47 protein-coding genes, 2 tRNA genes, 3 rRNA genes and 1 pseudogene (1 of these 53 running past the window's edge) are annotated in these 57,671 nt (G+C 40.3%); 31 read left to right on the top strand and 22 right to left on the bottom strand.

Going from position 1 to position 57,671, the window contains the following annotated elements:
• Positions 1-718: 718 nt before the first annotated feature.
• Positions 719-1,441: a response regulator gene (locus tag ACLLO5_RS23835; RefSeq protein ID WP_413172965.1), complete on the top strand. Its 723-nt coding sequence runs from the start codon at positions 719-721 to the stop codon at positions 1,439-1,441.
• 8 nt (positions 1,442-1,449) lie between these two features.
• Here ACLLO5_RS23835 and ACLLO5_RS23830 read toward each other — a convergent pair whose 3' ends face one another.
• Positions 1,450-2,790, bottom strand: coding sequence for a lipid-A-disaccharide synthase-related protein (locus ACLLO5_RS23830; RefSeq protein ID WP_413172964.1), 1,341 nt, complete (start codon positions 2,788-2,790; stop codon positions 1,450-1,452).
• A 414-nt stretch (positions 2,791-3,204) separates the two neighbouring features.
• Here ACLLO5_RS23830 and ACLLO5_RS23825 point away from each other — a divergent pair, with 414 nt between their 5' ends.
• The 3 genes from ACLLO5_RS23825 (at position 3,205) to ACLLO5_RS23815 (ending at position 7,775) form a co-directional block, all read left to right on the top strand.
• A complete protein-coding gene (locus tag ACLLO5_RS23825) occupies positions 3,205-5,211 on the top strand; it encodes a BamA/TamA family outer membrane protein (RefSeq protein ID WP_413172963.1) in 2,007 nt (668 codons plus the stop codon).
• An 86-nt stretch (positions 5,212-5,297) separates the two neighbouring features.
• Positions 5,298-6,956 (top strand): protein kinase domain-containing protein, encoded by a 1,659-nt coding sequence (locus tag ACLLO5_RS23820; protein ID WP_413172962.1) that lies wholly within the window; start codon positions 5,298-5,300, stop codon positions 6,954-6,956.
• A 375-nt stretch (positions 6,957-7,331) separates the two neighbouring features.
• Positions 7,332-7,775: a DUF2267 domain-containing protein gene (locus ACLLO5_RS23815; RefSeq protein WP_413172961.1), complete on the top strand. Its 444-nt coding sequence runs from the start codon at positions 7,332-7,334 to the stop codon at positions 7,773-7,775.
• 9 nt (positions 7,776-7,784) lie between these two features.
• On the opposite strand, the gene ACLLO5_RS23810 is transcribed toward ACLLO5_RS23815, so the two are convergent.
• The 4 genes from ACLLO5_RS23810 to glyQ all read right to left on the bottom strand — a co-directional run bounded on the left by ACLLO5_RS23810 (position 7,785) and on the right by glyQ (position 12,149).
• Positions 7,785-7,869, bottom strand: a tRNA-Ser gene (locus ACLLO5_RS23810).
• 103 nt (positions 7,870-7,972) lie between these two features.
• Positions 7,973-10,351 carry a ComEC/Rec2 family competence protein gene (locus ACLLO5_RS23805; protein WP_413172960.1) on the bottom strand — a complete coding sequence of 793 codons (2,379 nt, stop codon included), beginning with the start codon at positions 10,349-10,351 and terminating at the stop codon, positions 7,973-7,975.
• A 181-nt stretch (positions 10,352-10,532) separates the two neighbouring features.
• On the bottom strand, positions 10,533-11,018 hold the full coding sequence (locus ACLLO5_RS23800; RefSeq protein ID WP_413172959.1) for a DUF4079 domain-containing protein: 486 nt from the start codon (positions 11,016-11,018) through the stop codon (positions 10,533-10,535).
• Between the two features lie 252 nt (positions 11,019-11,270).
• Positions 11,271-12,149, bottom strand: coding sequence for a glycine--tRNA ligase subunit alpha (gene glyQ / locus ACLLO5_RS23795; protein ID WP_413172958.1), 879 nt, complete (start codon positions 12,147-12,149; stop codon positions 11,271-11,273).
• 305 nt (positions 12,150-12,454) lie between these two features.
• Between glyQ and ACLLO5_RS23790 the strand changes: the two genes are divergently transcribed.
• From ACLLO5_RS23790 to ACLLO5_RS23775, 4 genes are all read left to right on the top strand, one after another.
• Positions 12,455-13,943 (top strand): 16S ribosomal RNA (locus ACLLO5_RS23790).
• A 294-nt stretch (positions 13,944-14,237) separates the two neighbouring features.
• A 23S ribosomal RNA gene (locus ACLLO5_RS23785) occupies positions 14,238-17,063 on the top strand.
• Positions 17,064-17,118: 55 nt separating this feature from the next.
• A 5S ribosomal RNA gene (gene rrf / locus ACLLO5_RS23780) occupies positions 17,119-17,236 on the top strand.
• Together the 16S, 23S and 5S rRNA genes form the textbook arrangement of a ribosomal RNA operon.
• Positions 17,237-18,155: 919 nt before the next feature.
• Positions 18,156-18,626 carry a tetratricopeptide repeat protein gene (locus ACLLO5_RS23775; protein WP_413172957.1) on the top strand — a complete coding sequence of 157 codons (471 nt, stop codon included), beginning with the start codon at positions 18,156-18,158 and terminating at the stop codon, positions 18,624-18,626.
• Positions 18,627-19,062: 436 nt separating this feature from the next.
• On the opposite strand, the gene ACLLO5_RS23770 is transcribed toward ACLLO5_RS23775, so the two are convergent.
• Positions 19,063-19,437 (bottom strand): c-type cytochrome, encoded by a 375-nt coding sequence (locus ACLLO5_RS23770; protein ID WP_413172956.1) that lies wholly within the window; start codon positions 19,435-19,437, stop codon positions 19,063-19,065.
• Between the two features lie 390 nt (positions 19,438-19,827).
• Here ACLLO5_RS23770 and petG point away from each other — a divergent pair, with 390 nt between their 5' ends.
• A complete protein-coding gene (gene petG / locus ACLLO5_RS23765) occupies positions 19,828-19,941 on the top strand; it encodes a cytochrome b6-f complex subunit V (RefSeq protein WP_013191177.1) in 114 nt (37 codons plus the stop codon).
• 66 nt (positions 19,942-20,007) lie between these two features.
• Here the strand turns inward: petG and rsmD are convergent, their stop codons facing one another.
• Both rsmD and hisH read right to left on the bottom strand, forming a co-directional pair.
• Entirely contained in the window at positions 20,008-20,595 is a 588-nt protein-coding gene (rsmD, locus tag ACLLO5_RS23760) for a 16S rRNA (guanine(966)-N(2))-methyltransferase RsmD (RefSeq protein ID WP_413172955.1), read from the bottom strand.
• A 70-nt stretch (positions 20,596-20,665) separates the two neighbouring features.
• Positions 20,666-21,301, bottom strand: coding sequence for an imidazole glycerol phosphate synthase subunit HisH (gene hisH, locus ACLLO5_RS23755; RefSeq protein ID WP_413172954.1), 636 nt, complete (start codon positions 21,299-21,301; stop codon positions 20,666-20,668).
• A gap of 64 nt (positions 21,302-21,365) precedes the next feature.
• Here hisH and ACLLO5_RS23750 point away from each other — a divergent pair, with 64 nt between their 5' ends.
• The 4 genes from ACLLO5_RS23750 to ACLLO5_RS23735 all read left to right on the top strand — a co-directional run bounded on the left by ACLLO5_RS23750 (position 21,366) and on the right by ACLLO5_RS23735 (position 26,740).
• A complete protein-coding gene (locus ACLLO5_RS23750; RefSeq protein ID WP_413172953.1) occupies positions 21,366-21,917 on the top strand; it encodes a peptidase C15 in 552 nt (183 codons plus the stop codon).
• Positions 21,918-22,028: 111 nt separating this feature from the next.
• The gene (locus ACLLO5_RS23745) at positions 22,029-23,387 is read left to right on the top strand and encodes a DUF3370 domain-containing protein (RefSeq protein WP_413172952.1); all 1,359 of its coding nucleotides are present in this window, start codon (positions 22,029-22,031) and stop codon (positions 23,385-23,387) included.
• 135 nt (positions 23,388-23,522) lie between these two features.
• Entirely contained in the window at positions 23,523-24,605 is a 1,083-nt protein-coding gene (locus tag ACLLO5_RS23740; RefSeq protein ID WP_413172951.1) for a CHAT domain-containing protein, read from the top strand.
• Positions 24,606-24,676: 71 nt separating this feature from the next.
• Positions 24,677-26,740, top strand: coding sequence for an NACHT domain-containing protein (locus ACLLO5_RS23735; RefSeq protein ID WP_413172950.1), 2,064 nt, complete (start codon positions 24,677-24,679; stop codon positions 26,738-26,740).
• Between the two features lie 142 nt (positions 26,741-26,882).
• On the opposite strand, the gene ACLLO5_RS23730 is transcribed toward ACLLO5_RS23735, so the two are convergent.
• Complete coding sequence (locus ACLLO5_RS23730; RefSeq protein ID WP_413172949.1) at positions 26,883-27,383, bottom strand: GNAT family N-acetyltransferase; 501 nt, start codon at positions 27,381-27,383, stop codon at positions 26,883-26,885.
• Positions 27,384-27,385: 2 nt separating this feature from the next.
• Positions 27,386-27,676 (bottom strand): DUF1778 domain-containing protein, encoded by a 291-nt coding sequence (locus ACLLO5_RS23725; RefSeq protein WP_413172948.1) that lies wholly within the window; start codon positions 27,674-27,676, stop codon positions 27,386-27,388.
• Positions 27,677-27,811: 135 nt separating this feature from the next.
• Between ACLLO5_RS23725 and ACLLO5_RS23720 the strand changes: the two genes are divergently transcribed.
• Positions 27,812-28,243, top strand: a complete 432-nt coding sequence (locus ACLLO5_RS23720; protein ID WP_413172947.1) for a hypothetical protein — start codon at positions 27,812-27,814, stop codon at positions 28,241-28,243.
• A 96-nt stretch (positions 28,244-28,339) separates the two neighbouring features.
• Here ACLLO5_RS23720 and ACLLO5_RS23715 read toward each other — a convergent pair.
• The 4 genes from ACLLO5_RS23715 to ACLLO5_RS23700 form a co-directional block, all read right to left on the bottom strand.
• A tRNA-Val gene (locus ACLLO5_RS23715) sits at positions 28,340-28,413 on the bottom strand.
• A 120-nt stretch (positions 28,414-28,533) separates the two neighbouring features.
• Positions 28,534-30,543 (bottom strand): glycoside hydrolase family 10 protein, encoded by a 2,010-nt coding sequence (locus ACLLO5_RS23710; RefSeq protein ID WP_413172946.1) that lies wholly within the window; start codon positions 30,541-30,543, stop codon positions 28,534-28,536.
• A 49-nt stretch (positions 30,544-30,592) separates the two neighbouring features.
• On the bottom strand, positions 30,593-31,771 hold the full coding sequence (locus ACLLO5_RS23705; protein ID WP_413172945.1) for a pentapeptide repeat-containing protein: 1,179 nt from the start codon (positions 31,769-31,771) through the stop codon (positions 30,593-30,595).
• Between the two features lie 31 nt (positions 31,772-31,802).
• Positions 31,803-33,200, bottom strand: coding sequence for an amidohydrolase (locus ACLLO5_RS23700; RefSeq protein ID WP_413172944.1), 1,398 nt, complete (start codon positions 33,198-33,200; stop codon positions 31,803-31,805).
• 254 nt (positions 33,201-33,454) lie between these two features.
• On the opposite strand from ACLLO5_RS23700, the gene ACLLO5_RS23695 reads away from it, so the two are divergent.
• Together ACLLO5_RS23695 and ACLLO5_RS23690 are read left to right on the top strand one after the other, a co-directional pair.
• Positions 33,455-34,240, top strand: coding sequence for a cysteine hydrolase family protein (locus ACLLO5_RS23695; protein ID WP_413172943.1), 786 nt, complete (start codon positions 33,455-33,457; stop codon positions 34,238-34,240).
• Positions 34,241-34,487: 247 nt separating this feature from the next.
• A complete protein-coding gene (locus tag ACLLO5_RS23690) occupies positions 34,488-34,943 on the top strand; it encodes a cupin domain-containing protein (RefSeq protein ID WP_413172942.1) in 456 nt (151 codons plus the stop codon).
• 2 nt (positions 34,944-34,945) lie between these two features.
• Here the strand turns inward: ACLLO5_RS23690 and ACLLO5_RS23685 are convergent, their stop codons facing one another.
• Together ACLLO5_RS23685 and ACLLO5_RS23680 are read right to left on the bottom strand one after the other, a co-directional pair.
• Entirely contained in the window at positions 34,946-35,773 is an 828-nt protein-coding gene (locus ACLLO5_RS23685) for an SDR family oxidoreductase (protein WP_413172941.1), read from the bottom strand.
• Positions 35,774-35,835: 62 nt separating this feature from the next.
• Positions 35,836-36,276: a hypothetical protein gene (locus ACLLO5_RS23680; RefSeq protein ID WP_413172940.1), complete on the bottom strand. Its 441-nt coding sequence runs from the start codon at positions 36,274-36,276 to the stop codon at positions 35,836-35,838.
• A 301-nt stretch (positions 36,277-36,577) separates the two neighbouring features.
• Here ACLLO5_RS23680 and ACLLO5_RS23675 point away from each other — a divergent pair, with 301 nt between their 5' ends.
• Entirely contained in the window at positions 36,578-37,003 is a 426-nt protein-coding gene (locus ACLLO5_RS23675) for an NUDIX hydrolase (protein WP_413172938.1), read from the top strand.
• Positions 37,004-37,188: 185 nt separating this feature from the next.
• Here the strand turns inward: ACLLO5_RS23675 and ACLLO5_RS23670 are convergent, their stop codons facing one another.
• Complete coding sequence (locus ACLLO5_RS23670; RefSeq protein WP_413172937.1) at positions 37,189-40,668, bottom strand: DUF4114 domain-containing protein; 3,480 nt, start codon at positions 40,666-40,668, stop codon at positions 37,189-37,191.
• Between the two features lie 863 nt (positions 40,669-41,531).
• Between ACLLO5_RS23670 and ACLLO5_RS23665 the strand changes: the two genes are divergently transcribed.
• Positions 41,532-42,305 carry a hypothetical protein gene (locus tag ACLLO5_RS23665; protein WP_413172936.1) on the top strand — a complete coding sequence of 258 codons (774 nt, stop codon included), beginning with the start codon at positions 41,532-41,534 and terminating at the stop codon, positions 42,303-42,305.
• 102 nt (positions 42,306-42,407) lie between these two features.
• Here ACLLO5_RS23665 and ACLLO5_RS23660 read toward each other — a convergent pair whose 3' ends face one another.
• The gene (locus ACLLO5_RS23660; protein WP_413172935.1) at positions 42,408-43,037 is read right to left on the bottom strand and encodes a class I SAM-dependent methyltransferase; all 630 of its coding nucleotides are present in this window, start codon (positions 43,035-43,037) and stop codon (positions 42,408-42,410) included.
• A 224-nt stretch (positions 43,038-43,261) separates the two neighbouring features.
• Between ACLLO5_RS23660 and ACLLO5_RS23655 the strand changes: the two genes are divergently transcribed.
• Both ACLLO5_RS23655 and hemH read left to right on the top strand, forming a co-directional pair.
• The gene (locus tag ACLLO5_RS23655) at positions 43,262-44,581 is read left to right on the top strand and encodes an RNA-guided endonuclease InsQ/TnpB family protein (RefSeq protein ID WP_413172934.1); all 1,320 of its coding nucleotides are present in this window, start codon (positions 43,262-43,264) and stop codon (positions 44,579-44,581) included.
• A gap of 56 nt (positions 44,582-44,637) precedes the next feature.
• A complete protein-coding gene (gene hemH, locus ACLLO5_RS23650) occupies positions 44,638-45,801 on the top strand; it encodes a ferrochelatase (RefSeq protein WP_413172933.1) in 1,164 nt (387 codons plus the stop codon).
• A 64-nt stretch (positions 45,802-45,865) separates the two neighbouring features.
• Here hemH and ACLLO5_RS23645 read toward each other — a convergent pair whose 3' ends face one another.
• Entirely contained in the window at positions 45,866-46,423 is a 558-nt protein-coding gene (locus tag ACLLO5_RS23645; RefSeq protein ID WP_413172932.1) for a DUF4126 domain-containing protein, read from the bottom strand.
• A gap of 500 nt (positions 46,424-46,923) precedes the next feature.
• Between ACLLO5_RS23645 and ACLLO5_RS23640 the strand changes: the two genes are divergently transcribed.
• The 6 genes from ACLLO5_RS23640 (at position 46,924) to ACLLO5_RS23615 (ending at position 51,587) form a co-directional block, all read left to right on the top strand.
• Positions 46,924-49,434, top strand: coding sequence for a tetratricopeptide repeat protein (locus ACLLO5_RS23640; RefSeq protein WP_413172931.1), 2,511 nt, complete (start codon positions 46,924-46,926; stop codon positions 49,432-49,434).
• A 77-nt stretch (positions 49,435-49,511) separates the two neighbouring features.
• Positions 49,512-49,808 (top strand): molecular chaperone DnaJ, encoded by a 297-nt coding sequence (locus ACLLO5_RS23635; RefSeq protein WP_413172930.1) that lies wholly within the window; start codon positions 49,512-49,514, stop codon positions 49,806-49,808.
• 79 nt (positions 49,809-49,887) lie between these two features.
• Positions 49,888-50,640, top strand: a complete 753-nt coding sequence (locus ACLLO5_RS23630) for a nucleotide exchange factor GrpE (protein ID WP_413172929.1) — start codon at positions 49,888-49,890, stop codon at positions 50,638-50,640.
• 99 nt (positions 50,641-50,739) lie between these two features.
• Positions 50,740-50,970, top strand: a complete 231-nt coding sequence (locus ACLLO5_RS23625; RefSeq protein ID WP_015215314.1) for a DUF433 domain-containing protein — start codon at positions 50,740-50,742, stop codon at positions 50,968-50,970.
• The gene (locus tag ACLLO5_RS23620) at positions 50,967-51,299 is read left to right on the top strand and encodes a DUF5615 family PIN-like protein (RefSeq protein ID WP_413172928.1); all 333 of its coding nucleotides are present in this window, start codon (positions 50,967-50,969) and stop codon (positions 51,297-51,299) included. Before ACLLO5_RS23625 ends, ACLLO5_RS23620 begins: the two co-directional genes overlap by 4 nt.
• A gap of 93 nt (positions 51,300-51,392) precedes the next feature.
• Positions 51,393-51,587: a nucleotide exchange factor GrpE gene (locus ACLLO5_RS23615; RefSeq protein ID WP_413176175.1), complete on the top strand. Its 195-nt coding sequence runs from the start codon at positions 51,393-51,395 to the stop codon at positions 51,585-51,587.
• Positions 51,588-51,610: 23 nt separating this feature from the next.
• Here ACLLO5_RS23615 and ACLLO5_RS23610 read toward each other — a convergent pair whose 3' ends face one another.
• Positions 51,611-52,252 carry a type I restriction endonuclease subunit R gene (locus ACLLO5_RS23610; protein WP_413172927.1) on the bottom strand — a complete coding sequence of 214 codons (642 nt, stop codon included), beginning with the start codon at positions 52,250-52,252 and terminating at the stop codon, positions 51,611-51,613.
• A 264-nt stretch (positions 52,253-52,516) separates the two neighbouring features.
• Between ACLLO5_RS23610 and ACLLO5_RS23605 the strand changes: the two genes are divergently transcribed.
• The 3 genes from ACLLO5_RS23605 to ACLLO5_RS23595 all read left to right on the top strand — a co-directional run bounded on the left by ACLLO5_RS23605 (position 52,517) and on the right by ACLLO5_RS23595 (position 53,491).
• A complete protein-coding gene (locus tag ACLLO5_RS23605; protein WP_413172926.1) occupies positions 52,517-52,780 on the top strand; it encodes a ribbon-helix-helix protein, CopG family in 264 nt (87 codons plus the stop codon).
• A complete protein-coding gene (locus ACLLO5_RS23600) occupies positions 52,767-53,186 on the top strand; it encodes a type II toxin-antitoxin system VapC family toxin (protein WP_413172925.1) in 420 nt (139 codons plus the stop codon). The genes ACLLO5_RS23605 and ACLLO5_RS23600 overlap by 14 nt, the downstream gene beginning before the upstream one ends.
• Positions 53,187-53,302: 116 nt before the next feature.
• Complete coding sequence (locus tag ACLLO5_RS23595) at positions 53,303-53,491, top strand: hypothetical protein (protein WP_413176174.1); 189 nt, start codon at positions 53,303-53,305, stop codon at positions 53,489-53,491.
• Positions 53,492-53,503: 12 nt separating this feature from the next.
• Here ACLLO5_RS23595 and ACLLO5_RS23590 read toward each other — a convergent pair.
• Positions 53,504-54,055: pseudogene (locus ACLLO5_RS23590) on the bottom strand (DUF4276 family protein); the annotation flags it as partial.
• A complete protein-coding gene (locus ACLLO5_RS23585; RefSeq protein WP_413172924.1) occupies positions 54,048-55,295 on the bottom strand; it encodes an AAA family ATPase in 1,248 nt (415 codons plus the stop codon). The pseudogene ACLLO5_RS23590 and the gene ACLLO5_RS23585, both read right to left, overlap by 8 nt.
• Positions 55,296-55,825: 530 nt before the next feature.
• On the opposite strand from ACLLO5_RS23585, the gene ACLLO5_RS23580 reads away from it, so the two are divergent.
• Positions 55,826-57,580 (top strand): Hsp70 family protein, encoded by a 1,755-nt coding sequence (locus ACLLO5_RS23580; protein WP_413172923.1) that lies wholly within the window; start codon positions 55,826-55,828, stop codon positions 57,578-57,580.
• A 12-nt stretch (positions 57,581-57,592) separates the two neighbouring features.
• Positions 57,593-57,671, top strand: partial view of a tetratricopeptide repeat protein gene (locus ACLLO5_RS23575; protein ID WP_413172922.1) — the 5' portion only. 371 nt of this gene lie beyond the right edge of the window; the window shows 79 of its 450 coding nt (coding positions 1-79); its start codon is at positions 57,593-57,595; its stop codon lies beyond the right edge, outside the window.

Genomic DNA, 57,671 nt, shown 5'->3' with positions numbered 1-57,671 from the left:
AAGTTAGTATCTGGAGAAATTATCGCACTTTACAGCAAATTTTTGCATTGTGTTATTATAAATTGATACGCTGGTATCTGGTTAGTAAATTCCTGTGTGCAGAATATGGTTTTTTTGTTACAATTCAAATACCTACTTTACTTAATGAAAAGGTTAAAGCCAAACTTTACGACTTCCGTAGGAAGGGGTAGTGGCTTAACTTAGCCTAAAATGTACGGTTTCAGTAACTACCATTTATAAGTAATGGGACAGAATTAATTACACAACTTATTTTTCTGTTCTCTGTTAAGAGTTCCCTGTTCCCTATCTCAACGAATGAATTTAATTTTATCCGACTACTTATGAATTTATTCATGGACGGATCTGTTATACATAGGTAATTAGCAGATATATGTTCAAACAGTTGTATATTACTCTGATTCGATTCATTTCATGCGTAGTTTTAGCATTTTACTTTACCCCTACAGATGTAGCTTTTTAACAGGAAAAGATGTTTCATTCGTATCAATCTTTAATTTTTTTGCAATAAATAGCCATATATCCGTAGCTAGATTTTTACTTCTACCTAACATAAAATAAGTGAAATTTATTATTTCTCTCGGTGGATGCAAGTCAATCAAAATATCATCTACCTTTGGGTTGGAGAAATTAGATTAAATAGTTACAAAAGGTTTTAAGTTCAAAGCAGCAGTTGGATATTAGAGAGTTGGGTGTAACAATGAATGAAATCAGCATTCTTTTAATTGAAGATCATGATTTAACCCGGATGGGATTAAGGGCTGCCTTACAGTCAAACAGTGCCTTAAAAGTAATTGGTGAAGCCGCTAATGCTACTCAAGGCCTAAAACTTTTGGAAACTACCAAGCCTGATGTGGCTGTAGTCGATATTGGTTTACCAGATATGGACGGGATTGAACTTACTCGTAAGTTTAAGCGCCAACAAATGGAAAATGGGCAATCAAATACAAAAATTCTGATTCTGACCATGAATCATACAGAAGATGCTGTTTTAGCCGCTTTTGCAGCGGGAGCGGATTCATATTATATGAAGGAGACAAGCATCAATAAATTAACTGAGGCAATACAAGCTACTTATGCGGGTAACTCTTGGATTGATCCAGCTATTGCCAATGTGGTATTAAGGAAGATGCGCTTGGGTATACCAGGAGAAAGTACAGCAGCCGATAAACCAAAAACCGTGAAAATTGAGGCGTTGGCTACCGAATATGAGCAGGTTTTGGAAACCTATCCTTTAACTCAACGGGAATTGGAAATTTTAGAGTTAATTGTTGCAGGTTGCAGTAATGGACAAATTGCTGAGAAATTATACATTACGGTGGGGACGGTAAAAACTCACGTTCGCAACATTTTAAATAAACTTTGTGCTGATGACCGCACTCAAGCCGCGGTTCGCGCGTTACGTTCTGGGTTAGTAGGTTGAGTTAATTTTCAACCTAATCTTGCTTGCAAACATTCGGCAATACGTTTGGCAGCACCTGGTTGACCCATACGCTTAACTCCATTTTCGGCAATTTCATTGATGAGGTCAGGATTTTTCAACAGGGATTGTACTACTTGGGCAACTTTGCTTGGTTGTTCTACTAAAATTAGAGATGAGCCGAGAAGACGACTTTGGGCTTCAGCAAAAGCAGGATTATATTGAGGGCCTTTTCCGGGAATAGCGATCGCAGGTTTGCCTAAACCAATAAATTGTTCTGTCGCTGTACCTGCCATGGCGATCGCCAAATCTCCCAAATGTAAACAGTCACTATAAGCTTTTTGGCTCAGAATTACATAATTATTCTTCTGTTTAAACGTCAAATAATCAGGATCAGCAATTTGAATGGGAGATTCTGCACATCTGTGCCAACCTTGAATTTGCAAAGTTTGAGATAAAATATCCCCATCTAGACCGGGAGCGATCGCACCTAAAAATACCATATCTCGCTCCCGCCAACCAGTAATCAAACCAGATACAGCAGTCATAATCATTTCCCAGTTAGCATAAGCCTCATTAGCACGAGAACCAGGAAGCAAAGTCACAACCAAAGGACGAACAATCTCTTTTTGTTCAGCATCAGCACCATAAAATTGAGAACTGCTAACAGTCGGTTCTAAACCGTCCATCATCGGATTACCCAAATCAAAAGCCCGAATCGGCCACTTCTTTAATATTTCCGTTGTCAGTGCATCTCTAGGAAACACCCCACGACAACGACGACGACTCATTAACCACCTCTCCCAAGGATGGTAAATAGAACCAGAAAAATTTTCCCAACGTGCCGATTTCGATCTTCTGGTTAATAACCCATCCTCATCCCGCACATAATATTCAGATTTTGCCGTTCCCACAAACGCATAATTAGCACCACTCATAGCTGCAAACAACAGCGGTACAATATCTCCCACCGCTAAAATCGCTTTCTTATTTCCCAACTTGGTTTGACAATTAACCCAACGACGAACAGCCTGAATTTGCTTCCAGGTAAGTTGCACCAAACCACCCCGGACATCTCGCATCAATTGGCGACTATCCATGTAAATAAAGCCACCAGAAGGCATAGTTTGTACCGCACCAATACACGGCACATTCAACTGTTGGTAAGCACGTCCTTCACCCACTATTGGTAAAGCAAAGATATCCGGTGGTGAAGATAGCCGTTGCAATTCCTGTAAAATGCGGACAGCAATGATATCTTCTCCATGACCATTACTTAAAACCAGTAACTGTAAACGAGAAGTAGTTTCCAGGGAATTTGTAATTAAAGGTAATTGCGATAAATCAGTCATAAGATTTTTATAGGATTTAATATTTGATATTTTTGATGGAGAATACCTGCGGCCTATTGCAATTTGTAATCATAGCGTCTGATAATAGGTATTGTTGATTACTAAATAAACCTGTATTTTCCCTGCAAAAAACCATCCCTAGAGATAAATACTTATCTAAATTTTATTGATCGGGGAAACTAACCGCTTTTTTGATCAGAAACAAAAAATTACAATTAACAGTCAGTTGATCCACAGGTATAGGGAAAATATACAGCAGGAGTCAGGAGTCAGGAGTCAGGAGTAAAACTGGCTTTGTGTATAGGTTTCACTTTTGATGCTGTACCTCATTGATTTGCAATCTGCTGTATTATCTCCAATGCTTGACCCGACTGCAACTAACTACCAGTTGAAGAAGTTAATCAATACTAAATTATGCGAGTTTCTTCTGCGGCAATTCTGACATTAGCTACCCTAGCTGCTAGTAATGCCACTCAGCAAGCAAATGCTCTACCCAATCAAACCACAAATCCAGAGGCTCAAACCGAAATAGCCACTGATGTGGTGGTAGTGCCGTTTGTCGAAACTCAGCCCACACAAACAAAAGTCGTAACCTCTCCAGAAACTACCTATGCTGTAGAATTTAGTTCCCAGCCTGTAGTTGTACCCAACAATGTCAACAACATCAATCAAAACTTGATTACGGATAACGATTTGGTTGTTATAGCTACCAATGTGCAGATAGTTGGTGCTAATCCAGAATTAGAACAGGTAATTCGCAAAGTCATCAAAACTCAAACAGGTGGAGAAACCAGTCAATCCCAGGTACAAAAAGATGTCGCAGCAATTCTAGATACCGGATTATTTGCTAGTGCTAATGTCAACACCATCAGTACAGCTAGTGGTTTGAATATAACCTATCAAGTTCAGCCTGTATTGGTACAAGCAATACAACTCTCTGGTGCAAAGATTCTCACCTATCAAGTAGCCTTAGAAAACTTTAAAAATCAAATTGGTAAAGATATTAGCCCCGCTGCACTCCAGCAAATAGTTCAAAAAATTAACCAGTGGTATACAGAAAATGGTTATACCCTAGCCAGGGTACTCTCAATTCAACCAAACCGCCAAGGTGTTCTCACAGTCAATGTAGCTGAAGGTTTAGTAAGTGATATCAAATTTCGGTTTGTCAATGAAGAGGGGCAAAAAGTTGATAATAACGGTAATCCCATTAAAGGACGCACTAAAAACGATTTCCTCAGACAGCAACTCAAACTAAAGCCTGGTAAAGTTTTTCAAGATAAATTAGTTCAGGATGATGTCCAAACTTTATATAAATTAGGTTTATTTAAAACTGTCAATGTCGCCTTTGAAGGAGATGCAACAAAGCTTGATTTGATCTATGAACTCCAAGAAGTTGGAGCGCGTTCAGTTAATTTAGGTGGCGGTTACAATGCTGATGATGGTATATCCGTGGTCGTCAGCTACAAAGACCAGAATGTTGGTGGCGTTAATGATACTTTAGCTGCTAATGTGGAAATTAATCGTCAAGATGTATTATTTAATACTAATTTTAACAGTCCCTATCGAGAAACAAACCCCAACCGCTTAGGCTACAACGTCAAAACCTTTCGTAGAAGGCAACTTTCAGATACATTTGACGATACCATCAAGCTGGCAAATGGTGAAAAAGTGCGGGAAGGAAAAATTGGCGGTAGCGTGAGTGTTCAACAACAAATTGATGGTTGGGATGCTTCTGTTGGTCTTAATTATACTCGTGTGACGATACGCGATCGCGAAGGTAATATTACCCCTAGAGATGCCAACAATAACCAATTATCCTTCAGTGATACTGGCATAGATGACCTAACTACCGTATCTTTCACAGCCACAAAGGACGAACGGGACAACCCAGTTAAACCCACTCAAGGTTCTCTCCTCACTTTCAGCACCGAACAATCTATTCCTGTTGGTCATGGTCAAATTACTATGAATCGTCTCCGGGGTAACTATAGCCAGTTTATGCCGGTTAAACTATTTAATAGCCAAAAGCCACAAGTATTTGCTTTAAATCTGCAAGCTGGTACTGTAGTTGGTGATTTACCACCTTATGAAACTTTTAATTTGGGTGGTTCTAATTCGGTACGCGGTTATGATGCAGGACAGGTGGGAAGTGGTCGCAGTTATGTTTTAGCTTCCGCTGAATATCGCTTTCCCATCTTCCCCATTGCTGGAGGTGTGATATTTGCCGACTTTGCTTCCGATTTAGGATCTGGTGATACTGTGATTGGAGATCCTGCTGGTGAACGAAATAAACCTGGTAGTGGTTTTGGTTATGGTGCAGGAGTCCGTGTTGACTCACCTTTAGGCTTAATTCGGGCTGATTATGGAATTAATGACCAAGGAAATAGCCGAGTACATATTGGTATAGGTCAACGGTTTTGACAGTTATCAGTTATTCAGTTATATGATCAAAAAGACAAAACCGTTAAGGGGAGTGTCAACCACCCACTAAGGATTCAAGTTTCCCTATGTTAACAGGCACAATTTTACAGAGTGGAAAATATACTATTATCCAAGAGATAGGCAGGGGTGGATTTGGGATTACGTTCAAAGCAAAACATCATTACTTAAGTCAAGAAGTAGTGATGAAGACTATAAATGAACGACTGCGACAAAATCCTGATTTTTCCAAGTTTGAACGTCAATTTCAAGATGAAGCCAGAAGATTAGCCACTTGTGTCCATCCCAATATTGTCCGGGTCAGTGACTTTTTTGTGGAGAATGGACTACCCTACATGGTGATGGAATATATTCCTGGGGAAACTTTAGGTGAAGCGTTTGTGTTACCGGGAATACCATTACCAGAAGAAACAGCAGTTCATTATATCCGCCAAATTGGGGCAGCATTACAGGTAGTACATAATAATGGTTTGCTGCACCGAGATATCAAACCTGATAATATCATCCTCCGCCAAGGAACTCAGGAAGTAGTGCTAATTGATTTTGGCATTGCTAGGGAATTTAACAGCGGTGTAAAACAAACTCACACAGGTTTAGTTAGTGAAGGTTATGCACCTATTGAACAATATTTGACCCAAGCACCACGCACTACAGCGACTGATGTTTATGGTTTGGCCGCAACTTTATATGCACTATTAACAGGACAAGTACCTCTTCCATCATTATTGCGCGATCGCCAACCAATGCCTTCTCCCCGTGAACTGCAACCCCATCTCAGTGCATCTATTAATCAAGCAGTAATGCGAGGTATGGCTGTAGAGTCCCGTTTTCGTCCGACTACAGTAGCAGAGTGGCTAGAATTACTACCAGGCAATGGATTTGAGTTCACACCATCATTACCAACTCAACCAGCACCAACCATTGATTTATCTGCCCAAGAGTCAGAAAATATCCTGAAACAAGCTGTTCCCAACACCATATTATCACCAGTGGAGACAGTTACAACTGCGCCCAGAAAATTCCCACTGGGCAAGGTATTAGCAAGCATTGGTGTAGTATTGGTTGCTGGTACAGCAGGGTTTAGCATGACTAGAATATTACCTCAGTCTCAGTTACAAACCCCTAATCCCATTTCGGAAGAATCCACTCCAGAATTTACCACTCCAGAACCTGTGGTTGAAGGTACACATTCTCCTGAAAATCAAGCAAATCAAACTTCCTCTGCTCATGAATCTGCTGCATCATTGTCCACTTCTGAACGACGCAGACGCAATCGTCGTATTTACCCAGAAGCAACTCCGACAAGTGATAGTATTTCTCCAGAGAACTATCCTCAACAATCTCAAGATCAATCTTCAGAATCTTTACCCCGCAAAACTAAGCGCACCATATCCACACCTGTTGTTACTCCCACACCATCCTTAAGTGAGAAACTACGGGAAGCTAAATCATCTTCTCCTGTTATTTCCACACCATCATCAGAAAATATTCCACCCGCTTCTATTCAGAATTCTGATTCACCCCAACCGACAAAACCAGATAATTCTGTAGTTGTCCCAGAAGCATCACCACCTAAAAATTCTGTGGTCATACCTCCAGCACCACCAAAGGAATCTAAAAGTACAGATTCTTCTGCTGTGGTTGTACCCACCCAAGACACAAAATCAAATTCGTCTACCGATAACCAATCTTCAAAAGAGGAAAAATCAGAAAATCAGAGTAATTAGGGTTTGCTGATAGCTTGGTGTCAGCCATAAAAGTTATTCTTGACACTCTGCGTCCTAAAGGAGCGCAGATTCTTAGTTCAACGAGTCCACTTTTATGCAAACCGTATTGAGTACAGGCTACCAGTGAATGAAATTTAGTAGTCTACAATCAGTGGTGGGTTCAAGTCTCCACTGATTATTTTGAATTTTGAATTCAATTGGTGTACAAAGATATTCTGAATCCCCTCACAGATAGAGGAATATAAATAAAATCTTATTTCATTAGCTAGAAGTAGATAAATATTCAGCTTTATATGATTTATATGATCTTAACTAATAATAGATTTTTTAGATTCTAAACACCATTTATAGTGCTGCGCTTGAGGAGAAATAATTATGACTATGACAGGATTAGATATCTTTGATGCTACTTTACAAAAAACAATTCCTTGGGTCAATGAGTTGGCAAAAGAATTAGGATGGGAAAATAAACACCAAGTTTTTCAAGGATTGAGAGCGACCTTACACGCATTACGCGATCGCTTAACTGTAGAAGAAGCTGCTCATTTAGGAGCGCAATTACCGATTTTATTAGGTGGATTTTACTACGAAAACTGGCGACCAGGAGCAAGACCAACGAAAGATCGAACCAAGGAAGAATTTTTGAACCATATCCGTCATTACTTTCGCAACATTAACGCTGATATTGATGCTGAATCTTTAGTACGTGCTGTCTTCAAAATTATGGCTCAACGGGTTTCTCAAGGAGAAATTGAAGATGTTATTAACATGATGCCACCAGCTTTGCGAGAACTTTGGCCGGAAAAAGTTCGTAGTTAATTCTTTAAACGGAGAGGGGGGGATTCGAACCCCCGTTGAGTTTCCCCAAAACGCATTTCGAGTGCGTCACCATCAACCACTCGGACACCTCTCCAGAAATATTATTCACTGATTGTAGTGAACACGGGAGACGCTATTTTATCTCCTTTGTAATTATAGCATCTATATCAAACAAGCGATCGCTATTGGCAAACTTGCTACAAACTCGAAGATTTATTTTCTGTAACTTGGATGAAAGTTTCAAAGTCACCATCAGGTGTCCATTGAATAGCACCATCACGGCCTGTAAAGAACAGTTTAGTTTTTCCTTTACTTAAAGCCGATAAAGCTTTGTTGTCAACACTATTTGCAGATGCAATACCTACAGAACGATTAGCGATCGCCACCTGTGGTTTCAATGCTAAAACCAAATCCTGCAAAGATTCTGATGGACACCAAAGCACCTCTGGACTAGATAAACCGCCAGTTTTAATTAATTGTTCTATTTGTTGAGACTTAACACTACCTATTAGTAACCAATTCTGACCAAAAATTTGCAACCGTAAAATTGGTAATTGGTCATTAACAAATTGAGCAGTAGCTGAACCATTATTTACAGTTTGACCGAGTGATAAAGATTGGTAAATACCTTGGCGCTTTTGCAATTTTTCTTGAATAGCTTGAGTTTCAATATTATTTTCTAACTGAGAATTATAATCATAAAAATTAGTAATAGGCAAAGTTTCCAAAATTTCTAGCCATGCATCATTTTCATTATCTAAGAACTTACTAGAAACAGCCCAATCAATTTTATTCACACCCTGTTGTTGTAAAAAAGGTAAAATAGTAAAACGTCCTGTACCCTCATCACCACTATTAATCAGAGTTACTTGACCCTTATCTTGAATTACTAAAACAGGTTCTTTATCAGTAGCAAGTAAAGTAATTCGCAATAAATTATTGGCAGAATGCCAAACAGGAATTATAACTAAAACAATAGCAATTAAACCAGCAAACCACCATCTCCGTTGCCACCAACGCACCATACAAGTAGATATAATCAACCCATAAATTACCAGCATCTGCCCATTAGATATACTACCCACTGCAACTGAACTGCCTGGAAGACCAGCAAAAAAATCTGCTAATTGAATTAACCAATGTGTTGGATAATATAAAAAACTCGCTAAAGTGCTGCCTAAATCTGGCACAATTAAACTTACTAAACCGCTGATCATGCCACCGATACTAACAACAGAAATCAAGGGTGTAGTAATAATATTTAATGGTACACTGTAAACTGCAACCACACTAAAAATGTGTAACAGCAGAGGTAAAGTCCAAATAGTGGCAGCTAAGGGAACAGAAATTAAAGAAGCGATCGCAGATGGTATCCAATCCAAACGTTGAGTAATAGGTGTAGCTGTAACAATTAATCCTAAAGTAGCCAAAAAGCTCAATTGAAAACCTAAATCCCAAATCCAAAGAGGATTAAATAACAATAACAATGTAGCAGCCAACAACAAAGATCCCAGTTGTTGAACTTTCCTTTCCAAAGCCAAACCAACCAAAGCCGCAAAACCCATAATTACTGCTCTAAGTACAGCAGCTTGAAACCCCGCCAAAAGCAAAAAAGTGATTAAACCCAAAGCACCCAGAATAATTTGAGTTGTCTTTTTTGCCCGTTTAGTTAATTGTAAAATTACACCCAAAATTAGAGAAGTTTGAAATCCCGAAGCCGCTAAAGCATGAGCCAAACCCACCTTCACAAATAAATCACGGATATCATAAGGTAAATCTACAGCCTTACTACCCAAAACCATCGCACTAACCAACGGACCTTCAGGAACACCCAACCAACGAACTTGCGATCGCACAATTATTTCCCTAAACTGCCACCATCCCCATTGCTTCTCCTCATCAATAAAATTGATCTGTTTACCAATCAAACCAGCAAAAGTACCCTCCTGCTTTAGATACTTCTGAAAATCAAAAGCACCAGGGTTTGATGCCGTCTTTGGCTTATACAACATCCCAGTCACAGCAATTTGTTGACTAGGATATAAACCAGTAGCTTGAAGTATAGGCACAGTCACATACAGTTTACCCGTCACCCCCTTTGGTAAACTTGCTGGTCCCTGATCATTTTTAACCTCATCTAGCTGCGTTGCTTCCAGCCAAAATTGTCCCCTCTGACTGCGAGTTAAACGGGGAGTGCTTGCAACTTCCCCACGCACAATTACCAATTGTTCTTGATTACTATTATTTTCACCAGAAACAAACTGACTAATATCTTTTTCTCCTGGTTGAGGTACCCGCAATTGAAAATACAGCGTTGCTAACAACCCCACTAAGCCAGCTATTAGCCATACTCTAGGATGAGGAGTAGTTAACGGAACATTAGCCCCAGCTTTACCTTTGCTAATAGACTTTTCTCGTTTCTGAGCAAATTTACACAAATTAATATAAATTGCACGAAATAGAACTGCGGCTAATATTCCCAGCACCAAAACCCATATCCCACCCCAAGGAACTGCTGTAAACAGCAACCCTAAAATATAGGCAAGACAAATAATAACGCTACTACTCTGCATCATAAAACTTTAATAGCCAAAGCACCCAGTTAATAAAATTCATATATAACCAATATTTATATATAAACCAATCCAGGTTGGTAAAAAATAATTGTAGGTTGGGTTAAGCAACAGCGCAACCCAACAAAATCCAAAAAACTTAACCTTCGTTCCGCCCTACTTATCCGCCCTGATAATACCAACTTTACAAAGATATACCCAGCTTAAATCCCAAGACAGCATGAACCAACAAAATCAAAAGTGCTGTGCTTCCTACATAAGCATGAACTGCACGTAGACCTGCTTTATCTCCAAAAAATCCACTTAGAGAAATTGCACCATTAACAAACAGCAATAACAGCACAATTGAACCAGTCCAAAAATGAGGGCTTTCAAAAAGTGGCTGATGCTGCATCACCAAGGACAATACACCACCTGTATAACCACCTGCCAAAAAAATAAATAACCAAGGTGCTAACTGACGATGGGAATTTCGACTTTTAACAGCAGCATCTTTATTTTTATCTTCTAGCAGTTTTCCTCGCCAACCCGTCACACCCACAAAACTACCCACCACAAAAACCACAATTCCCATCATCACAGGATGTCCCCAATGCACAATTGGTTCAGGAACACCCAACGCACGGAACCAAGCTGCAATAGGTTCTAAAGTTTCACTGAAATTTATCATCTAATACACACCAATGTTTGTACCGTAAACCAAGACCCCCAAGCAGCGTAAGGTGTAAACACAAGCGATCGAATTTTAGCCAAGCCCTCACCAAACCACCCCCTAACCCTCAATTCTGGGAAGACAAGAATTTTCCAAATCCCCCAATTATGGAGGATTTTGGGGGGCAAAATAGGCTGAAATCAAGACATATAGGACTTATGTGTACACGGTAGCCGATCTAGAGGGGTTAAAAAATTTAATGCCTATTTTTCAACTTACGGCATTTTTAAGCAACGGGAAACCCAACTTCTCCCTTTGCTCAACATATAAATGAGCCACCTTCCTTGCCAAATGCCGAATCCTGGTAATGTAGCGAGTCCGTTCCGTCACCGAAATTACACCACGTGCATCCAGCAAATTAAACGTATGCGAACACTTAATCACATAGTCCAAGCTAGGTAAAACCAGTCCTCGTTCCGTCAACTGAGTAGCTTCCTGCTCATATATATTAAACAGTGTCAGCAACATCTCAGGATTCGACGCTTCAAAGTTGTAAGTACATTGCTCAATCTCACCCTGAAGATGAACATCTCCATAAGTAATATTGTCCGTCCACCGAATCTTAGTAATGGCTTCCACCTGCTGGAGGTACATAGCCAATCGCTCTAACCCATAAGTAATCTCAATTGACACCGGACGGCAATCAATACCCCCACACTGTTGGAAATAGGTAAACTGAGTAATTTCCATCCCATCCAACCACACTTCCCAACCAGTACCCCAAGCCCCCACCGTCGCATCTTCCCAGTTATCTTCCACAAAACGAACATCATGATCTTCTGGACAAATACCCAAAGCCCTTAAAGAATCAAGATAAATATCTTGGATATTATCTGGTGAAGGTTTAATCAGAACTTGATACTGATAATAATGTTGAAACCGATTAGGATTTTCCCCATAACGCCCATCCGTCGGACGACGACAAGGTTCAACATAAGCCACAGCCCAAGGTTCAGGACCCAAAGCCCTTAAAAAAGTATGGGGATTCTTAGTGCCTGCGCCCTTCTCCATGTCATAAGGTTGAGCAATCAAGCAACCACGCTCACCCCAAAACTGATGTAAAACCGCTATTACTGACTGAAAATTCACTATCTACTCTTCCTTGAGTCAACAACGCCTACACCATTGTTGCCTAAACTCAGTATTCTGAGCAGCTTTCAGCCGCTAAAAAATTTTCCCTACTTTTTTTTGAAAAAGTAGTTGACAAGTAAAAGGAGGTTCGCTATATTGAATAAGTGCCAAAGAGAGAGCCGCGAGAGAGCGGGACTCGGAGGGACTACCGAACCTTGAAAATATTATAGTTTGAAAGCCAGTATACAACAAGAAGTTGCGTCAGTAAAGAAAATAACCTGACCGTGGTTGTAAAAAGTGGTCAAAAGAGCTACAAACTTAACAAAACGGAGAGTTTGATCCTGGCTCAGGATGAACGCTGGCGGTATGCTTAACACATGCAAGTCGAACGGAATCTTTAGGGATTTAGTGGCGGACGGGTGAGTAACGCGTGAGAATTTGGCTTCAGGTCGGGGACAACCACTGGAAACGGTGGCTAATACCGGATATGCCGGAAGGTGAAAGGCTTGCTGCCTGAAGATAAGCTCGCGTCTGATTAGCTAGTTGGTGGGGTAAGAGCCTACCAAGGCGACGATCAGTAGCTGGTCTGAGAGGATGATCAGCCACACTGGGACTGAGACACGGCCCAGACTCCTACGGGAGGCAGCAGTGGGGAATTTTCCGCAATGGGCGAAAGCCTGACGGAGCAATACCGCGTGAGGGAGGAAGGCTCTTGGGTCGTAAACCTCTTTTCTCAGGGAAGAAAAAAATGACGGTACCTGAGGAATAAGCATCGGCTAACTCCGTGCCAGCAGCCGCGGTAATACGGAGGATGCAAGCGTTATCCGGAATGATTGGGCGTAAAGGGTCCGCAGGTGGTACTGTAAGTCTGCTGTTAAAGAGCAAGGCTCAACCTTGTAAAAGCGGTGGAAACTACAGAACTAGAGTGCGTTCGGGGCAGAAGGAATTCCTGGTGTAGCGGTGAAATGCGTAGATATCAGGAAGAACACCGGTGGCGAAAGCGTTCTGCTAGGCCGCAACTGACACTGAGGGACGAAAGCTAGGGGAGCGAATGGGATTAGATACCCCAGTAGTCCTAGCCGTAAACGATGGATACTAGGCGTGGCTTGTATCGACCCGAGCCGTGCCGGAGCTAACGCGTTAAGTATCCCGCCTGGGGAGTACGCACGCAAGTGTGAAACTCAAAGGAATTGACGGGGGCCCGCACAAGCGGTGGAGTATGTGGTTTAATTCGATGCAACGCGAAGAACCTTACCAAGACTTGACATGTCGCGAATTTCGGTGAAAGCTGAAAGTGCCTTCGGGAGCGCGAACACAGGTGGTGCATGGCTGTCGTCAGCTCGTGTCGTGAGATGTTGGGTTAAGTCCCGCAACGAGCGCAACCCTCGTTTTTAGTTGCCAGCATTAAGTTGGGCACTCTAGAGAGACTGCCGGTGACAAACCGGAGGAAGGTGAGGATGACGTCAAGTCAGCATGCCCCTTACGTTTTGGGCTACACACGTACTACAATGCTACGGACAAAGGGCAGCAAGCTAGCGATAGCAAGCAAATCTCATAAACCGTAGCTCAGTTCAGATCGAAGGCTGCAACTCGCCTTCGTGAAGGAGGAATCGCTAGTAATTGCAGGTCAGCATACTGCAGTGAATTCGTTCCCGGGCCTTGTACACACCGCCCGTCACACCATGGAAGTTGGTCACGCCCGAAGTCATTACCCCAACCGAAAGGAGGGGGATGCCTAAGGTAGGACTGGTGACTGGGGTGAAGTCGTAACAAGGTAGCCGTACCGGAAGGTGTGGCTGGATCACCTCCTTTTTAGGGAGACCTAATCCATTTAGAAATCGAACACATTCTGTCATTAGATTCTGAATTGGTCTATCCTAGGTCGGTCGAGAATTGGTTGAAAACTTTCAAAGTATTATCTTGGTTTGGTTCATAACCTAAGAATAAAAAAGTGGAAAAATTCAGCAACTGTAGTCAGAGAGAGTACAGACTGCTGGATTAGAGTCCAGTCAGAACCTTGAAAACTGCATAGTAACGCGAAAAAAAGCAGGCAGACACAGACATTCGAGAGGATGAAAGTGAAAGCAAGTCGAACCAAAGAAAAGTGGTCAAGCTAATAAGGGCTAATGGTGGATACCTAGGCACACAGAGGCGAAGAAGGACGTGGTTACCGACGAAATGCTCCGGGGAGTTGGAAGCAAACTATGAGCCGGAGATGTCCGAATGGGGCAACCCCAAGTACAGCCTGTTGAATATATAGACAGGTATGAGCCAACCCAGCGAATTGAAACATCTTAGTAGCTGGAGGAAGAGAAATCAAACTAGAGATTCCCTAAGTAGTGGTGAGCGAAAGGGGAAGAGCCTAAACCAATTGGTTTACTGATTGGGGTAGTGGGACAGCAATAACGAATCTAGAGACTAGACGAAGCAGCTAAATACTGCACCAGAGGGGGTGAAAGTCCTGTAGTCGAAAGTTAAAGGATAGGAGCTGAATCCCGAGTAGCATGGGGCACGAGGAATCCCATGTGAATCAGCGAGGACCACCTCGTAAGGCTAAATACTACTGTGTGACCGATAGTGAACAAGTACCGCGAGGGAAAGGTGAAAAGAACCCCGGAAGGGGAGTGAAATAGAACATGAAACCATTAGCTTACAAGCAGTGGGAGTCCGATTAAACGGATGACCGCGTGCCTGTTGAAGAATGAGCCGGCGACTTATAGGCACTGGTAGGTTAAAGCGAGAATGCTGGAGCCAAAGGGAAACCGAGTCTGAAGAGGGCGATAATCAGTGTTTATAGACCCGAACCCTGGTGATCTAACCATGGTCAGGATGAAGCTTGGGTAACACCAAGTGGAGGTCCGAACCGACCGATGTTGAAAAATCGGCGGATGAACTGTGGTTAGGGGTGAAATGCCAATCGAACCAGGAGCTAGCTGGTTCTCCCCGAAATGTGTTTAGGCGCAGCGGTAATGATTAAATCTGGGGGGTAAAGCACTGTTTCGGTGCGGGCTGGGAGACCGGTACCAAATCGAGGCAAACTCAGAATACCCAGAGAACACATTGCCAGTGAGACAGTGGGGGATAAGCTTCATTGTCAAGAGGGAAACAGCCCAGACCACCAGCTAAGGTCCCCAAATCATCACTAAGTGATAAAGGAGGTGAGATTGCACAGACAACTAGGAGGTTTGCCTAGAAGCAGCCACCCTTGAAAGAGTGCGTAATAGCTCACTAGTCAAGCGATCTTGCGCCGAAAATGAACGGGGCTAAGTGATGTACCGAAGCTGTGGACTTAGATTAATCTAAGTGGTAGGGGAGCGTTCCGTGGTAGGGAGAAGCAGTAGCGGCAAGCAGCTGTGGACGAAACGGAAGTGAGAATGTCGGCTTGAGTAGCGCAAATGTATGTGAGAATCATACACCCCGAAACCCTAAGGGTTCCAGAGCCAGGTTCGTCCACTCTGGGTTAGTCGGGTCCTAAGGCGAGGCCGAACGGCGTAGTCGATGGACACAGGGTCAATAATCCCTGACTATTATGTGGGAGCATGACTAGGGACGCATGAAAGATAGCCATACCCTGATTGGTTTGGGAGACCGTTACGACGGTCGAGTGGTGAAGGATAGTGCCAAGAAAAGCTAGTTATGCGATGAAAGCATAGTACCCGTACCCGAAACCGACACAGGTAGGGAGGTTGAGTATACCAAGGGGCGCGAGATAACTCTCTCTAAGGAACTCGGCAAAATGGCCCCGTAACTTCGGAAGAAGGGGTGCCCACCTTAGACGTGGGTCGCAGTGAAGAGATCCAGGCGACTGTTTACCAAAAACACAGGTCTCCGCAAACTCGTAAGAGGACGTATGGGGGCTGACGCCTGCCCAGTGCCGGAAGGTTAAGGAAGTCGGTCAGCGTAAGTGAAGCTGGCGACCGAAGCCCCGGTGAACGGCGGCCGTAACTATAACGGTCCTAAGGTAGCGAAATTCCTTGTCGGGTAAGTTCCGACCCGCACGAAAGGCGTAACGATCTGGATGGTGTCTCAGAGAGAGACTCGGCGAAATAGGAATGTCTGTGAAGATACGGACTGCCTGCACCTGGACAGAAAGACCCTATGAAGCTTTACTGTAGCCTGGAATTGTGTTCGGGCTTCGCTTGCGCAGGATAGGTGGGAAGCGATGAAGTATTCCTTGTGGGGAATATGGAGCTAACGGTGAGATACCACTCTGGCGAAGCTAGAATTCTAACTCATCTCCGTCAGCCGGAGAGAGGACAGTTTCAGGTGGGCAGTTTGACTGGGGCGGTCGCCTCCTAAAAAGTAACGGAGGCGCGCAAAGGTTCCCTCAGCACGCTTGGAAACCGTGCGGCGAGTGTAAAGGCATAAAGGGAGCTTGACTGCAAGACCGACAAGTCGAGCAGGTACGAAAGTAGGCCTTAGTGATCCGACGGCGCAGAGTGGAATGGCCGTCGCTCAACGGATAAAAGTTACTCTAGGGATAACAGGCTGATCTCCCCCAAGAGTCCACATCGACGGGGAGGTTTGGCACCTCGATGTCGGCTCATCGCAACCTGGGGCGGAAGTACGTCCCAAGGGTTGGGCTGTTCGCCCATTAAAGCGGTACGTGAGCTGGGTTCAGAACGTCGTGAGACAGTTCGGTCCATATCCGGTGCAGGCGTAAGAGCATTGAGAGGAGCCTTCCTTAGTACGAGAGGACCGGGAAGGACGCACCGCTGGTGTACCAGTTATCGTACCAACGGTAAACGCTGGGTAGCCAAGTGCGGAGCGGATAACCGCTGAAAGCATCTAAGTGGGAAGCCCACCTCAAGATGAGTGCTCTCACTACATAAGTAGGTAAGGTCACGGGCAGAACACCCGTTCTTAGGCGGTAGGTGGAAGTGCAGTAATGTATGCAGCCGAGCCGTGCTAATAGACCGAGGGCTTGACCTCTTTTCTTTTTTCGCGTTACTTGCAGTCTTCAGGGTTTTGTTACCCAACAATTTTTCCTGGTGTTGATTGCGCGGTGGAACCACACTGATCCCTTCCCGAACTCAGAGGTGAAACGCTGCTGCGGCGACGATAGTCTGGGGGTAGCCCCACGCCAAAATAGCTCTATGCCAGGTTCTATACTTCTACAAATGCCTCCTTCAATATACTTGAGGGTGGCTTTTGTTTTTTGTATTAGATACTTTTTGTATCCCCTCAATATTTGGGGGAAAGAGTTATTCAAGAACCCATGAGCAACCAAAGGGATTGAGAACAGATTTTTCGTGAATAATAGACCCCAAAGATGGAATATTTCCAAGCTGAGAAATGCGGTCACGGATTATATTCAAAAAAGCTAATTCCCAACTTACGAGTAGTGGCGACAAGAGACATAAAAGTATCCCAAGCCTGAGTACCCTCAAGACTCTGAGTGGCATAGCATAACTAATATTGCGTCGTTGCACCATCGTCCTAGCAGCTAACTCCACCGGATTATTATGCAAAGGCAATTCAGAATGCTCTAATACTAAAAGCAACTCCGAAATTTTTAGCCGAGTTAATCGTTTTCGTTCATCTAACTGTTGATAACTATTTTCTGTCGAAAAAAGTTTCCAAAACTCAGACCGGAGTTTTGCTGCCGTTTGCTGACTGGGAGAATTTTTGTAAGCAAGTAAGTCTCAGTAGTAATCCCAGAAATCATCCAAGAATTTATCTAAAATCTTTTGGTGAAAGGCAGGCAATAAACGGACTTAATTTTTTATAATGTCGTCCCTCATGCACCCAACACAAAGCAATATTATCAGTCAGTAACTTTAGGAGTCTGTTTTTGGGCTGCTTAATAATTTCCGTATTGCTAATTACTAGAGTGTCGATAAGCTTTTAATTACTTATTTATAACACTAAATGACTTGGGTGCAGGAAATTGTATTAATCAATACAATTTATTGGCGACAAAAATTATTAATTAAAATAAGAGAATTTAATGATGATTTTAAATCTAACTTAGGAGATAATTTCTTGAAAAAGTTGTCCTCAAAATAAACCTATCTCAAATTCATGGATTCTTTATCTATAAATTATCTGCTTGAAAATCTGAAAAATCCTGATGCTATAGTTCGAGAACAAGCAACGCGAAGAATTTGGCGGCTCTGGTTTCAGCAAAAGGGAATATATGGACTAGAAAAAATTGATTACAGTCAAAAGTTAATAGATGTAGGTGAACTAGCTACTGCGGAAGAGGTACTGACTTCACTCATCCAAGCACAACCAGATTTTGCTGAAGCTTGGAATCGAAGAGCTTTTTTATACTATAGTATAGGAAATTATCAAAAATCTCTGACTGACTGTCAGATGGTTGTCCAGCTAAATCCAGTACATTTTGGTGCGCTTCATGGTATGGGTTTGTGTTGGGCTGTATTGGGAAAATATGCTGAAGCCATCCAAGCTTTTCAAAAAGCATTAGTAATTCAACCATATTCGTTAGTAAATCAAAGATTGATTCTCGAATGTACGCTGAAACTTAGTTAGGGCTTGCGGAATTAGTGGTTAAAAGTCTTAATTTATGGATATTCAGGGCAAAGAAATGTAGTTAGGTGCAAGGAAAAGGGTTAAAACCAGTAAAAATCCTTGCACCATCAGGCATGAGGATGTATAGAAAAACAAAATATCAAGAAAAGCTATCAGAAAACTTTGAACTGACTTTCCCCAACCTAAAGGTATGGGGGTTCTTAAGGATTCCAACAATGAATTCTTAAAGTCGTAGCCAAAGCAATTCTAATAGCTTTAATTAAGATATATTTAATGTTGCCTATTAGCATAATGTCATTGAGGCGTAAACGCTTCGTGGCAGTTTACCCTACGGGAACGCTTCTCTTATATCTCCGGCTTGAAAGACATTAGAACTTAAAAATGCATAAATCTTAACTTACCTCTTTGTTAAAAACTAGTTAATTTATACAAAAATCTACAGACTTTCCAAATAACTCAAAAGGTCTGCCATTGCTTGTGGACTAGGCTGGAATTTTGGCATGGGAGGGGTTTCACCACTAATAACTTGGTGAATTAATCCATATCGAGATTTGCGCTTGGAGACGGCTTGCAGGCTTGGGCCTACTAGCCCATCGGCTTGTAAACCGTGACATCCAGTACAGTTGATTTGAAAGATAGCTTTTCCCTGTACTGGGTTTCCCTCCAGTGATACAACGCTTTTGATGTATGGATCGGAGGCTTGAACGATGTGAACACCAAGAATGACCAAAGGTATTGCTATGAGTATCGCTAAAGCCGACAAAGCGATCCACTGAATTAAAGTTTCAGGTTTGGTAAGCTGGTTATTCAAAAGGGTTGCTTTTACTGTCTAGGTGTACAAAAAATTTTTCATTTCCTACACATAGCTTAAAATTTCTTGATTCTACCTGCAAGCATAGATGAAAATTTTTATAAAAAAATAGGCTGAAAACCCTGGAATCAAATCCTAAAAATCTTTTGCCGAACTTCAAACGTCTGAAAGACGAGATTGAAATTAACGAGAGTAAAGGTATTAGAGGTGGTTTGACTACACCTTTAAGAGTCTTTTTTGGACTGCTGAAGATTCTACGTACTTTTAGAGCCAGGTAATTCAAATTGTATTTACATTCTAAAAACGGTGTAGGGCGCGGGATTGATGCTGGATTTGGTAAAATCAAAAGCAGGAAACGAATGTTGAATAATAGTAAAGAGGAGATTTACTGTGGTTGAACCCTTGCTGTCCGGTATTGTTCTTGGTCTGATTTTCGTTACTCTTAGCGGGCTGTTTTACGCTGCTTATAAGCAATATAAGCGTCCTACTGAGTTGGGAGGCTGAAATTGAGTTAGGAGTTAGGAGTTAGGTGACAGAGGTGAGGAAGGTGAGAATGATGATTTTACTTGTCTATCTCTCTTGCTCACCCTGTTCTTGTGGGTCTATTTTTTCTGATTCCCTGGTTTTGTAGAATGTGAGTGCTGTGTTGCCATAAACTTTTTGATGGCAGATTTCCCAATTGGGGATGTCTGGTGGTTGAAAATTTTGGGGACTATGCTCGACGGCTATTTCTCCATGAGTGTTTAAAAGCTGATATTGAGCGATCGCTTCTAATACTGGTTGATATAATCCACTAGCATAAGGTGGATCAAAATATATTCTGTCGAATTTTTGATTTGATAACTTTTTTAACTGCTGGAGTAAATTTCCCCGTAATATCTGAAATTTTTGTTCTTTAGTGGCTACTTGCTGCCAATTTTGCTGGATAATTGCACAAGCTCGACTAGATAGTTCAATTCCTACTACTAAGTTGGCTCCTCTACATAAAGCTTCTGCACCCATTGAACCACTACCGGTGCATAAATCTAACCAGCAACAACCATCTATTTTTCCCTGCCAAATATTAAAAACTGCCTCCCGTACTCGCGCACTGGTAGGTCTAGTTTCTTTCCCTGGTAAAGTTTTTAGCAGCCGATTCCCATAAATTCTCAGACTCATGATTTATTGGTCATTAGTCATTGGTTTTTAGTTTTAAACAACGGACAACAGATCATAGTGCAAATTTTTATTAAGCAGGAATTTTTTCGCGGACTTGAGCCACAAAATTAGATAAAACTTGCAAACCTATATTAGAAGATTTTTCGGGGTGGAATTGGACTGCCATGAGATTTTCATGAGCGATCGCAGCTGTGACAGTTTGACTACCATGGGTAACTGTTGCTGCTCGAATGTGTGGTTCAGTTGGGTCAACGTAGTAGGAATGGACAAAATAAACCCAAGGTTGAGCGGGTAAATGTTCCCATAAAATGCTTTTTGACTGAGTGAGTTGTAGTTGATTCCAACCCATGTGGGGAATAGCAATACTCGCTTCTGGACGAAAACGGCGAACTTTTCCACGCACAATTCCTAGTCCTGGTTGAGTTCCTTCGGCGCTGGATTCAAAGAGAATTTGCAGTCCTAGACAAATACCTAAGAACGGTTTACCAGATGCGATCGCATCTTTAATAGGTTGTTCTAAATTTCGCGCTCTCAGGTGTTGCACTGCTGGATCAAATGCTCCAACTCCAGGCAAAACTATTGCATCTGCCTGTTCTAATTCTCTGGCAGAATAAGTTACTTTAGGAGTTGCCCCAGCTTTTTCTAAGCCTTTGCAGACTGAGTGCAAATTTCCCATTTCGTAATCTACGACCGCAATCACTGGCATTTACCTGCTCCTTGTAATTTTATTAGGGAAGGTATTTATATTCTAATTCTAAATAATATTTGTTATGCAGAAAAAAATATTATTAACTTCTTTTGACACTTGGCTGAGTGATCAACAGTCAAATTCTTCCGATGATTTGTTACTCGAACTAGCCAAAATGGCTTGTGTCTGTAATGATTTAATTTTTTTGCGGCGACTACCTGTAGATGTTGACCTTGCTAGTTCTCGCCTCATTGTGAAAATCAATGAAGTCAAACCTGATTATGTTATTTGTTGTGGCATGGCGGCCAGTCGGATAAATTTAAGTGTGGAAGTACGTGCAAGTATCATGTCTCTACAGACTACTGATATTACATTTATAGATTGTGCAGAAAATATTTTGCAAACTACTGTTGATGTTGAACAATTGGTGGCGGGAACAGCAGCAGTTGAGATTAGCTACGACTGTGGTGGATTCGTATGTGAAGGTCTTTATTATTCAGTATTGGACTACTTATACCAATCTCAACTACCTATTCCTTGCATTTTTGTTCACGTCCCGATTTTGAATCAAGAAAATTTGATGAGCATTATGGCTGATTTTGTTTTAATTATTAATAATCTGGTAATTACTTAATGAAGGTAGGAAGCAGAAAACACTCATGCAAGATTTTTTTGATGTAGAATGCCTTAAGTCCTGACCAATTTAAGCGGGTTCTCATTTTTAATTTTTAATTTTTAATTGCTTATGTTTCCACTATTACTCGGTTTGACTCTCGCTCAAGCAACTCAATCCTCACCACCACCGGAAGAAGTGGTACAACCACAAGAAGTTCGAGCGTTACCAGGACGGTTAGATACTGTGCCAGTTTTTAATAGCAATAGCCCAGAATTGGTATTAAAAGAAGGTATATTACTTTCTACCTTTCCCCCGAACGGCAAAAAAGTACCCACTGCACATTTAAATTTTCCTTTTCGGGGACGCTTTGATATTTTTGCTCATCATGTTGCGAAAGCAGAACCACCAGAAAATTTACGTTCTTTGTATTTAGGCATCATCTTACATAACCCTGAAACTCAGCCAGTAAAGGTGAATATATTGCAGGGGGCAAGTTATTTAAGTCAACCGGATGCTCCATTTATTAAGTTGGATGCTTTTATCCCTAATAATGCAGGTACGGTGTTTGCTGGTCCGGGTAGTCGTGTGATGTCTGATGTGCTGCGGGGAAGACGACAAGAAATTTTCCCTGCTCAAATTGTCATTCCTCCAGGGGAAAGTCGGATGTTATTAAATCTGCCAATTCCGGTACAAGGATTGACTCCACCATTAAATGGTCGATCTTCATTTATGCGTGTGCGGAGTAATGGTAGGGTGTATGCTGCTAGTCTGGCTATGTTTGCACCTATCAATGATGATGGTAGTGAGCGTGCGCCAACTTTAGGAGAATGGCAAAATTTACTGAATAATGGTGAATTATCCACACCCAGAGATAAAGTTCCCACTCCTTTGGAGGAAAGTGGTAAACCGAGAATTTATGGAAGAGTTGCGGGTGTAGCGCGTGGTTCGGTGTGGCGATCGCTCTTGGTAGATAATCCTAAAACTAATTATTTAACTATTCCCCAACCAGGTCAAGCTTTTTCTTATGCTTTAAGCACACTGCATGGTGGTACTTTGGGAACTGGTCAAATTCAAAGTGCATCTATGTTAGTGCGTTATCCTGATACAGCTTATCGCGCTCATGGTAATTATGGAATTCAATATAGTCTGAAGTTGCCTTTATATAACAATACCCAAAGTCAACAAAAGGTGAGTGTGTTGGTGCAAACTCCAATTAAGGAAGATCAATTAAGCAAGTCAGGGTTGCGCTTTTTCACTACACCAGCGCGTCAAGTATTCTTCCGGGGAACTGTGCGGATTCGGTATCCAGATAACCAAGGTCAACCAAAAACGGAATTTGTGCATTTAGTCCAAACCAGAGGTGAACCAGGTCAACCTTTAGCGTTATTAAATATGAAACCAGGCGATCGCTCTTTAGTAGAAGTAGATTTTCTCTATCCTCCTGATGCTTCACCACCACAGGTTTTAACTGTGTCAACTCAAGAGTAGATTTACCTTGGGGAAGCTATTCAAGCAACAAGCGGTATTCATCAAAATACTCAAGATGGGAATGTAGCCACAAGAGACATTACATCACAACATCAGGAAACCATTAGAGCCTTAATTATAGAGATTTTCAAAGAGATGTTAGAAGAAAGTTCCCGCATGGATTACCACGATTTTCAAATATTGGTTGGTAAAGACAACAATATTCGGGCTTCCTCAGAACAAGGAGAGGAATCAGGAGAATTACGGTTAGAAACAAATCAAATTAAACTTGCATTACAACTGATTGAATCTCGCTCAACAAATACACAATTGCTCAAATCACTAGGAAGCCAATTGTACCAAGCTCTTTTCCCAACAAAAATTCATGGACTTTTCCGGGCTACAATTGCAGGCGCACAAACGAATAACTATAATGTGCGTTTGCGCTTAGTGTTTGACTCTCCAAAACTAGCCGCGCTACCTTGGGAATTTCTCTATGATGAAGGAACAAATACCTTCCTTGCTAACAATACCCAAACCGTCCTTTCTCGTTATATTGACGTTCCCCTAAAAAAGCTTGAACTTGAAGTTGCTAGTTTACCTCTCAAAGTTTTGCTAGTTATATCTAGTCCTAGTAACTTAGATAAATTGGACGTGACTGGAGAAGAAAAACTAATTCGTGAAGCATTGGCAAAACACATCGAATCGGGAACAGTTGAATTAGATGTTATACAAGATGCTACTACTCGCAACATCAACCAAAAGTTACGTGAAAAGCCTTACAATGTCTTCCACTTTATCGGTCATGGTGTTTTTGACAATAATAAAGGCTATATTGCTTTAGTAGATAATGATGGTAAATCCAGACTATTGGATGATGAGAATTTTGCCAACATTTTCTTAGGTAATCGCAATGTGGGGTTGGTAGTGTTAAATTCCTGTCAGGGTGCGGCAGTGTCTTCCCAGCAAGCATTTGCAGGTACAGCACCTAACCTAGTACAGCGCGGAATACCAGCAGTAGTCGCTATGCAATATTCCATTTTTGATAGCACTGCTAAGTTGTTTGCTGATGAGTTTTACTGCACTCTGGCATTAGGCTGGCCTGTAGATGCAGCTATCCAGACTACCCGCAATGCCATTTCTATAGAAGTCGGCTTGGATAAACCTGACTTTGCTACACCAGTGCTATATATGCGAGCAAAGGATGGAATTATTATGAAAAAAAAAATGAAGATATAGACATCCAGCAGATAGGCGATCGCATTAATCATCAGTGGGATAAGGAAGCGATAGAAGGCTTAGTACAACAAGTGCGATCGCATATTCATGATGATATCCAGCGATTACATAGCACCATGCCATTATGGGGTGTAGATCACTGGGTTTCTTTAGGTGATTTGTTTGTAGATGTGAACATCCTAGAGGAACTGAGTAGTAGTCGAAAGTCAGAACTAGATGACTTGTGGCAATATTTCAGTCAAAATCCAAGTTATCGCAGTTTTGATCGCATTAGCTTGGGTGAAGAACGGGAAAGGATTTCAGGACTAGAAGTGCTGGCAAAAAATACGAATTTAATGGTGGTGGGTAAACCAGGTTCAGGGAAAACCACTTATTTGCAGCGAGTAGTTACCGAATGCAACGCTGGCAATTTACAAACGCACCGAATTCCAGCTTTGATTAAACTGCGAGATTTTGTAGATGATGGACGCAAGTTTGCCTATTCGCTGGAGCGTTATTTTGAGCAGTGCTGGCAGTTATCAAACACAGAAATTAGTTTGATTTTCCATCAAGGTCGAGCATTGGTTTTGCTTGATGGTTTAGATGAAGTAACAGGAGAAGACGGTAAAAACATCACCAAGCAAATTAAGCAGTTCGCTCGTTCTTATCCGCAGGTGCAGGTAATTATCACTTGTCGAACACAAAGCCAAGAATCACGGTTTGAACGGTTTGATTATGTAGAAATAGCAGATTTTAATGAAGTCCAGGTACGATATTTTTCTGAGCATTGGTTTAAGGCAGTTATTAGGGATGACTCCGCTGGACTAGCAAAATCACAGAAGTTTCTCAATCAGCTTTTTCTGGAAGCGAATAAGCCGATTCAGAATTTAGCAATTACACCGATTTTGTTGAGTTTGACCTGTGTTGTATTTCACCAAACTGGTAAATTTTACTCCAAGCGTTCTAAACTCTATGAGGAAGGATTAGAGCTACTGTTAGAGCGGTGGGACAAGTCACGGGAGATTGAGCGAGATGAGATTTACCGAGATTTATCACCGGAACGAAAGCTAGAATTACTTAGTTATCTAGCGGTGAAAAAGTTTGAGCAACCGCAGTATGTTTTATTTGAGCAGGAAGAAATTGAGGGTTACATTGCAGAGTTTTTGGGAATTGGTCTGCGGGATAGTCGATCAGTTTTGAGAGCTATTGAAGCGCAGCATGGATTATTGATTGAGAGGGCAAATAAAGTCTGGTCTTTTTCACATTTGACGTTTCAAGAATATTTAGTGGCAAAGTGGTTTTGCAATCAAGCTGATTGGCAGTTTCTAGTTAATCAAATTACCACATCTCATTGGCGAGAAATTTTTTTGTTAGCATCCGAAATAACTACTAACCCTGTTTTATTACTTGAATTAATGAAAATTAAAATTGATACTTTTCTAACTGATGATGAGAAAATTCAAGATTATTTAATATGGCTAAGTACAAAAGCTAGTTCACTAAAATTCTCCTACAGTCAAACAGCCTTACGCGCTCTTTGTATGGCACTTAATCTTGACGAAGAAAATCTTGAACTTCCTTACTATCTTGGAATTGATCTCGATTTTAACTTTTTACCAAATGAACCATCAAACGATGAGCAGTTAATTTCAGAATATGCAGTTGATCGTAATCTTCGACTTGCTCTGTCTTTTGCTTCTGACAATCGAGGTGTTGTATCTCCGAGCCTTAAAGTACCTCTTAATATCATTCTTCAACAGATAATTGATAACGAACTACAATATATTTACCCCAGAAATTTCCAGCTAGAAAATGAAATAAGTCAGCTTATAAATAAATTGCCTGATTGGTGGTTAAATGAAAATTTTTTTGATGATGTGATGATTGATAAAATAGATAAGTGGTGGGAAATCAACGGCGAAGATTGGGTACATAACTTGAGATCATTAATGATAAAAAATCGTAACTTCGGTCATAATTGGTGTTTTATAAAAGAACAAACTGATCTCTTAGAACTATATTATAATGCCAATATTCTCTTGGTAGAGTGTTTAAATGTTTCTAATGTTACCAAGGAGACAAAGGAAAAGATTGAGCAACTATTATTATTACCCATAGCCGAAATCGAAAAACGCAAACGTGAAACAGCCGAATAGAGCCATCATCTCATGATTTGTATGAACTTTAGGCTACATCATCAGAGAGAAATTTAGAAATTTGATTGTAAACTTCTGAATTTTCTGCAAATGCCTGACGTAAATCATATTGTATTTGTAAATTATGCTGCTAGTTCTATTATTAAAGATTGGCAACAATTTCTTGTAAAGGCAACATTAAAGTTAAAGGTTCTATCGGAGAAGGTTTAAATTTATGTTTTAAATAAAATTGTTTAGCTTCTTCATCTTTAGCGTGAACTAAAATACATCGTACTCCTACTATTTTGGATGCTTGTAAAACCCGAAAGATTGCATCTCTTAATAAACCAGATCCTATCCCTTTTCCCTCCCATTGTTCATCAACTGCTAACCTACCAATAAGCATACAAGGTACTGGATCTGGTGCGTTTTGCTTGACTTTTCTAATAGCCACTGAGCGATATACACCAGAACTTGCTAAACAGTAATAACCAATGACTCTATTTTCAAAAGTTGCTACATAAGTTCTGGCAGTATCCCCCTCATTTTTAAAGGCTTTTTCTCTCAACCAATTATTTAAAGTTTCTGATCTTGAATTAAATTGTGATATATCATGATTATCATTAATTGGTTGAGGAGCTTCGATAATTTTTTCTGCTGCCATTCTTAATCCCAAGGTGATTTAGCAGTTAAAAACTTGCGTAGTTCCTCATCTACTTGAGGTGGTGCGTCTAAAATATCCAGAAATTCTTGATATTTTTCGTCATCTAAGGCAAAAAAAGTTCGATCATGAATTACTTTTTCTGCTTCTCGACAAGCGACATCTAGCATAAAATCAGAACGAGTTTTACCAAGAATTGATGCAGCATAATCAATTAAATTACGCTGTTTTTCTTGAACTCTAATATTAATCACCTGATTGCGTCCAGGGTTATTTGTGTCAAAGGAAGCTACCATTTTAGTTTCCTCTCTTTTAATTACTTCATTAGGTTTAGTATAGATAATCGTGTACACAATGTCAATACAATAATGGTAAGAAGCTACTTAGTTGCGATCGCTCATTGTAAAATTTTGGAATAGACAACTTTTAACATGACAGAACTCAACCCAGATATAACCGGAATTATCACAATCACATTGCAACCCCAAAGCAATGGACAGTATATTTGTCAATTATCATCGTCTCTGAGCGATTCTCCTAGAGACAATATACAATGCTACGGTCAAACCAAAGAACACGCGATAGCGATCGCCTTAGAACAACTAGCCGATGAGTATCGCCGAATAGCGGAAGAACAACAAAACATAGATTGGCTGACAGTGGAGAAATCAGACTCAGGAGAACCAATTACCAAGCATTACCACGTAATTCTGCACTACGAACGCATTGCTGAGGAAGAATCAAAATTTCAGGCAATACACAATACTGTTATGGGTAATACAGTGGTGGAGAATGCTAAAATTACTGTGATTGAGATTGATCCAGATATCCCAATTGATCCGTTAACGCGAGGGTGGGATTGATGAACTGGAAAAATCAAACAAGTAAAAATGTTTTTACAGACTGCACCAACACTGCGATCGCTGGCTAACATCTGGAAAACATATAACTAAAAAATATGGACGTAACTGGATTCGAACCAGTGACCCCATCGATGTCAACGATGTACTCTAACCAACTGAGCTATACGTCCTTAAACAAGCCTTATTCATCATAACATACATTTTTGAAAAAGCAATAACAAAATAAAAATACAGCAAAACTAGTTAGTCAGTAGGGGTTTAGCACCGCCAAACCCTCCTAGTTGTATGAACTAACTAACAGTTATCGTCACACCTGCGCTTTCATTCCCCAACCTATCCACCGCACACACAGCATAAATACCAGGTTGAACAGTGGCAAAAGTCGTACCAGCAGATAAAATACGCTGAATTATCCAACTATCTCCATTTTGACGGTACAGCGTCCAAGAACGCACAGGCTGATTATCTCCAGCTTGCCAATTTAGTCTACCGTTTTCAAATTTTAGTTCCTTGGGAGGAGATGGTGGCGTACTATTTTGCCATGACATTGTGGGAACAATTGCCGGTCTGGAATAATAGACATTTTTAAATTGGTCTGCGATACCTTGGCGATTTTCAGATAGGGAACTCATACTAAAAAAGATATTTCCCAGTGAAAGTTTACCTGCTAAGTTGCGAGAAAGCTGAATTTGCTTTTGTATTTCTTCATTTTTCCATGCTTTCCCATCTAGTTGTCCAATATTATTACCGGCGTAAATATGGCGTTGTTTGGTATTGGCTTCAGTCCACCATTTTAGTAAGACTTCATAACTTTGTTGTGTTTGGTCAGTACGCCAATAAAGTTGCGGTGCTAAATAATCTATCCAACCTTCTTGTAACCATTTCTTGGAATCTGCATAAAGCACACTATAGGGATCTAAACCAACAATTCCTGCTGGTTGTCCGGGGCGATAAATACCAAAGGGACTAATCCCGAATTTAACGTGAGATTTGGTTTTTTTAATTCCTTGAGATAAACGTAATACCATTTGATTGACGTTTTCTCGTCGCCAATCTTCTAAACTTAGTTTTCCACCATTAGCTGTGTAAGTTGCGTAGGTTTTATTATCGGGGAAAGATTGGCCGGATATGGGATAGGGATAAAAATAATCGTCTAGGTGAACGCCATCTAAATCGTAGCGTTTAACAACATCAATAATGACATTGTAAGCCTGGTCTTGAACTATTTTTGCGCCTGGGTCCATCCATAATTGATTACCCCATTGATAAACAACTTCAGGATTAGTTATAGCTATGTGGGGAGAGACATTAGAACCGCTTTTGGTGGTAGTTTTGGCGCGGTAAGGATTGAACCAAGCATGAAGTTCGATATTGCGTTTATGACATTCTGCGATCGCAAACTCCAAAGGATCATAAAATGGTTCTGGTGCTTTTCCCTGAGTTCCTGTAATCCAAGCACTCCAAGGTTCTAAAGCAGAAGCATATAAAGCATCACCTTCCGGTCGCACCTGTAATACTAAGGCGTTAAAATTCAGAGATTGTAATTGTTTAATAATTTCCAGCAGTTCCGTTTTCTGCTGTTCTACAGACAGTCCCAGTTTGGAAGGCCAGTCACTATTCCACACAGTTGTCACCCAAGCACCCCGGAACTCGCGGTTATGACTGACCTTGATAGTGTTGGGAGTCAATAATGGCGGTACGACAATATAATCAGAAGCAATTTTTTCCGCTTTTCCCTGATATACCAAAGCTTGATATACCATTACAGCTACATCTGCACGAGTCGCCGGCATTCTGGGGTTGAGTAATTTAAGATTGGGATAACTAGCCACCAAACCCACACGAGTTGCGATCGCAACTTGATTTATACCATAGTTAGGAATAGCAGTAGAATCTTGATAAATTTCTGCTAACTTACTCACCAGATCCGGTGCTACCTGAGTAGCAATCTCTAATCCATTGACCATAGAAACTAAAATATCACCCCTGGAAATACTATCATTAGGGCGGAAAGTCTGATTAGGATAACCAACCAGAAAACCTGTTTCATAAACCTTTTTAATTGCGCTATTAGCCCAGAATGTAACAGGAACATCTTTAAAAGCAACATATTCCCGTTTTTTAGTCGGCGTAAATATAGAAGCGATAATAGCCGCAAATTCAGCACGGGTAACAGGATAATCAGGGCGAAAAGTTCCATCTCGATATCCATTAACAATGCGCCGTTGGACTAAAGCCTGAATGAATAGACGCGCCCAATGATTTTGAATATCTGGGAATGATGAAGAAGTAGATACCATAGAATATTTTGATAGTAACTGATATTTTTACGCTTAATGTTGATTTTGACTAACCAGAAGTTCCCCGCAAATAAACAAACTTCTGATTCGTATTTTCTAATTTATCATCAATTTTTGTCGAAGCACATATACCCTGATTCAAAAGCCAATTTTGCAAAAACTCATTAATTTTATAAGCATTATGTCCGTGATTAATAAGTAATCCTGTAGGACTCAGACGATTTAACAAAGATTGCATTGCCTCAATCAGCTTATCTTCGGACATCAGGTTAAAAAGTTGAACAGTGCTACGAGTGATAATCACATCAAATAAACCAGGACAAATCTCACTATCAAATATACTCCCCGTAATAAATTTCACTGTCTTCACTTTATTACTAATCTCTGCTGTTGAGATATTATCTAAATTATTGTCTGAGAAATAAGCAAACCAATTTAATTCCTGATAACTGAGTGGATAATTAGCTAAATATTGATTTGCATAGGCAGAAACATCAAGCACAGTTACATCAAATCCAATATATGCTAAAATATAAGCTTCTAAAGAAATACCATTACCAGCACAGAGAACAGTTTTATATTCCAGTTTTTGCAAAAACGGTATTAGCCAATCACTATCATCAAATATATGGCACAAAAAATCATATTGATATCCCTTAGTAATCAAATATTTCCAAAAATAATTCCAACCCTCAGCATCATTAACATTAGTAGGAATTGGATAATCAGGCATTAGGGTTTTCGTAGCTTTGATGGGATCAAAACCTTCTGGAAATAAAGTTTTATGATTATATTGTGCCTGAACTAAATTTGTGCCTTCCAGATTTGCTCCCCGTAAATTTGCATCTTTTAAATTAGCTTCTCGCAGACGGGCATTTTCTAAATTTGCTTGCAACAGAATAGTACCACTCAAATTAGTTCTCAGCATTGTCGCTTGCACAAAAATTGTTTTCGTCATCACTGCGCGACTAAAATCAGCCCTAGTTAAATTGGCGTGACTAAAATCAGCCTTATTTAACATAGCTGTACTCATATTAGCCCTTAATAAAACGGCATTACTTAAGTCTGCACCACTCAAATCTGCCCTGGCTAAAATTGCACCACTCAAATTAATATCTCGCAAATTCACACCTGGAAGAATAGCAGCAGTTAAATCAGAATTTTCAAAATTCCTTTCCCCTGCTGCGTAGAAATTCAATAACTCCTCTGCACTATTAACCTTAACCATGACAAAAACCCCCTCCGCCTACCTCTGCGTTTTATAAACCCATCACTTGACGATAACGAGACTCAATTTGCATTACACCAGCCGATTTTTGCTGAGTTTTCCATTGACTACGGTTAAATAATTCTTGTCGCAATTCAGCAACATTAATACTTATAATTTCACCATTAGCAATAACTTGTTTACCATTTACCCAAGCACTACTAACAACATTATGAGGGCGACCCAAAACTAATAAACCAATTGGATCAGTACGCGGCAACAATGATAAATGAGTTAAATCATAAAGCACTAAATCAGCTTGCTTACCAACAGACAAAGAACCAATTTTATCATCTATCTTCAATCCTTTTGCACCTCCTAACGAAGCCATTTCTACAGCTTCACGGGGTGTAATCCAATACTGATAATCTAATTCAGTAACATTGTGCAGAATCGAACCAATTTTAATCGCTTCTAACAAATCTTGAGAGTCATTACTAGAAGCACCATCACAACCAAAACTTACATTAACACCAGCTTGACGATATTTTAAAATCGGGGCAATACCACTACCTAAACGCAGATTACTTAACGGGTTATGGACAACTGTAGACTGAGTTTCAGCCAAGATATTAATATCAGCATCAGTTAACCAAACACAATGTGCTAAACTGGTGCGATCGCTTAAATAACCAATCCTATTTAAATATTCAACTCCGCTACAACCATATTTTTCCTGTGCCAGTTTTTCCTGTGCCTTGGTTTCCAGTAAATGAGAATGACGACACAGATCATAACGATTACTTAGCTCAATACAACCTGTAAATAAACCATCAGTACATAACTGAATACCAGTTGGTGCAACTAAAATATTTATACCTTCATCTGGACGATGAAACTTAATAACAGCTTCTTCAATAATTGCTAAAGTTTCCGATGTAGAACGAAAATAAGGGTCATGAATTTGTTCAACTTCCCCCGATGGTATACCAGCACTAAAAGACTCATCTTGAATTAAAGGTGCAATAAAAGCCCTAATTCCAATTTCTCTATAAGCGCGAACAGTAATAGCAATAGTTTCTAACTCCTGACCAGGAATTAACACCAAATGATCTACTACACTTGTACCTCCAGAAAGTAAAGTTTCTACAGCCGTACCCAAAGCACTCAGATAAACTTGTTCTGTATCCAGAGGAGTAAAATCATATAAATTTGCTAACCACAATTCTAAAGGCAAAGGAGGAATTACTCCCCGTTGCCAATGTTCCGAAGAATGGGTATGGGCATTGATAAAACCAGGTAATAAAAGTTTATTTTCACCATCAACCTCTGTACCAATCACCTCTAAATTCGGTGCAATGGCAGCGATCATACCATCCACAACCTGTACATCTAAAGTGGCGTAACCATTTGTAACAGGAATTAAAGCTTTTTTAATAGTCCAGTTCATAAGTGTTTAACCATACTATAAATTTATTGTATGCCACAATCAATACTAATCTTTTTGTGAAGCTGAAAGTTGTAAATAGGTTTGGGGAATGGTTATCAGTTATTTTCCTCTCTCTTCCTTGAGTTAAATTTGACAGGGGAACAGATTTTTCACTTTGGTAGCGCAATTTAATATCTTAACCTTAATTAAGGAAATGAACACGCAACAGAATTTCAAGGTACAAAGGAGACAATAATGTTGGGTGTTGAAAATTTATGAATCTACCATTGCGAACATTAGGCGTTTACCCCAATGCTTGGGGAGTAAATCAAACCTTTGCAGACATTACTCGTCCTCAAAAGACTCCACAGCCTGTTATTTTATCAACAGAAACCAAAACCCTGCGTATCGACTTAGCAAAAACCGCCATCATTGTTATTGATATGCAAAATGATTTCTGTCATCCTGATGGTTGGTTGTCACATATTGGGGTAGATGTTAGCCCTGCACGTAAACCAATAGAACCTTTACAAAAATTATTACCACAACTGCGATCGCATGGCGTACCTGTAATTTGGCTAAATTGGGGCAATCGCCCTGATTTATTGAATATTAGCGCCGGTTTACTGCACGTTTATAATTCCACTGGAGAAAGTGTAGGATTAGGTGATCCTCTACCTAAAAATGGAGCTAAAGTTCTTATGGCAGGTAGTTGGGCTGCTGCGGTAGTAGATGAACTCGAACAACTACCAGATGATATTCCCATTGACAAATATCGCATGAGTGGGTTTTGGGATACACCCTTAGATAGTATTCTGCGGAACTTAGGAACAACGACAATATTATTTGCTGGAGTTAATGCCGATCAATGTGTTTTTACAACCCTTTGCGATGCTAATTTTTTAGGATACGACTGTATTTTATTGCAAGATTGTACAGCCACAACTTCACCAGAATATTGTTGGTTAGCAACTTTGTACAACATTAAACAATGCTTTGGGTTTGTCACAGATTCATCGGCAATTTTTACAGCCTTAGCAGAAAACAACAGAAAATCATAATCTCAGTCGCTAATTAGGAATTTAGGAGACAGAAGTAAGAAGAATATATGTAAGAAATCAGGAGTCAGAATGCTGATGAAATGAAGAATAGAGAGCAGTGAGATTTTATCAAAATCATCAAAGTTGATTAAAAAAGCCTTTATTCTGCTGACTTGGAGTGTTCTCTATCCTGAATACTTGCGAATATATTTTTTCCCTGTTCCCTATTCCCTATTCCCTATTCCCTATTTGTAATTTTGAATTAATTATGACCTCTACTCGTTGTGTAATTCCGGTTATCAAATCTCCCAAAGATTACCAAGCATACCGCATTAGCCCCCGTGACTCTAACCGGTTAGCAATTATCTTTGACTCCACAAATGCTAACGCTTCCTTAACTTGTTGTGTGGAAATATTTGACGTGGGTGGACAAACACCACCAAATCGTCATCAATGGGCATTAGAAATGTTTTTTATCCTCAAAGGAGAAGGAGTGGCTATTTGTGATGGCAAAAAAGTACCAATCAAAGCTGGAGATAGTTTATTAGTTCCACCTACAGGCACTCATTTGATTAGAAATACTGGTGAAACTCGTCTTTATACGCTGACAATTATGGTACCAAATGAAGATTTTTCAGAATTAATTCGTAGTGGTATACCTGTAGAATTAGATGCTGAAGATATGTCTGTTTTAGGAAGATTAGATTCCTTTAGCTTTGTGTAAAATCACATATTACTGATCTGTAAAAAAAGCTGTTGCCAATCAATTACAGGTGGTCTTATTCCTTGATTAACTAATTCAAAAACCTGTCCATTAGAACTTGGATAAAATAAACTTTCTACACAAGCCGCAGCAACATCAATGCGGCTGGCTTCTCCTGTAAGAATATCACCCTTACCCACTACTACACCTAATTTACCTGATGTTTCTGCCTTTGTTAAGGTATTCAGATCATAGGAAGTAAAGGGTCCATCAATTAAACGTCCAGGACGGATAATTGTGTAAGGAATTCCTGAATGAATAATGGCTTCCTCTCCCTCTTGTTTGGCATCTAGGACACCAAACCGATTAAGAATATTAAAAGGAAATTGATCTTTTCTCAGAATACCACAGGAAGAAACAAAAACAAATTTTTGTAAATTTTTTGGTGCTGCTGCAACTAGGTTTTTAACAGCTTGGGAATCAACTTTACGAGGTGTATTTTTAGCTTTATTTTCTATTGATTGAGGGTCAAACAAAGCCAGTCCCCATTCGATCATGTTAGGAGGTGAATCAAATTCCCACTTCGCAGAAGGAAAAGCAGTAGTTCCAGTACAGCATACAATAGAAGTTATGTTTGACATTGCTGCTGGTAAGGTATTTAGTTCACGGATATCACCAACAGCAATTTCAACGTTTTGATTGAACATTTCTGTAGCTTTTTGAGCATTTCGTGTAAGAATGCGAACTGACAAACCTTTTTCTAATAATTTGCTGACTACAAGTTGTCCAACACCACCAGTAGCACCAACAACTAATACAAAATCTTCTCTGGAAAGTTCTATGTTAGCCATTATTTTTTAATATTGAGTAATTGCATAAATCAAATACAAATCCTATATGATTTTATCTTAATTTAAACATCCATCACAATTTGAGTTTTACCATTGTGTCCATGAATCAATTCGATTTGCTCCACGCCTCCAGTATACCAGGCAGTTGAAGTAACTTCACCCAGCCATTGCATAACAGCAATACCACCACAACTTTGAAAATAGCATCCTACTGCAACTACACCAGTTCCGCTAATACCAGTGACATCTTTTTTCCTAACTAGCTGAAAAGTCTTGAGATTATATCCTTCTAAAGACGGTTGATCAAATATTAACTGTCTACCCCTTTTGTCTTGGAGTTGTTGAAAGGAGTTTAGAGATGGGAAAGTAGCATAACTAGCATTTGGCAAACATCTAGCAATGGCTACTTGTCCATCTGGTAAAATAACTCCCCCTGCTATTATTTGCTGTAATGGCTTTTTTTCTGGTTCAATCAACCAAAATGCTTGTAGTTTGAGTTCCATAGATTACACTTTTTTATTGCCAACATGGCTGTTTTTATGAATTATTTGTGATTAACATAGTCTAAAAATACAGTGAAAACTGCCCTGTAATTACCAGACAGCAATCTTGTAAATTTGGCATGAATCAGGACAAATAATCTAACTTCGTTAAATATTATACGGAATAAACAGTTAACTAAGTGAAAGATGTTAGCAAGAGCAATGAATTTATAATTAAAATGGCCAACATAGCAATAGGCCTTAGCCTACTGCTCTCAAAATTATCACAATCTAGAGGTTAATCTATCAGGAATATATTCCCATGAGCCGAAAAACCAACAAAATCTGCAAACAATCAGGAGTGATTCCATATCGTGTGAGAGATGGAAAAATAGAAGTCTTATTGATTACCACCCGTAAACGCCAAAGCTGGGTAATACCCAAAGGAGGTGTTTGTAAAGGCATGACTCCGCCTGATTCAGCAGCTAAAGAAGCCTGGGAAGAAGCAGGAGTTGTTGGTCAAGTAAATACTGAAAAAATCGGCGCTTATCAATATCGTAAACGCGGTAATATTTATCGCGTAAATTTATTTTTATTGCCAGTAGAACAAGTCTTAGAAGATTGGCCAGAAGCAACCCAAAGAGAAAGGATCTGGTTAGATATAAGTCATGCTGCCATGATTGTTAAAGGAAATTCTCTGAGAAGGATTTTACATATCTCTCAAAACCAAGTAAAAATAAAAAACTAAAAACAAAAATTAAAAACATAATAATTCAGGAGTCAGAAATCAGAATATTTGAGAAATTTGTTTATCAAACAGGTATTTTTGGCGTTAGTCTGAAAAAGCTTACTGCTGATGACTCAATACTTACCTAAAAACTAAAAATTTAATCCTGTAGGGGTAATTCATGAATTACCCCTATTTTTTGAGTTCTAAGCTATGGTTTGCAAGTCAAATTTGACTACAATATCATTAAAATCTTGATCACCGCCATTTGTTAAATCTTCAAAACCAAAGGTATTATCTCCTAAAAGACGGACATGATCTACTTGATCAGAATTAGCACCTAAGAAGGTGAAGTAAACTGCTGGATCATTATTGGCATTACTATCAAGAATAGCATCGGGTCTACTATTCACAATCAAAAATGGTACATAAATAGCACCACCTTCTAAAGTACCGTTAAAAGTCGCTGTTTGACCATTACTTACACTCAAACCCAGATTGCTTAAATGCTGATTAACCGCAGCTTGAGTATAGCCAGCTTGTCCAGGAAGGATATCAGCAGTACCATCACCATTGAGATCAATCCCACCATTTTGATCAGTTACTTTATAGAAGCCGACATAGTTATCAAAAGCTGCTTCTCGGTAGACTGTAAACTCAGCATTCACCAAACCAGTAACATTCCGTAAATCAATATTTTCCCCTTGAAGAGTATCTTGTAATCCTGTACCCAAAGTTAAAGGATTATCTGTAGCTTGAATATTGACAACCAAATCCTGAAATTCCGAAGAATTAGTAGAACTATCCTTCCAACCAAGAGAAAAATCATTTTCTCCTAAGTTACTAATTTGGAGAGTTGAGGAGTTAGGGAAAATCACGTTGGAAATAGGAGTGATACCAGCTTTTACGGAATCGGTTGATCCATTTCTCACTAAATAGAACCTCAAGTTAGTATTGGTGTTCAATCCTAATAACTTATTGAGGTCGCTACTATCAAATTGGTTGGGAATTTTGGAAATAGTAGAGAAAATGATCTTACTATTTTCTAAAGCTGCTTCAGTATATCCAGCTTCACCAGGGGCGATACCATCAATTTTTCCAGAAGCATCATCAACAGCAAATGCTACTAATTCATTAACATTACTAAAATTATTGTTTGCTATTGTAACTTGAAGTCTAGCCGTGCTATTTGGGCTGACAATTTTAAAAACATCATCACTAACTTTGAGAATTTTAGTTGTGGAAGATCCTCCATCTGTAGGGTTTTCATTTTCGTCAATGTCATTAACATTAATAGTCAACTGCTTAGTAAAAGAGAGTCCAGCAGCATCTGTTGTCTTAACATTAATGTTGTAACTTGATTTGGTTTCAAAATCAGGAGAGGTGTTAATTTTCAGACTTTCACCGTCAATAGTGAATAAACTATTATCTGGATAGTCTTCATCAGTGATTAAGCTATATGTGAAAGTATCACCTGTGTTTTGGTCAGTAGTGATAAATGAACCGATTACGGTTTCGGAGTTAACATTCTCATTAATGGAGGTGACAGTTAATCCTAAATCTGTTGGTGCTGTATTTACTTCTGTTTCGTCTATGTCATTGATATTGATAGTGAACTCTTTTTCATAAGATAGTCCACCTTGGTCAGTGGTTTTGACCAGAATCACATAACTTGATTTGGTTTCAAAGTCAGGAGAGGCATTAATTTTCAGACTTTCACCATCAATAGTGAATAAACTATTATCTGGATAGTCTTCATCAGTGACTAAGCTATATGTGAAAGTATCACCTGTGTTTTGGTCAGTAGTGATAAATGAACCAATTACGGTTTCGGAGTTAACATTCTCATTAATGGAGGTGACAGTTAATGCTAAATCTGTTGGTGCTGTATTTACTTCTGTTTCGTCTATGTCATTGATATTGATAGTGAACTCTTTTTCATAAGATAGTCCACCTTGGTCAGTGGTTTTGACCAGAATCACGTAACTTGATTTGGTTTCAAAGTCAGGAGAGGCGTTAATTTTCAGACTTTCACCATCAATGGTGAATAAACTATTATCTGGATAGTCTTCATCAGCGACTAAGCTGTATGTGAAGTTCTGAACTGTAGCGTTGATGTCGGTGGTAGTAAATTGACCGATTACGGTTTCAGATTCAACATTTTCATCAACGCTGTTGTTGTCGAGTAGTAAATCAGTAGGGGCGCTGTTGATGCCAAAAATCACGTAACTTTCCCCAGAATCGTCAGCAAAGGGGGCGCTAAGAATTAAGTCCGCGATTCCATCACCATTTACGTCTCCTGCACCACTAACTGAATTACCTAAGTTGTCAAATTCTTGAAGGCCATTGATGATAAAGCCGTTAGTACCATCTATATCAGAAAGGTTGATGGCAGCACCAAAGTTATTTTTGCCAAATACTACATAGCTTTGACCGGAACTTTCACCATTGGGGTCGGCGTTGTTGGCGCTAATAATTAAATCGTCTATACCATCACCGCTGATATCTCCTACACCGCTAACAGACCAGCCTGAGTTGTCCAATTCGTTGATACCATTGATGGCAAAGCCGTTATTACCGTTAAGGCTGGAGAGGTCAAAGCTAGAATCAAAATTACCATCTTTACCAAATAGCACATAGCTGATTCCAGCATTGGTGATCCCATTGGGGTCGGCATCATGTGCGCCAATAATCAGATCATCAATGCCATCACCGTTAACATCCCCCGCATTGCTAACGGAGAAGCCTAATTTGCTATCTTGTTCACCATTGATGATAAAGCCGTTGCTACCATCAAGGCTGTTAAGGTCAAGACTGGGACTAAAATCGCCTTCTTTGCCAAAAACTATATACGCCTGACCTGAATTTGTGTCATTGGGAGTTGCTTGGGGAGCGCCGATAATCAGGTCATCAATACCATCATTGTTGATATCTCCGGCACTGCTGACGGATAAGCCTGAATGGTCTTCTATGCTTTGTCCGTTGATGATAAAACCGTTACTACCATCAAGGCTGGAGAGGTTGAAGCTAGAATCAAAGTTGTTCTGACCAAATACTATATAGGTCTGTCCAGGTTTGCCGTTGCTGGTGGTGTAGGCATTGGGAGCGCCAATAATTAGATCGTCAATGCCATCATTGTTCACGTCTCCAGCACTGCTAACGGAGAAGCCTAATCTATCTTCCGCAGTCAAACCATTGATGACAACGCCATTATCGTTAAGGTTGGAGAGGTCTATGGTGGGGTTGGAACTGAAGCTATTTTTGCCAAATATGATGTATGCAGCCCCGGAATTTTCTCCATTGGGATTAGCTGAGGGTGCGCCAATGATAAGGTCGTCTATACCATCGTTGTTAATGTCTCCGGCTGCGCTAACAGAACGGCCTGATATGTCGCCTTCTGTAGCACCGGTGATAGTAAAGCCGTTGATTCCATCCAGGGTGGAGATGTCGATGGTGGAAGCAAATCCTTCGGTGGTGCCAAATACTATATAGCTTGTGCCAGAATTATTTCTGTCATTGGGGTCGGCTTCGGGTGCGCCGATAATGAGGTCGTCTATACCATCGTTGTTAATGTCTCCGGCTGCGCTAACTGAGTAGCCTAGTTTGTCATCGGTTGCATTGTTATTGATGATAATAAAACCGTTTGTGCCGTCAAGTGAAGAGGTGTTGAAAACTTGTTCAGTCATAATTCTGTAGTATCTTTGGCTTTTTGAATTTTTGATAAATTGCCGCTACTGTTTTGTAATCGGCTCATCTTTGCAGTTAATCTGCATGAGGAAGTTTCTCTATGCTGTCAATAGCTAGAGTTGATATGAATCGCTGTGGAGGATAGAAGTTTACTCCGCGATTAATCTGCATGAGGAAGTTTCTCTAGGCTGTAGAAGTGAAGCAGCCAGAGTTGCTATGAATAGCAATAGGGATATGAGTTAATCCCACTGTTAATCTGCGTTAATATTTCTCTGGTGTACTGTGGTTAAGCAGTCAGAGTTTAATATGTATTGCAATGGGTATGAGGAAAATCCGGGTTAAAATCTATGCAAAATAAAACCTAGATTCTGATGCAATTACCCAAAATACGATCTGCTAGAAGCAAAAGCTATTTGCTACTGCATATCATGGTCTTCCATGTCTGATGAGACTTGGTGTTTTGCCGATGACACCCGAACGAACCTACCAAAACGAACTTACCAAGATCCTGAAGTTTTTACTGATTTTCTGGGGTTTAATTTTTGATTGTATTGATTAATAAGGTTTTCATTAAACGCCCACGATGATTCTAGCCTATATCTTGTACTATTAATTGTCAAGTCTCTATAAAGTTTAAACAAAGAATACTGGAAATGCTGAGTTTGCTTTTGATGATTAGGACTGATGATTCCCACAAATAGGGTGATTTTGTCAAGATTTTATGGGCATCGAGATGATAATTTTTGACAATTGAACGCGGCGAAGTAGGATGTGCTAGTAGAAAAAGCAGCACAATATTAGTGGTATAACAATTAACCTCTAGTAATGATATAGGTAAGAGTTTTATGGGAGAAAAAATCAGATGTATTTAAACTTTTTTATCAGTTCAATTGTGGGGATAATAGTAGCAGTATTAGTAGCTTTTGGTGTTTTACAATGGTTTCATATAGCTGCTGGTAATTTTCTCGACTGGGTAATTGGTGGTGCGAGTTTTTGGTGGTTGTTGGTAATTGTGACAGTTCCGTGGAATGTCCATTTTCAGGCGAAAGAAGTTTTAGCTGAAGCTGCTGAATCAATTGAAAAAAATATTTCCGTAGATGAGAAACAAATTAGGTATGTAAGAATTTTAGCCAAGCGATCGCTCTGGGTGGCTATTGGTTTACACTTAATCTCAGCTATGGCGTTGTATATTCTAGCAGTCACTGGAATTAGTGCTGTTGGATATATCAGTTCTGGCGCTGCTTTGTTATTAACCTTATTGCGTCCAGCAATTAGCGCCTATGAATACTTATATGCGAGGTTGAGAATGATTAGGCAAGCTTTTACCTATCCTCGTGAAGATATTCTGGAACTGCGTAACCGCTTTTATGAAATAGAACAAAAGGTGAAATCTTTAGAAGATCAATTAAATCCAGAACAGCCCTATTCTTTAGTGGCTAACAATCAAAGATTTAGTGAAGAAACACGCAGAGAATTGGCTCGTATTCTAGCTAATTTAGAAGAATTAAGAGCTACAAACCAAACGGAACATGAGCGTTTATCGAGAGAAGCCAAAAATGCGATCGCACAACTTTCTACCGATGGACAATTTCTCGATCATGTCCGCGAGATTATTAGATTTTTTAAATCGGCTTAATGGAATGCGGGGTATAGGGGGGCAGAGGAGCAGAGGAGCAGGGGAGCAGAGGAGAATAATGTATTAATCACATATTCCCTATTAACTGTCACCTGTAACCTGTCACCTCTTCTTCCTCCCTTGAATTACCTGTAAACTACCACCAGCATATAAACTTGGTGTATCTACCTCAAACCCATTTTCTCGCAGTAAACCAGGTAAATCAGTTTTCAACAACTCCCAAGCGGTTTCTGTTTCAAACAACCAGAAAAACACCGATAAACCTGGCCAAAAAATAGGATTTGTGGGAGGATGAAAATCTACCAATGTGAATACTCCTCCTGGCTTTAATACCCGATAAACTTCTTGAATGATGTTTCGCAATTGTTCCGGCTGCATCTCGTGTAAAGCGGCGCTAGTATGGACAATATCAAATAAATTGTCTGCAAAGGGCATATTTTCCGCAAAAGCTTCCACATAAGTAGCATTCGGCACATTATTACGCGCTCGTCGTAAAGATAATGGGGAAGCATCCAAACCTGTAACATTTTGTGATAATTTCACCAAAAATTCTGTCGCTTGACCGCTACCACAGCACAAATCTAAGATATGAGTATCTGAGTGTAGTGTTAAACCTTGTAAAGCTAGTTGGCGAAAACGCCCTTCACCCCCTACACTCAAGGCTGCTAAACGGGATATACCATCGTATAACCATTGATACCGATAACTTAAGTCTCTGAAAATTGTGGCCATTGCATATTTCCTGCTAATAAAGCTTTATATTTAATAAAAATGCGAATGCGCGAAATTCCCCGTCCCTCTATAGGGCGGGGATGGATAGCGGGACAAAAATGAAATACCCTGGAGTCGAAACTAACTACAGGTTAGTCGGCTCAAGGGTGATTGAGTTTTTGTCAAATACCAAGAGTTATTTGGTTATAATTAACAATACATCAAAACCAAGGGGGTGATAAATATTGGCATTACGTAGAGCAACATTTAGGCTTTATCCCACACAGAAAACAAACGAAATATTGCACTATCACCGCAAGTTACACAAAGACTTGTACAATGCTGCTGTTTATCACCGAAAAACAGAATATCAAAAATTCTGTAAATCAATCAAATATCTAGACCAACAAAATTGTTTACCAGCATTCAAAGACCAATGGACAGAATATAAACATATCAATTCCCAAGCATTACAAGCAACCCTAAAAAGAGTTGACTTTGCATTCAATAGATTTTTTACTGGTCTAGCAAAATATCCCAAGCTAAAATCAATTAGACATTATTCTGGTTGGACTTACCCATCTGGAACAGGATGGAAAGTACACTCAATTGGTGATAACGGCTATTTGGAATTAGCCAAAATAGGTCAAATACAAATGCGTGGTAAAGCCAGATTGTGGGGAAATCCAAAAACCTGTGATCTTGTTTACCGCCATGGTAAATGGTATGCTTCCCTGGCATTGGAAGTTGATGATGAACTACTCAAAAAAAGTCGTCAAACCAATACTGGAAAAATCGCAATTGATTTGGGTTGTAAAGATGCAATTGCCTGGACTAATGGTGATGAAAATGGATTAATTGAAGCACCAAGGTTTTTGAGAAAAGCTGAACAGCAAATCAAAAAACTCAGTAAATCAAAACGTCGTAAACAATCACCTAACTACAAGAAAAGACAGAAAGCTTCTAGAAGGTGGAAGAAAGCACAGTCAAAGGTTAGTAAATTATGTCGTCAAGTTGCTAACTCCAGACAAAATTGGGTACACCAAGTTACAACACAGATAATTAGCGGTAATAGCATGGTTGTAACGGAAGAACTAGAAGTCAAGAAAATGACCTCCAAGGCTAAGACAGGTAAGCGCAAAAAACAAAAAGCTGGTTTGAATAAATCAATTCTTGATGTGGGAATGGGAATGATAAGAAGTGCCTTGAAATATAAATTACAAGATGTTCAAGGTGTGTTTTTAGAAGTTCCTACCAAGAAGGTAAAACCATCCCAAACTTGTCCTAAATGTGGACATCAAGAGCAGAAAAATTTAGACCAGCGTGTTCATATTTGTGCTAATTGTGGTTATACCCAACAGCGCGATATTGCTGCTGCTGAGGTAATGCTTGTTTGGAGTCAAAATCAACTACCGGGGCTTGGAACGAGCCTCGCAGACGCAGATGGGAGTAGCTCTACCAAAAAACGTCGGGCAACTGGCAGTTTGAGGCAACTATCCCAAGTGAAGCGTCAGAAATCTCAACCTGCTGCTGGGGATGTAGAAACCCCAGTCTCAACGAAGTAGGCTGGGGTAGTTCATCATTAGTAAAAAATGTGCAAGGTTGGGGGAAAGTAACTGCTATGGGTCGTGTAGGCGTATTATTACTTAATCTCGGTGGACCCGATAAATTAGAGGATGTCGGTCCGTTTTTATATAACCTGTTTTCTGATCCCGAAATTATTCGCCTACCATTTCGTTGGATGCAAAAGCCATTGGCTTGGTTTATTGCTACGCGACGAGAAAAAACATCACAGGCAAATTATAAGCACATAGGTGGTGGTTCACCACTGCGGCGCATTACAGAAGAGCAGGGGGAAGCCTTAAAAGCACAACTGGATGCGATGGGGAAAGAAACCAGGATCTATGTGGGAATGCGTTATTGGCATCCTTACACAGAAGAAGCGATCGCTCAACTGGCACAAGATAACATTGAAAAACTAGTAATTCTGCCACTTTACCCACAATTTTCTATCAGCACCAGTGGTTCTAGCTTCCGGCTGTTGGAAAGACTTTGGCAAGAGAATCCTAAACTTCAGCCTCTGGAATACACTGTTATTGCTTCCTGGTACAAACAACCAGGCTACCTGCAAGCAATGGCGGAACTGATCATTGAACAACTTAATCAATTTTCTGAACCAGATCAAGTACATATATTCTTTAGCGCCCATGGTGTGCCAAAAAGCTATGTTGTAGAAGCAGGAGACCCTTATCAGCAAGAGATTGAGGAATGTACTCACCTAATTATGGAAACCCTCAATCGCCCTAATCCCCACACCCTAGCTTATCAAAGTCGCGTTGGTCCTGTAGAGTGGCTGCAACCTTATACTGAGGATGCCCTTAAAGAACTAGGCGCAAAAGGTGTCCAAGATTTAATAGTTGTACCGATTAGTTTTGTTTCTGAACACATTGAAACACTGCAAGAAATTGATATTGAATATCGAGAAATAGCTGAAGAAGCAGGAATTCACAACTTCCGTCGCGCTGCTGCACCCAATACCCATCCAGTATTCATTAAAGCCTTGGCAGACTTGGTAATAGAGTCTCTAGAAAAACCTAGCCTCAAACTGTCCCAAGTCACCCAAATGAAAAAAAGGGTAAAAATGTATCCCCAAGAACGTTGGGAATGGGGATTGACAACCAGCGCCGAAGTCTGGAATGGTCGAATAGCAATGCTCGGTTTTATTGCTTTAATCATTGAGATAGTAACTGGTCGGGGCTTACTCCATGCCATTGGTATTCTATAAAAAGAGTTCAGGTGACAGGTGACAGGTGACAGGTGACAGGTGACAGGAATTAAGTTTCTTAGCCCTACACCTTACCCCTGTTCTTGCGATTTTGCCAGTACCACTCATACCACTGTTTAGCACTACGAATTGCAAACCAGAGGAGAATTAAAGCAATTAATCCTCCTGAACGGGGAGCATCGACGGCAAAAAGCACCAAGATAATACATAAAGCATCTTGAATAAAAACAGCCCACAAGGGCAATCCATGCAAGCGATAAAACCAGCCTAATTGAACTAGCTGAAGTACCAAAGCCAACAAACCACCAATCAAGGCAATTATCCAGTTTGGCATTTCTGTTGCTGAATCAACCGCTAAACCCATAATTGCTCCTACTATGGGAGACAAAAATAATTGCACTAGTTGTAATATTCTCTGACCTCCCAGCTTTTTGGATGCAAATAATTCAAATAGTGACCAACTGGTGAGTAAACAGATTAATACATAAGGTGAAATACGTGATAAAAGGGGGACTTGAGACCAGAGGTTACTACCTTGTAACAAGCCAATGACTAGCAAAGGTATACCTAATCTCAGTCCTGCTGCTGCTCCGGCAGATAAGGCGGCAAGGATTTCAATCATGGGAATATCCCCAGTATTAATAAATGAGCAAAGGGGCGTTATGAATATTTAGTCTTTCTGGAAATAGTTTCTGCACAAAACTTATATTAATCGGTGTTTCCATAATGACAGATACCTTAACGGGTGACAAGGCAGTTGAAAATGAGAGGTGGCAATAATTTGAGAAAATAAGGGGGTAAAAAAAATAGGGGCAAGGAAGCCCCCACAAAACAACAAAATGTTACCCTTCACGGGTGACAAGGTGGCTTTGGAGAGGAGAAAAACATTCAGAGTATTCCAACTAAAAAAATGCCCAATTATCATTGCGTAGGGGTAGCCTTCCCGCAGCGAAAGGCAGGTTTTGGATCATTTATTGTTTGGAACACTCTCAGAGGAAAATGTTACATCGAACTCAAGTAAAATTTATGCGAACGGCCCACTAATATGGAAATTAAGAGAGTAGCCAGAGCTGCCCTTAACTATGAGGGTGAAACTTAAAAAACTATTAGGAAGAAAGCCCAGTGGCTAAACATCAGTCTAAACAACGATCGCAACAACAGGTCTCTAGTACAGAGACAAAAGTTGCTGAAAACTCTTTCCAGCAGCAACTGCAAGAATTGCTGAACCAGAAAAAATATCGGCAAGCATTGGAAGAAATCAAGAAAAATCAGCGATTGCATCCTGATCTTGAATTCACTCCCCAAGAATCAGAGATTTGGTTGCTACGGGGTCAGCAAGAATTCCAAAAACAAGATTTTAAACAGGCAGAAAAATCTTTTGCCCGCGCACTAGAATTTGGTTTGGTGGGAGAAGTTCATTACTGGCAAGCTAAATGTTTGCTGGAGTTGAAACAATTAGATGCGGCGCTAAAATTGCTCAGAAATGCTTTTGAAGCGGGTATTCTACCGAAAGATTACAGCATCTGTTACCTGAAACTCTTGTTACTCAAAGGCGATACCGCTACAGTTGAGCAGTTAATTCAGGAACAATCCAAACGCTTTAGTGCTAATCAACTCCATTGGGTACGTGGTGTTCTGGCGCTAAAAAATGGGCAACCAGAAACAGCTTTGACATCTTTTCTGAAAATTAAGCGAGCCGTCACCGATGGAGATTTGCCCCTAGCTTGGATTGTTTACACTCAACAAGTTAGCGGTAATTGGGATGCTGCGGCTAATCTTTTAGGGTTGAAATCATCTACATCTGGTCAACCAAAGTATTTAGAACACCTAATTTTAGAGCGATTGGCACTTTTCCAACGAGGAAAAACAGGACAAGAACTCCTACAATTGAGAATTTCGCAAAAAATACTAGATAAAAGTACCCAAGAGGTATTAACAGCGTTGCAAATGCTGCAACTGATTGACCAAGGTGATCACCATGAGGCTGCACATCTATTGTTGAGGATGGAGCGACGTTCCCCACGCTTTCCAGAACTAGAAAGTCTCCGTCCACTGCTGTTGACTCTAGCTGGACAACAAGCACTGAATCAAGGAGAACCAAGCTGTGCTGAACTATTCTGGCAGCCTTTATTGACAGAGCAACCCTTTAACCCCCAACTGGCAATCAATCTCTTAGAAGTTTTCGATGCTAATGATAACGATCAAGAACGCCCACGTCTGTTGACCCGTTTTTTGAAGTGGTTAGAGCAGGAAGCGAAACAAAAACCTCAAGAATGGCCTGCACAACGATTGAAACCGACCCAAGCACATCTTCACTGCTGGATGGCAGATGCTTACATGGCACTGGATCGCTCGCGTGCAGCTTTGGGATCTGTGCAACAAGCCGAACGCATCTGTCCCACATCACCAGAGGTACTGGGGCGCAAGGGATTAATTGAGGCAGCAGAAGAAAATTATACTGAAGCGATCGCACTGCTTACCCAAGCACTAGAAAGTGGATGCCGGTATGAAGAAGTTTATGGGATGTTGCTGCACTGTTGGAAGAGACTAGATAACAAACAAGCATTCAATGAAGCTCGTCGCAAATTTGGCAAGCACTTTGGCGACCTGAATATTGAACCTGAAGTGGAAACATCGCCTTGGATAGATGCTCTATCTACGTTAAGTTATCCCTTATTTAGCCGGATGGTGGAGACAGAAGATCCAACAGATCCGGCTATACGTGCTTGTCAGATATTCGTGAATGCAGTCCAAAGTCCACCCAATTCCGGTGGTCGAGTTTCATTAAACCAAAAAGCAGCAGTTGAAGCATGGGACAATCTCTTACAAAAATTAGCTGGTCAAGAACAAATAGCTGTCTTGCAAGCGATCGCTCTTTCTATCCAACTCTTTGCCAAACGGGAAAAAGGAATTGCCGCTTTACTAAGTCAGTATCAACAAAAATTAATCAACCTATCAATAGAATACCCAGAAGCCAGAGTTGCCAATTTAGTCATCTTAGCCGTCAAAGAAAATAGTTCCAAAAAACTAGAAATTCCCGTGCATTTCTACCTCGATACCATGCCCCAACCAGGCAATGCTCTAGCAAATATTCAACTTCAAGCACGCCGTTTTGGCGAGATTACAACCCTTGTCCCTTTCTTAGATGAAGCACTACGTCGGGAGCCACAAAACCCTTTATTGCTATTAGCTAGAGCTACTACTTATGACGTTGATCATCCAAACTATGAACAATTAAAGCAACAGGGATTTGAATTAGCCCGTCGCTTACAAGATGCCAAAGCATTACAAGCATTTCGGGAAGAACAGGCATTTCTCAATAATAGAGAAACTCAGAGCGTCATGCCAGACCCAGAGCAATTTGATAATCTCGATATGTCAGATGTTGATGATTTATTAGCAGGAATGCTGAAAAAATTATTGGGCAACAAAATGCCTAAAGCGGAGTTTGAACGGATGCTTCCAGAACTCAAGCAAATGATGTTAAACAGTATGCCTGATTTCTCAGATGATGAAGATGAAGATGAAGACGAAGAAGATGAAATAGATTTAGACTTTCTTTTTAGAAACGCATCATCTACATCTAAAAAACGCAAGGGTAGAAAAAAGGCAGGTTTTCAGGAATTGTTGTAAAAGTCAGATATCAAGAATAATTGAACGCAGATAAACGCAGATAATTCAATTGATTTCATCTTAATTGGGAATTATTTATGGCTGATAATTACGAACGTTTAGGCATTTCACCAGGAGCAACAAGCGCCCAAATTAAAGCGGCGTATCATGCCAAGCTACGTGAATTTCCTGCTCATACTTATCCAGAAGAGTTTAAAGCAATTCGAGTAGCTTATGAAGCACTTCGTAAAGGAGAAACAGGTCAAAATGAGGAGTTCTTGAAATTTCGTCCCCTAGAAGCAGAACTGAATCCAGAAATATTAAAACAGGTACGAGAAAAAGCCCTGGCTCAACTAGAAGTTAGTTTAGATGATTTAATTCGTGCCACATTTTAAATAATTGGAATAGGTGACAGGTGACAGGTGACAGGTGACAGGGAAAACTTCTTAACAACTAACAACTAACAACTGACAAATGACAACTGACAAAGAAGCTTTATTTACCAAATTTCTAGATTATTTACACTCAGAACAACTACCCCCTGAATATTTAGGTGAAGCACCGTCATCTGCTCATACCTTTGATCCTTATCAAATGGTGGCAGAATGGACTGCTCTACGTCATGAAGTCAAGCAACAGGGTAAATTATTGCTTTCTACTCAGAATGCTCTGGTGCAAGCATTGGACGTAACTCGTGCAGATCAAGAACAGCTGCAAATACGTCTGGAAGAAAGTCAAAAACAAGCATTGGATAAATTTGAGCAGCAGCAGGAGAAACTTCTCAAAGAGTTACTGGGTATTGTAGATGCTTTAGATCAGGCTTGTACTTACTGGCAAGAGCAACTAGAAGGATTATCTGCTACCTCAAAACCAGCAATACAAAAAAGCTTTTGGGAAAAGTTAGGAGATTGGATTAATGGCAATTCTACCCAATCTAGTATGTCTGAAAAACTACTGATATCAGAACCATTAACTGAAATTTTTACTAGCAATCAACAGGGAGTAGAGTTAATTAGGCGATCGCTTTTAGAAATCCTCAAACAACGCCGTGTTGTTCCCATTGTCGCCCAGGGTAAACCTTTTGACTCTCAAACAATGTATGCTGTGGGACGTGAATCTAGAGCAGATATTACAGAGAATACCGTGATTCAGGAAGTAGTCAGGGGTTATTTATGGGGCGATAAAGTCTTAAGAGAAGCACAGGTAATTGTAGCGACACAAAAATAGATGAGTAACTTATTCAGAGCAAAATCCTAGTTGAAAGATATCCGCTGAATTGCTTTATTTCGGTAAAATATACGAATACAACTAATGATTGTAAAACCTATGAACTACCGAGACATCATTACAATTGAGCCTGAGAAACGCGGTGGTAAACCCTGTGTACGTGGTTTGCGGATTACGGTCTATGAAGTGCTTGAATATCTGGCTTCTGAGATGACTGAAGCAGAAATTCTCGACGATTTTCCCGATCTGACACGAGAGGATTTAAAGGCCTGCATTGCTTATGCTGCTGACCGTGAGCGTCGGTTTATGACCACACCATTATCTGCATGAAATTACTTTTCGATGAAAACTTGTCGCCCAAGTTGTCGAACCGTTTGAGCGATATTTTTCCAAATTCTCTTCACGTTCGAGATATGGGTATGAAAGCAACGACTGACCCAGTAGTTTGGAATTATGCAAAAGAGAATAATTTGATGATTGTCTCAAAAGATGCGGATATGCACGACTTGAGCTTAGTCTTTGGAAATCCACCTAAAGTTATTTGGCTTCGTCTGGGAAACTGTTCGACATTACAAGTTGAAAATTTACTGCGCCGGAATTTTAACGCGATTAAATTATTTCATGAAGATGAGAATTTATCGCTGCTTGCTCTCTCATGATGTACCAATCACTTTTGATATACTTCCAGGCTTTTATAAATGGAGAAGCAATAATGGCGATCGCGAATCGCTCCGTAGGAATCGCTTTTAGAAATCCTCAAACAACGCCGTGTTGTTCCCATTGTCGCCCAGGGTAAACCTTTTGACTCCCAGACAATGTATGCTGTGGGACGTGAATTAAGAGCAGATATTACAGAGAATACCGTGATTCAGGAAGTAGTCAGGGGTTATTTATGGGGCGATAAAGTCTTGAGAGAAGCACAGGTGATTGTAGCGACACAAAAATAGATAACTAATTATTAAGCGATCGCCTAACTCCTCAAATCGCCAATATAAGCCCCAATTTTTTTAAGTCCCTGCAAAACTTGGATACGTTCTGCTGTATTTTCAAGTAACCGATAAGTTTGAGATCGCGTATATTGAGGGACATTTTGGTGGCGGTCGCACTTCAAAAACAATACTTCTCTGCCGTTTGTCACCATTCCATAGCAACTTGACTGCAAATTAGGAGCGATCAACAAATAAGTAAGTGCTTGGGGAATTCCTGCTGTAACGTCTAGTCTTGCAGGTTTTGATTCGATTACCAAAATCCAAAAACTATCTTGGATTACCAAAATATCAATTCTGCCTTGAACCGCGATAGCATTAGCTTCATCAGCAACTTCGATACTGGTACTTACTTCTGCTTTTACCAAAAAAGGAGATTGATAGAAACCAGCTAAATCTAGCAATGGCGACACCACGACAAGCTTAACAATTTCTTCAAGGGGCGCTTCCTCTTGACTGAGATAGTTATAGTTGCGAGTGAGGCGATCTAGTCCTTGTAGTTCTGCTTCGGTTAGTGTTGGTGAATTATTTAACCATTCATCAAAAAAGCGATCGCTAGTGTCAAGTCTCAAGCCAAAGGTTTGACGGAGATTGCTAAGTGTAAGGCTACTAGCATTTGTAATCACAGTTAAATCCTTGTAGTAATTACATGAATTTTGGAACTTTAGAAATTTGATTTGGGTTCTAATACTTAATATACGATATATATGAGGGAAAGATCGATAGTTTCGCCCGCCGCAGGTATCGCTTAGAAATCACACACAACTTACAATAATTGCGATTCCTACGGATCGCTTCGCTATCGCCCTATGAGGAAACTATTTGAGAACTACTTAACCTTGAATTTTTGATCTATAGTATTGTCATACAGAGTTATGACAAGCAAAAATATGAGAGTTAATGTAAGGCTCGATAGCGATCGCGCTAGTAAGTTTAATTACATTCGCCAGCGGACAAATCAAGGTGTGTCTGACATTATGAAAGTGGCGATCGATCTTTATTATGAAAAATTACATCAAGAATCCCCTGTAAAACCTTTGCAACTCCTTAGAGAATCAGGGCTGATTGGTTGTGCTGAAGGGGACTCTGATTTGTCGGTTAATTACAAGCAATATCTCACTGAAAGTCTTAACGAAAAATATGGTGATCGTTGATTCTGACTTTTGGATAGCACTAATCAATCGCCGTGATGATTATCATGTTCTCGCTCAAGAAGTTCTAGATACGATTGATGAGCCTCTGGTTACAACATGGTGTGTGATTACAGAAGTTTGTCATATTCTCTGGAAACGTACAGGCACAAATGCTCAACAGACGTTTATTCATAGCTTAGAAATGGGTGCTTTTGAGGTTTTTGATCTCAAGGTTCAAGATGGGAAAAGAATCAGTGAATTGATGAATCAATATAGTTCTCTGCCAATGGATTTAGCGGACGCTTCATTAATTATTCTTGCCGAACATTTGGGGCATGGGCGGATTCTATCTGTTGATTTTCGGGACTTTAATACTTACCGCTGGAAAAATCGTCATCCTTTTGAGAATTTGATGTCTATTAACTAAAAATCACGACTCACAGTAATAGCGATCGCCGTTCCAGCGAAAGGTTCTTGTCTGTGAGCTTGAAATATGCCTATCTCAATAGTTTTTATCAGACGGGTTTAAAAAATTGATTAGACATAGCAGTTCTCGATCACAATCAAGAACTTGAATCTTTAGAAATTGAGAAAAACTATCAGAAATTTGATGAAATTCCCTTTGATTTTGTGCGTCGCCGGATCTCGGTTGTAGTCGAGAAAAAGGGAAATCAGCACATACTGATTTGCAAAGGTGCAGTTGAGGAAATCTTCAAAATTTGTAAGCGATAGCAAGAAATTAAGGAGATTCTTAAACGAAGGGCAGCGACCATAACATAAATCTAGATTTAGCATCGCTGCCAACTCAACATTCATATTGGTACTGTAACGAGGCTTTCTATTTTTTCCAACCGACAATTCTATTAGTTTTTCTTTAGGAGATTTAATTTCGTGAGGGTTAGGATGTGCTTTACCCTTTTCACCACCAAGATATTTGATAACTTCTGGATCAGACCAGAACCAAGCTTCTAACTCTTCAATGGGAATACAGATATGTTTTTTAAGACTTTCAATTTCAGAAGATAATTCTTCTAATTTTGAGCGCAATGCTCGCTCATTGTTGAGGGAACCATTCTGAGGATTACGATCCAAATCATGAACAACAATAAAAATATTACAACCTTGACGGGAAAGTTCTTTAAGCTGTGCTGTTAGCTTTCTCTTTAATGTACTACAACCTTTAGAAGCCCATTTTTTGGTTGTCACATCTGCACCAAGGACACGATGGACAATTGTACGAATTGCTTCACAGTCTGTATTGTCCTCAGCAATTAAGGCGATTTGAATATTACTCATCATCGAGAACACCACTGTAAATCCATTCGCCTAAGTCACCTTCTTCAGAGAGGTATTCAATAACATTGTGAATCTGATCATCGCCTAATTTCCGAACAAATGTTTGTCCATTATCTCGATGAACTAGAATAATTTTGTCTGGACTAGTCCATGAAACGACTTGCGGTGAGTGAGTCGAAAGAATCAAGTTTTCTCCAAAAGAGTAGGTCTTGATCTCACTCAGTAACTTTGCAAGCATACCAGGATGAATTTGTGTCTCAGGTTCTTCAATTATTGTCGTTGCACTAGGAGATGAAGCAATTATTTCAATCAAAATCGCCAAGACTCGGAGAGTTCCATCAGATAATAACCCTATATTGACACCATCCAGTAATACCGAAGAAATATATTCTTCATCTTCATTTTCAATTTTCTCTCCAGAGTCTCTGCTTAAAATAAACTTTTGTACAGATATTTTACTGCCAAGTCCAACTCGCCGACATATGCTCTCAAGCTCGGATAGGTCATCCTTGCCAATAAGACGTAGTATTTTCCGAGCTAGAATATCACCTAAACTGAAAGGACGAGTATAAATACCTTTGCTTGATACTCTTAGTTGTGATGGTTGTCGTCTAGTCCTTTGTCTAATAGAAGCTTTCCCTAATAAGCGAACTCCTCTCAAAACAGAATAAACCCAAAGCATTTCGTTAGGTAGCTTGATTGAGTAGGTTTTTGGGAGCGATTGTCGCAGAGAGTGGGTATTCCCAAGAACAGTGGGAATTGGACTATCCCCAGTATGAAAAGTTGTTACCCCATTATCAGTAGTCCAAAGATGATCTTCCCCTTCATTAATATATCCGCAGTAGTCATTCCAGGAGAAACGACTTACTTCCGATTTTTCATCTATCGAGTCATCGGAGTCATCAAAATTCAGATCATCATCAGAACTAGCAAGAGTTATAAACTCATACCTGTATTTAAGTCTACGAGCAGTCGGAGTCAAAATTTCGATTTCTAATATTTTAGGAAAACTTTCGCTATCATACACAGGTTGATTCAACCTACCAAGTCCAATTGCGTATAATGAGATTGCTTCAAACCCTTCAAGAATAGCTGACTTTCCAGCCCCATTGCGACCAACTAATACGGCAACACCATCCTCTAAATAAACAGTAACTCGACTACCTAAGACAGACCAACCATCAAGGGTAAAAGATAAAAGGCGAGGCTGATTTGTGTTGGTGGAATCTGGGTTGGACAAAATAGAAGTTTCCTTTCCAATACTAAACGATCTTGCTTAAATTTTAGCCGAATATGTCTATGGTTGTTAAAGTAGTTTAGCTCGCAATTAGTCCATCTTGGACAAAGATATTATACTTTGTTTGGGCGCGATATCTAGCTCGTGGGTGAAAATTACAATCGTGATATCTTAAGTATTGAGTGCGGCTGAGACGATCAAGGCGATTACTAGGTCACGCTTCGTTATCGCCTAGAAATCACAACTCACAGGAATAGCGATCGGCTTTAGGATAGGGATTGTTGAGGCAATCTCTGTATAACAAATCATTGGAGCGGACAATATTGTGGTATTTTGGTTTTGAGTTGGGGCGATCGCGGAGTGCTTTGCGATCGCATTACCAATCAAGAATTATGAATTATTTGGTCAATATCTTGTAATCTTATCTTTAATGGTAAAGCTGTCATGCTGCCAAAATAAGATATTTTGTAATTATGTTATGGTGTGAGCTTGCGAAATTACACCAGGGTCAAATAACTTTTAAATTTAGAATTATGAAAGCAGTTGGTATTGATTTAGGTACAACAAATTCCGAAGTAGCAATTGTCGAAAACGGACAGGTGCGGGTATTGCCAGGAGAAGATGGCGACCTGATTTTACCTTCCTGTGTGGGATTTAGCGATACGGGTAAAGTTCTGGTGGGACGAGAAGCACTCCGTCAATATGCGGCGGCTCCTGAACGCACTGTGAAGTCAATTAAGCGGTGGATGGGAACTGACCACAAAACCACTTTAGGCGATAAAGAATATTTACCTCATGAAGTTTCCGCTATTATTCTCCGCGCCCTCAAACAACGGGCTGAAAATGCTTTAGGAGAAACAATTACCCAAGCAGTAATTACAGTTCCCGCTTACTTTACAGATGCTCAACGGCAAGCAACTAAAACGGCTGGTGAGATAGCTGGTTTGGAGGTACTGCAAATTATCAACGAACCAACGGCCGCTGCTTTAGCTTATGATTTGCGTGCCGAAGAGACAGAAAGAGTTGTGGTTTATGACTTGGGAGGTGGGACTTTTGATGTGTCGGTAGTCGAAATTACAGGCGAAGTCACAGAAGTTCTAGCTACTCATGGTAACAACCGCTTGGGTGGAGACGATTTCGACAGGCTTTTACAACTCCATCTAGCGGATCTATTTCGTAAACAGCATGGTGTGGATGTACCAGATGATGCATCTACCCAAGCCCGTCTCCTGCGAGCAGCAGAGCAGTTAAAAATTGACTTGAGTTCCCATGCTTTTGCCACTGTTCGGGAAGCTTTTTTGGGTAGTAAAGGCAAGACTGCACTCCATCTAGAGACAGAAGTAGCGCGAGCAGATTTGGAAAAATTGATTCGTCCTTTATTGACAGAAACTCTAGAGGCAATTGACCGCGCTCTCACAGATGCAGACCTATTACCCGGTGATATTGACCGAATTATCTTAGTTGGTGGTTCTACACGCATTCCTCTGGTGCAACAAATGATCTCAGAACATCTGGGACAAACTCCCAGCGATGGTATTCAACCAGACCTTTGTGTGGCCTTAGGGGCAGCTTTACAAGCTGGGGTGTTGGTAGGTGAATCGGTAGATGCCATTCTTGTAGATGTGATTCCCCATTCCTTGGGTATTTCTGCGGCTGTATCTACACTAATGGGGATTATGCCAGGTTACTTCAGTGTGATTATTCCCCGCAACAGCGTTGTTCCCGTTTCTCGTTCTCATGTTTATTGCACCGTGTCTGATGAACAAGAAGTAGTAGAAATTGAAGTTTTTCAGGGAGAAAATGCGATCGCCCAAGAAAATGTTCCTCTAGGCTCCTTTAAGGTAGAAAACTTACCACCCAAACCAGCAGGAGATATTCAAATCGAGGTTCACTTTGACTTTGACGTGAATGGGATTCTCACTGTCACCACGACGGAGAAAGGCAAAGGGCAACAAGGAACGTTAGTAGTGAATAATGCAGGTATCCAGAAGCTTTCTAGCCATGAATTGAAGCAAGCCAGGGCAGATTTAGATGCCTTGTTTGAAAGTGATGAAACAATTGACATCTCAGCAGAAGATACAACTTCAGCAGTAGAAATCGCTCCAGAATTAACAGCACTTTTAGACCGCGCTCAACAAACACTTCTGACGGTAGATTCTGAACAAGGAGAGGAATTACAAGACTTATTAGCCCAAATTGAAAATGCGATCGCGAACAAGAGTGCAGAATTACCCCAGTTACAAGAAGAACTCTCAGATTTTCTTTACTACGCAATTTCCAATGAGTGAGAGTGAGAAATCATGAAATGTCCTGTTTGTGGTGTAGTTTATCGTCCCATAAAGGAAGCAGGGGAAAAAAGGAGCGGGGAGCAAGGGGGAG

The sequence above is a fragment of the Anabaena azotica SJ-1 genome, from assembly GCF_047275885.1.
Classification (GTDB): domain Bacteria; phylum Cyanobacteriota; class Cyanobacteriia; order Cyanobacteriales; family Nostocaceae; genus Trichormus_B; species Trichormus_B azotica_A.
Note: the sequence above shows the minus strand (reverse complement) of the source record. Positions and strands in the feature narration are given on the sequence as shown.

Excerpts from the sequence above, each read along its gene's own strand:
- ACLLO5_RS23600 (WP_413172925.1), top strand. The coding sequence starts at position 52,767 with ATGGTGATCGTTGATTCTGACTTTTGGATAGCACTAATCAATCGCCGT.
- ACLLO5_RS23820 (WP_413172962.1), top strand. The coding sequence starts at position 5,298 with ATGTTAACAGGCACAATTTTACAGAGTGGAAAATATACTATTATCCAA.
- ACLLO5_RS23830 (WP_413172964.1), bottom strand. The coding sequence starts at position 2,790 with ATGACTGATTTATCGCAATTACCTTTAATTACAAATTCCCTGGAAACT.
- ACLLO5_RS23815 (WP_413172961.1), top strand. The coding sequence starts at position 7,332 with ATGACTATGACAGGATTAGATATCTTTGATGCTACTTTACAAAAAACA.
- ACLLO5_RS23685 (WP_413172941.1), bottom strand. The coding sequence starts at position 35,773 with ATGGCTAACATAGAACTTTCCAGAGAAGATTTTGTATTAGTTGTTGGT.
- hisH (WP_413172954.1), bottom strand. The coding sequence starts at position 21,301 with ATGCCAGTGATTGCGGTCGTAGATTACGAAATGGGAAATTTGCACTCA.
- ACLLO5_RS23645 (WP_413172932.1), bottom strand. The coding sequence starts at position 46,423 with ATGATTGAAATCCTTGCCGCCTTATCTGCCGGAGCAGCAGCAGGACTG.
- ACLLO5_RS23720 (WP_413172947.1), top strand. The coding sequence starts at position 27,812 with ATGACAGAACTCAACCCAGATATAACCGGAATTATCACAATCACATTG.
- ACLLO5_RS23690 (WP_413172942.1), top strand. The coding sequence starts at position 34,488 with ATGACCTCTACTCGTTGTGTAATTCCGGTTATCAAATCTCCCAAAGAT.
- ACLLO5_RS23680 (WP_413172940.1), bottom strand. The coding sequence starts at position 36,276 with ATGGAACTCAAACTACAAGCATTTTGGTTGATTGAACCAGAAAAAAAG.
- ACLLO5_RS23725 (WP_413172948.1), bottom strand. The coding sequence starts at position 27,676 with ATGGTAGCTTCCTTTGACACAAATAACCCTGGACGCAATCAGGTGATT.
- ACLLO5_RS23620 (WP_413172928.1), top strand. The coding sequence starts at position 50,967 with ATGAAATTACTTTTCGATGAAAACTTGTCGCCCAAGTTGTCGAACCGT.
- ACLLO5_RS23605 (WP_413172926.1), top strand. The coding sequence starts at position 52,517 with ATGAGAGTTAATGTAAGGCTCGATAGCGATCGCGCTAGTAAGTTTAAT.
- ACLLO5_RS23630 (WP_413172929.1), top strand. The coding sequence starts at position 49,888 with ATGACAACTGACAAAGAAGCTTTATTTACCAAATTTCTAGATTATTTA.
- ACLLO5_RS23580 (WP_413172923.1), top strand. The coding sequence starts at position 55,826 with ATGAAAGCAGTTGGTATTGATTTAGGTACAACAAATTCCGAAGTAGCA.
- ACLLO5_RS23745 (WP_413172952.1), top strand. The coding sequence starts at position 22,029 with ATGTTTCCACTATTACTCGGTTTGACTCTCGCTCAAGCAACTCAATCC.
- ACLLO5_RS23835 (WP_413172965.1), top strand. The coding sequence starts at position 719 with ATGAATGAAATCAGCATTCTTTTAATTGAAGATCATGATTTAACCCGG.
- ACLLO5_RS23675 (WP_413172938.1), top strand. The coding sequence starts at position 36,578 with ATGAGCCGAAAAACCAACAAAATCTGCAAACAATCAGGAGTGATTCCA.
- ACLLO5_RS23775 (WP_413172957.1), top strand. The coding sequence starts at position 18,156 with ATGGATTCTTTATCTATAAATTATCTGCTTGAAAATCTGAAAAATCCT.
- ACLLO5_RS23750 (WP_413172953.1), top strand. The coding sequence starts at position 21,366 with ATGCAGAAAAAAATATTATTAACTTCTTTTGACACTTGGCTGAGTGAT.
- ACLLO5_RS23660 (WP_413172935.1), bottom strand. The coding sequence starts at position 43,037 with ATGGCCACAATTTTCAGAGACTTAAGTTATCGGTATCAATGGTTATAC.
- ACLLO5_RS23730 (WP_413172949.1), bottom strand. The coding sequence starts at position 27,383 with ATGGCAGCAGAAAAAATTATCGAAGCTCCTCAACCAATTAATGATAAT.
- ACLLO5_RS23695 (WP_413172943.1), top strand. The coding sequence starts at position 33,455 with ATGAATCTACCATTGCGAACATTAGGCGTTTACCCCAATGCTTGGGGA.
- ACLLO5_RS23625 (WP_015215314.1), top strand. The coding sequence starts at position 50,740 with ATGAACTACCGAGACATCATTACAATTGAGCCTGAGAAACGCGGTGGT.
- ACLLO5_RS23825 (WP_413172963.1), top strand. The coding sequence starts at position 3,205 with ATGCGAGTTTCTTCTGCGGCAATTCTGACATTAGCTACCCTAGCTGCT.
- ACLLO5_RS23700 (WP_413172944.1), bottom strand. The coding sequence starts at position 33,200 with ATGAACTGGACTATTAAAAAAGCTTTAATTCCTGTTACAAATGGTTAC.
- ACLLO5_RS23665 (WP_413172936.1), top strand. The coding sequence starts at position 41,532 with ATGTATTTAAACTTTTTTATCAGTTCAATTGTGGGGATAATAGTAGCA.
- ACLLO5_RS23710 (WP_413172946.1), bottom strand. The coding sequence starts at position 30,543 with ATGGTATCTACTTCTTCATCATTCCCAGATATTCAAAATCATTGGGCG.
- rsmD (WP_413172955.1), bottom strand. The coding sequence starts at position 20,595 with ATGAGTCTGAGAATTTATGGGAATCGGCTGCTAAAAACTTTACCAGGG.
- ACLLO5_RS23635 (WP_413172930.1), top strand. The coding sequence starts at position 49,512 with ATGGCTGATAATTACGAACGTTTAGGCATTTCACCAGGAGCAACAAGC.
- hemH (WP_413172933.1), top strand. The coding sequence starts at position 44,638 with ATGGGTCGTGTAGGCGTATTATTACTTAATCTCGGTGGACCCGATAAA.
- ACLLO5_RS23800 (WP_413172959.1), bottom strand. The coding sequence starts at position 11,018 with ATGATAAATTTCAGTGAAACTTTAGAACCTATTGCAGCTTGGTTCCGT.
- ACLLO5_RS23705 (WP_413172945.1), bottom strand. The coding sequence starts at position 31,771 with ATGGTTAAGGTTAATAGTGCAGAGGAGTTATTGAATTTCTACGCAGCA.
- ACLLO5_RS23670 (WP_413172937.1), bottom strand. The coding sequence starts at position 40,668 with ATGACTGAACAAGTTTTCAACACCTCTTCACTTGACGGCACAAACGGT.
- ACLLO5_RS23740 (WP_413172951.1), top strand. The coding sequence starts at position 23,523 with ATGTTAGAAGAAAGTTCCCGCATGGATTACCACGATTTTCAAATATTG.
- ACLLO5_RS23805 (WP_413172960.1), bottom strand. The coding sequence starts at position 10,351 with ATGATGCAGAGTAGTAGCGTTATTATTTGTCTTGCCTATATTTTAGGG.